Origin of the sequence: Streptomyces sp. NPDC086989 (genome assembly GCF_044745505.1) — a bacterium.
Lineage (GTDB): Bacteria > Actinomycetota > Actinomycetes > Streptomycetales > Streptomycetaceae > Streptomyces.
Map to the genome: position 1 here is coordinate 563235 of NZ_JBIVAL010000003.1, position 56473 is coordinate 619707.

The following is a 56473-nucleotide window of genomic DNA, read 5'->3' on the forward strand; positions in this document are numbered from 1 at the left end:
GCGGCTGACGGGGGGGCGGGTCGCGGTCAGGGGAGGTCGACGTAGACCTCGGTGGACTTCACCCGGGCCGTGACGCTCACGCCGACCGCGATCCCGAGCTCCTCGACCGACTCCCGCGTCACGACGGACACCACCCGGTGCGGGCCCGACTGGATCTCCACCTGGGCCGCCACCTCGTCGAGCCGCACCGCCGTGACGATCCCGACGAAGGAGTTCCGTACGGAGGTTGCCGTGCCGGTCCCCGCCGGAGGCTGCGGCGCTCCGGCCCGGGCCTTGGCGAAGGCGGCCAGCGTCGCCCCGTCGACGGACCGGGACCCGTCGGGCGTGCGGCCGACGGGCAGCCGCCCTGCGTCGGCCCAGCGGCGGACGGTTTCGGGGCTCACGCCGAGCAGGCCCGCAGCCTGCCCGATCGAGTACGACGGCACGCCCGCACCCTACCGCTGCCCGGCGGCCGGGGCCTTGGCCTGGACGGCGGCGACGTAGCGGACGGTGAAGAGCATCGGGACGACGAACCCGGCGGCCTGGACGAGCGTCGCGGGCGTCGAGTGGCCCTGGCCGGCGTGGGCGAGGGCGGCGAGGGCCCCGGCGGTGACCGCGAAGGCGGCGGTCCACACGGCGGTGATGACGACGTTGGCCCGGACGAACGGCCGCAGGCCCCACACCTCGCGCGGGGTGGTGCGCTTGGCGATGCCCAGGGTGAACGGCCTGCCCACGAGCAACGAGCCGCCGGCGATGAGGGCCAGGACGGCCGAGGAGAGGGCCGCGGAGTAGCCGTGGACGGCCGAGTGCGGGTCGGCGAAGGCGATGGCCGTCAGGGCCGCGAAGAAGACCGCCGAGCCGATCTCGATGATCAGCGCGTCGAACCCGGCCCCGGCCCTGCGCTGCTGGACGGCCACGGCGACCGCCGCGACGAGACCGGCGAGCGCGCCCCACTGCCACTGCGCGGACGGGAGCACGGCGAAGACGATCCAGGGAAGGAAGGTGCGTACGTAAGACATCGAGGGGCCCCCCGGGCAACTGACGTTCCTGCTCTGACATGTCGAAAGTAGATGTTCCACTACTGACATGTCAAGGGAGGAATGTAAGGTGAGGGGCATGAGCCTTCGACACGCCCTTCTCGGACTCCTGTCAGAGCGCCCGGCCAGCGGTTACGACCTGCTCAAGCGCTTCGAGACCTCACTGGCCAACGTCTGGCCCGCCACCCAGAGCCAGATGTACACGGAGCTGTCCAAGCTCGCCGACGCCGGAATGATCAGCGTCTCGGCGGAAGGTCCGCGCGGCCGCAAGGAGTACACGCTCACCGACGAGGGCCTGGCCGAACTGCGCCACTGGCTGACCGAGACCAAGCCCCAGCGCAACACCCGCAGCGACATCCTGCTGAGGGTCTTCTTCCTCGGCGTCCTCACCCCGGACCAGGCGCGGGATTACCTGACGGGACTGGCGGAACTCTCCGAGCAGGAGCACGAGGACCTGCGCCGGCTCGACGCCTCCATCGACTGGGGCGACGACACCCTGTCGGTCCACGGCAGGATCGCCCTGGAATACGGCCTGCGCTTCAACGCGATGCGCCGCGAATGGGCTCACTGGGCCGCCACCCAGATCCGCTGAGCCGGGTGCCGGTCGGTCGGTGCTCCGCAGGCTCAGCGCGCAGGCGGCGTTCAACGGAACAACGCCGCGACGGCTTTGTGACTCCCGCGCCGCCCCGGCCATCCCGGGGCGGCGCGGGGCGCAGACCGGGAACTGCAACCAGAGCCGCCACCCCGGAACGACGAAGGACCCGGCCGCATTGCGGTCGGGTCCTTCGGTTGCCCCGAGGGGCAGAGGCGGAGGATACGAGATTCGAACTCGTGAGGGGTTGCCCCCAACACGCTTTCCAAGCGTGCGCCCTAGGCCACTAGGCGAATCCTCCGCCGCAAACAATACAAGACGTTGAGGGGTGCTCGCGAACGTGATCGTCCGCGGGGACTGCCGGCGGGGATCCGGGTGGGGGCGGGGCCGGGGGCGGGTCGATTCCGGGGGCCGGTATCCGCTAGGGTGGGGCCCAGCCCCTCACGTGGCGCTATCTCACCCAACTCCCCCAGGGCCGGAAGGCAGCAAGGGTAAGTGGGCTCTGGCGGGTGCGTGGGGGGCGCTTTGCGTTCCGGGGCGGTCGGCGGGACGTCTTTGTCGGTGGGCCCGGATAACCTCGTAGACGTGTCGTCCCTTGCGCTGTACCGCCGCTACCGCCCCGAGTCGTTCGCCGAGGTCATCGGGCAGGAGCATGTCACTGTCCCCCTGATGCAGGCCCTGCGGAACAACCGGGTCAATCACGCGTACCTGTTCAGCGGTCCCCGCGGGTGTGGCAAGACCACCAGCGCGCGCATCCTGGCGCGCTGCCTGAACTGTGAGCAGGGTCCCACTCCCGACCCCTGCGGCGAGTGCCAGTCCTGCCGGGACCTGGCGCGCAACGGCCCGGGGTCGATCGACGTCATCGAGATCGACGCCGCCTCGCACGGTGGTGTGGACGACGCCCGTGACCTGCGGGAGAAGGCCTTCTTCGGGCCCGCCTCCAGCCGCTACAAGATCTACATCATCGACGAGGCCCACATGGTCACCTCGGCGGGCTTCAACGCCCTGCTGAAGGTGGTCGAGGAGCCCCCGGAGCACCTCAAGTTCATCTTCGCGACGACCGAGCCCGAGAAGGTCATCGGGACCATCCGGTCCAGGACGCACCACTACCCCTTCCGGCTCGTGCCGCCCGGGACGCTGCGCGACTACCTCGGCGAGGTCTGCGGGCGCGAGGGCGCCATGGTCGAGGACGGCGTGCTGCCGCTCGTCGTGCGGGCCGGCGCCGGATCCGTGCGTGACTCCATGTCCGTCATGGACCAGCTCCTCGCCGGTGCCGCCGAGGAGGGTGTGACGTATGCCATGGCCACCTCCCTGCTCGGGTACACCGACGGGTCGCTCCTCGACTCCGTCGTCGACGCCTTCGCCGCCGGGGACGGGGCGGCGGCCTTCGAGGTCGTCGACCGGGTGGTCGAGGGCGGCAACGACCCGCGCCGGTTCGTCGCCGACCTGCTGGAGCGGCTCCGGGACCTCGTGATCCTGGCCGCCGTGCCCGACGCCGGGGAGAAGGGGCTCATCGACGCTCCCGCCGACGTCGTCGAGCGGATGCAGGCCCAGGCCTCGGTGTTCGGGGCCGCCGAGCTCAGCCGCGCCGCCGACCTGGTCAACACCGGTCTCACCGAGATGCGCGGGGCGACCTCGCCACGGCTCCAGCTGGAACTGATCTGCGCCCGGGTCCTGCTGCCCGCCGCCTTCGACGACGAGCGCTCCTTCCAGGCCCGGCTCGACCGGCTGGAGCGGGGCGGGTTCGCCGCGGGCCTGGCCGCGGTCCCGGCAGGCGCGCCCGCCATGGGGTACGTGCCCGGGCCCGAGGCGCACGGCATGGCCCCGGCCGGGCCCGCAGGGGGCGCCGCCGCCGCGCGGGCCGCCGCTGCCGCCGTACGGGCTCCCGAGCCGGCCGCCGCCGCGCCGGCCCCCGCTCCGGTCCAGGCGCCGACTCCGGCCCAGGCCCCTGCGGCCCAGGCCCCGGCACCTGCTCCCGAATCCGCTGCCGCTCCCGCGCAGGCCCCCGCCGCCGCGCCCGGGGCCTGGCCCGGGGCCGCACAGCCGGGCAGCGGCGCCGCCCCCGGCGCCTGGCCCGGAGCCGGCGCCTCCGCCCCGGCCGCTCCCGCCCCGGCCGCCTCTGCGGCCGGTGCCTGGCCCAGCGCCGCCGCACCCGGGTCGGGCCGGCCCGCGGCTCCGGCCCCCGCTCCGGCCGCAGCTGCTCCGGCCCCCACTCCGGCACCGTCCGCTGCCGCTCCGGCCGCCGCCCCGTCGCCCGGCATGGCCGCCGGCGCCGGGCAGGTCCAGGCGATGTGGCCCGCAGTCCTGGAGGCCGTCAAGAACCGCCGTCGCTTCACCTGGATCCTGCTCAGCCAGAACGCCCAGGTCACCGGCTTCGACGGGACGACCCTCCAGCTCGGCTTCCCCAACGCCGGAGCCCGCGACAACTTCGCGAGCAGCGGCAGCGAGGACGTACTCAAGGCCGTCCTGGCCGAGCAGTTCCAGGTCAACTGGAAGATCGACGCCGTGGTGGGCGGCGGAGGCGGCCAGCCCGCGGCCGCGTCCTCGTACTCCGCCCCCGCCGCACCCGCCTACAGCCCGCCGCCCGCCGCCCCGGCGCAGCCGGCTCCCGGCCCGCAGCAGCAGCCCTACCAGCCGCCGCAGCAGTCCCAGCAGTCCCAGCGGCCGCAGCACGGCGGTTCCGCGCCGCAGCCCCCCGTACAGCAGGCGCCCCCGCCGGTGGCGCCCGAGGACGACGTACCGGAGGAGGACGATCCCGACCTCGTCGAGAGCGCCCTGACCGGACACGACCTCATCGTGCGCGAGCTCGGAGCCACCGTTGTGGAGGAATACACGAACGAGTAGGAGCCCGTACTTGGGTGGCCGCACGAAGGGCGGCCGCGCGAGCGGGCTAGGCTGCAAGGCGTGAAGGTCCTCGTCATCGGCGGCGGCGCCCGCGAACACGCCCTGTGCCGCTCTCTGTCCCTCGACCCCGACGTCAATGCGCTGTACTGCGCGCCCGGCAACGCCGGCATCGCCGAGGTGGCGGAGCTGCGCCCGGTCGACGCCCTCGACGGCGCGGCCGTGGCCCGCCTCGCCACCGAACTCGGCGCCGACCTGGTCGTCGTCGGCCCGGAGGCCCCGCTGGTCGCCGGCGTCTCCGACGCCGTCCGCGCCGCCGGCATCCCCGTCTTCGGCCCGTCCGCGCAAGCGGCGCAGCTGGAGGGCTCCAAGGCGTTCGCCAAGGACGTGATGGCCGCCGCCGGCGTCCCGACCGCCCGCAGCTACGTCTGCACCACCCCGGAAGAGGTGGACGAGGCCCTCGACGCCTTCGGCGCCCCCTACGTCGTCAAGGACGACGGCCTCGCCGCCGGCAAGGGCGTCGTGGTCACCGACGACCTGGCGGCCGCCCGCGCCCACGCGCTGGCCTGCGACCGGGTCGTCATCGAGGAGTACCTCGACGGTCCCGAGGTCTCCCTCTTCGCCATCACCGACGGCGTCACCGTCCTCCCCCTCCAGCCCGCGCAGGACTTCAAGCGCGCGCTCGACGGCGACGAGGGCCCCAACACCGGGGGCATGGGCGCGTACTCGCCCCTGCCCTGGGCCGACCCGAAGCTGGTCGAGGAGGTCATGGAGACCGTCCTCCAGCCGACCGTCGACGAACTGCGCCACCGCGGCACCCCGTTCTCCGGGCTGCTGTACGCCGGCCTCGCGATCACCTCGCGCGGCGTCCGCGTCATCGAGTTCAACGCCCGCTTCGGCGACCCCGAGACCCAGGTGGTCCTGGCCCGGCTGCGCACCCCGCTCGCGAGCGTGCTGCTGAACGCGGCCAACGGCACCCTGGACGCCGAGCCGCCGCTGCGCTGGCGCGAGGACGCGGCCGTGACCGTGGTGATCGCCTCCCACAACTACCCGGAGACCCCGCGCACCGGGGACCCGATCGAGGGCCTGGCCGAGGTGGCCGCCGAGGACGGCCCCGACGCGTACGTCCTGCACGCCGGGACCCGGCGCGAGGGGGACGCGGTCGTCAGCGCGGGCGGCCGCGTGCTGTCGGTGACGGCGACCGGTTCCGATCTGGCACAGGCCCGTGAGAAGGCGTATAAGGCCGTCGCGCGGATCCGGCTGGACGGCTCCCAGCACCGTACGGACATCGCCGCCAAGGCGGCCGAAGGCCGCTGAGCAGCGGGGCTTGCGTGACGCGGGCCCGGCGCGCACCCCGGTGCGCCCGGGCCCGCGCGCGTGTCCGCGTGCGAGTGCATCCGGCCGCATTCGAACGCAGCCACCTTTACCCAAAGCCATTCCATCGGGTGATCGTCGCCCGGTCCGGCTGACTGCCGGTCGGTCCCCAACTAGGGTGCGATGCCAAGCATTCCGGCACTTGGCCCACCGGCATTGCGATGTCAGTGGCGGGTGTCACAGTGGGGGAGTGAGCGAAACCGCCGCAGGGCAGAGGGGGTGAGGTCCGGCCGTGTCCGGAACCGGTTCGATCGTGGAAGTGGGCGCGCCGTCCGCGCGCTCCCGGGCCCTGGCCGTGCTGCGCGTGCGCAGCCGGGCCCTGGCCCTCGGGCTGCTGCCCGCCGCCCTCGCGGTGGTGCTGCTGAGCGCCCGGATGACGGGCCGGCTGGCCGCTGACCCCTGGCCCCTGGTGACCCTCGTCGTGTGCGTGGTCGCCGTGGCGGTGCTGCTCGTCGGCGGGGTGTTCGCCGCGGTGGTGCTGCGGGCGGGCCCGGCCCTCACCCCGACGGTGCCGCTGGCGGAGTCCGCCGCGCCGGACCTCTACCGGCTGGTGCGGGACCTGGCCGACCGGATGGACGTGCCCGCGCCCTCCGCGATAGCCCTGACGCCGGACTGCGACAGCTGGCTCGAGGACCGTACGCACGCGGCGCACCGCCGCGGCGGCATAACCGGCGGGCGCGAGTCCGAGCCGGGTGCGGCTCCCGTGCTGGTGATCGGCTCGCCGTTCCTGTGGTGGATGCGGGTCGCCGAACTGCGGGCGGTCCTGGCGCCGGTCGTCGCCGGTACGGGCCCTTCCGCGCATCCGGACATAGCCGACGCCCGGGGTTTCGTGCGCGGGCTCGACGCCGCCGCGGACGTGGGCAGCCGGCCCGGCCTCGGCTGGATCGGCCGGCCGGCCCGGCTGTTGCTGAGGCTGTGCCAGGAGGACGCCGCCGAGATGGAGCGCGGGGTGGCGGCCGCCGCCTCGGACCGCGCACAGGGTGTGGACTACGCGCTGCGCATCGTCGCCCAGGAGCAGGTCGGCCTCGCCTATGCGGGCTGGGACCGGCTGCTGACCCGGGTCGCGCTGCCCGCCTGGCGGATGGGCCGCTGGCCGGCGCACCTCGACGCCGGGGTCGTCTCGGCGCTGACCGAGCTGTCCCGGCGGGACCGGCTGGCCGACGGGTTCACCTCCCGGCTCGGCGAGCGACCCGCGTGCGATCTGCTGGAGCGGCCCGGGGTGATCGACGAGGCGGCTTCGCTGCTGGCCGCGCGGCTCTTCCACGGCGGTCCGGCCGAGGCCGGTCCGGACTGGTCGCCGGTGGACTGGGCGGCGTATCCGGAAGAGGTCGTGGACCGCAAATGGCGGGCGGAGGCGGCCCGGCTGCACGCCGCACTGGACGCCCTCGCCGTACCGGCCGGACCGGGTCCGACGCTGGACCGGGTGCTGGGCCACCTCACGGACGCGGCGGGCGAGGGCGCGGCCGCGGAGGCGCTGGCCGGCCGGCTGAGCGGTGACCTGGCCAGGCAGGAAAGGTCCGGGGGCGCCGCGGTGGCGCGCGGGGTCGATGCCGTACCGCTGTTCCCGCTCCAGCCGCCCCGCAGCGGGCGGGACCTGCTCGCCGACCACGTCACGGCGCTGGTGTGCGCCGCGGCGGTCGACTCGGCCGATGCCGCGCCGGGGCTGGACTGGCTGGACGGCCCGGTGCTCCTGGTCGGCGGCGAACGGCGCGCGGACCTGGCACCCCGGGTGCTGAGCCTGGTGGAGGACGGCGACCCGGAGCCCCTGCGGGACTGGCTCGCGGAGCTCGGCGTCCGCCCGGAGAAGCCCGTCCGCCTGGTGTGACCGCGGCCGCCGCCGCCCGCCCCGACCTGTCTGCCCCGCCCCGCCCGACCGCTGCCCGGCCCGCCCCGGCCCCTACCTCAGGCCGGTGAACTTCGGGGTCCGGAACTCCGGATGTGGCGAACGGTGACGGAATGAGTGCGTTATGTGATGTGCTGGGACCGTCGCGGTTCGCAGTCCCGGAACCGCGAGGCGTCGGCGGTGGACAGAGACCGTTCGGGGGAGCGAGGGAGGGGAGCGGTATGGGTGCGGACCAGATCCGGCGGTGGGAATCAGGGGCGCTCGCGCACGCGGTGAACGATCCCTTCGGTCAGGGGCCGCTGCCGTGGTTCCGGGGCAGCGAGCTGTACTTCGACGACACCGGGCACGTCGTGCCCTGGTACGTGGACCCGGCCCTGGCGCCCGGCCAGAAGCCCCAGGCGCGCAGCGTCAGCGGCCCGCGCACCGCCGACGACGTGCACCGGCAGATCAAGGGGTTCGCCTCCACCGGGGCCGTCACGCCCGGCGAGGCCATCGACTTCCACATCACCGTGGACCCGCCCCAGCAGTTCTCCGTCGACGTCTACCGCATCGGCCACTACGGCGGCGACGGCGCCTCCAAGATCACCACCAGCCCCCGGCTCTCGGGGATCGTGCAGCCCGCCCCGCTCACCGCCGACCGCACCGTCTCCTGCCACCACTGGTGGCTGTCCTGGCGGCTCCAGGTGCCGTCCTACTGGAGCGTGGGCGCGTACGTCGCCGTGCTCACCACCGCCGACGGGTACCGCTCCCACATCCCGTTCACCGTCCGCGACGACCATCCCGCCGACCTGCTCCTGCTGCTGCCCGACATCACCTGGCAGGCCTACAACCTCTACCCCGAGGACGGGCGGACCGGCGCGAGCCTCTACCACGCCTGGGACGACGAGGGGCGGCTGCTCGGCGAGCAGGACGCGGCCATCACCGTCTCCTTCGACCGGCCCTACGCCGGCGCCGGCCTGCCCCTGCACGTGGGCCACGCCTACGACTTCATCCGCTGGGCCGAGCGCTACGGCTACGACCTCGCCTACGCCGACACCCGCGATCTGCACGCCGGCCGCGTCGACCCCACCCGCTACCGCGGCCTGGTCTTCCCCGGCCACGACGAGTACTGGTCGGGCCCCATGCGCCGCACCGTCGAGCGCGCCCGCGACCACGGCACCTCGCTGGTCTTCCTCTCCGCCAACACCATGTACTGGCAGGTCGAGCTGGGGCCCTCCCCGTCAGGGGTGGAGGACCGGCTCCTCACCTGCCGAAAACGCCGTGGCCCCGGCCGCCCCAGCCTCTGGCGCGAGGTCGACCGCGCGGAGCAGCAGCTGCTCGGCATCCAGTACGCCGGGCGGGTCCCCGAGCCCGCGCCGCTGATCGTCCGCAACGCCTCGCACTGGCTCTGGGACTCCACCGGCGCCGACGAGAACGACGAGCTCCCCGGCCTGGTCGCCGGCGAGGCCGACCGGTACTTCCCGCGCACCCAGCTCCCCGAGCACCAGGACCGCATCCTGCTCGCGCACTCCCCGTACCTCGACGGCGAGGGCGCCAAGCGCCACCAGGAGACCTCCCTGTACCGGGCCCCGAGCGGCGCCCTGGTCTTCGCGTCGGGCACCTTCGCCTGGTCACCGGCCCTCGACCGCCCCGGCCACGTCGACGAACGGGTCCAGCGGGCCACCGCCAACCTCCTCGACCGGATCTGCAAGCGGGACTGACCGACGGGACTGACGGGACCGAACCGCCGGGGACCCCCGGAGGCCGTGCATCGACCCCGGTACGGGACAATGGGGGTGCGCTCGTACAGAACCACAGGGAGACTCCGTGTCCGGATTCGTAGAAAAGCCCGAGCCGGTTCAGGTGCCCGGCCTCGTCCACCTCCACACCGGCAAGGTGCGCGAGCTCTACCGCGACGGAGACGGCAACCTCGTCATGGTCGCCAGCGACCGCATCTCCGCGTACGACTGGGTGCTCCCCACCGAGATCCCGGAGAAGGGCCGCGTCCTGACCCAGCTCTCCCTCTGGTGGTTCGACCAGCTGAGGGACCTCGTGCCGAACCACGTCATCGGCACCGACCTGCCCGAAGGCGCCCCCGCCGACTGGGCCGGCCGCACCCTGATCTGCAAGAACCTCGACATGGTCCCGGTCGAGTGCGTGGCCCGCGGCTACCTCACCGGTTCCGGCCTCGTCGAGTACGACCAGACCCGCACGGTCTGCGGACTCGCCCTCCCCGAAGGCCTCGTGGACGGCTCCGAGCTGCCCGCCCCGATCTTCACCCCGGCCGCCAAGGCCGAGGTCGGCGAGCACGACGAGAACGTCTCGTACGAGGAGGTCGCGCGCACCACCGGCGCCGAGACGGCGGCCCTGCTGCGCCAGACCACCCTGGCCGTGTACAGCAGGGCCCGGGACATCGCCCGCGAGCGCGGCATCATCCTCGCCGACACCAAGTTCGAGTTCGGCTTCGACAAGGACGGCACCCTCGTCGCCGGCGACGAGGTGCTGACCCCGGACTCCTCACGCTTCTGGCCCGCCGACGAGTGGAAGCCGGGCCGCGCGCAGCCCTCCTTCGACAAGCAGTTCGTCCGCGACTGGCTGACCTCCCCGGCGTCCGGCTGGGACCGCAAGGGCGAACTCCCGCCGCCGGCCCTCCCGCAGGAGGTCGCCGAGCAGACCGGCGCCAAGTACATCGAGGCGTACGAGCGGCTCACCGGCCTCACCTGGGGCTGAGACACGAAGAAGCCCCCGGTCGTGAGACCGGGGGCTTCCCGATGGAGCGGACAACGCGACTCGAACGCGCGACATCCACCTTGGCAAGGTGGTGCTCTACCAACTGAGCTATGTCCGCCTGCGTGGTAACGCGAGAACTACTATACCCAACCTCGCTCGCGTGCGAGACGCACTGCCGTGTGCCGGTTCTCCGCCCCGAGCTTCGAAGCCGCCGACGACAGGTAGTTCCGTACGGTGCCCTGCGAGAGGGAGGCGCGCTCCGCGATCTCCGCGACCGGCGCCCCGTCCCCCGCGAGTTCGAGCACCTCGGCCTCGCGCGCGGTCAGCGGGGAGTCCCCGGCGCTGATCGCGTCGGCCGCCAACTCCGGGTCCACGTAACGGCCTCCGGCGTGCACGGTCCGGATCAGCTCGGCCAGCCGCTGCGCCGACACCGTCTTCGGCGCGAAGGCCCGCACCCCGGCCGCGAGGGCCCGCTTCAGGTGCCCGGGCCGGCCGTGACTCGTCACGATCATGGTTTTGCAGTCGGGGAGTTCGGCCCGCAGTGATGTGGCGACACTCACACCGTCCGCCCCCGGCATCTGCAGGTCCAGCACCGCCACGTCCGGCCGGTGAGCCAGCGCCATCGCGAGGGCCTCCGGTCCCGAGGCCGCCTCCGCGACGACCAGCAGGTCGTCCTCCAGGGCCAGCAGTGCGGCGAGCGCGCCCCGGATCAGGTGTTCGTCGTCGGCCAGCAGCACGCGTACGGGGCTCATGCCCGCACCTCCAGTCCTCGCAGTTGTCCGCCCGGCAGCCGCGCCCGCAGCCGGAACCGGCCGTCACCGACCGGGCCGGCCTCCAGCGTGCCGTCCAGCGCCGCGAGCCGCTCCCGCAGTCCCGCCAGCCCGGAACCCGGCGGCCCGGCCGGCGTGTCGGGGGCCCCGTCGTTCTCCACCACCAGCGTCAGCGCACCGTCGGCGGGCGCCGTGAGCCGGATCACACAGCTGCGGGCGTCCCCGTGCCGCAGGACGTTCGTGGTCGCCTCCCGGACCACCCAGCCCAGCGCCGACTGCACTTCGGGGCGCAGCGCCCGGTCCGTCTCCACCTCGACGCGGCAGTCCATCCCGGCCGCGCTGAGCACCCCGCGGGCGCCCTCCAGCTCCACGGTGAGGTCTGCCGCACGGTAGCCGCGTACGACGTCCCGCACCTCGCGCTGCGACTCCCGGGCGATCCGCTGCACCTCGATCATCTGGTCCACGGCCTCCGGGCGTTCGCGCCGGGCCAGCTGGACCGCCAGCTCGCTCTTGAGGGCGATCACCGCCAGGTTCCGGCCCATCACGTCGTGCAGGTCCCGCCCGAAGCGCAGGCGCTCCTCGGCGACGGCGAGCTGCGCCTGGAGCTCCCGGGCGCGGTCGAGTTCGTACACCGTCTTCAGCAGCCAGGCGGAGAAGCCGCAGGCCAGGGTCAGCAGGGTGCAGGTGAGGAGGAGACCGACCCCGTAGCCGAGCGCGGCCGGCAGGGGCAGACCGGCAGCCGCCGCCGCGACGGCTGCGGCCACCGCAGCGGCGGGGGCCACGCACAGCATGTGCCACACCCGCGCCAGCGCCAGGGTCAGCGAGCCCGAGGCGAACGCGACGGTGTTGACCACGAGCGAGGGGCCCACGCCCCCGTGGGAGATGGCGCCGACGGAGCGCAGGACGAGTACGGCGACCGCCAGCGCAGCGGTGAGGACGGTCAGGCCCACCGCCAGGCGTACGGGGCGCTCCCGGCGGCCGAGGACCCAGTCCAGTGCCCTGGAGGCCAGTACACCGCTCAGCGCGACCTGGGCGCACAGGGGCAGCAGCAGGGCGCCGGTGACGGCGCCGGGACCCTCGGGAGTGAGGCCGAGGAGCACCGACAGGGCTTCGAGGGCCACGAAGAAGTGCAGCGACCAGCGGGTGTAGAGCTCGATCTTCGCCGCGCTGCTGCGGTCACGCCACCACCCGGTCAGTTTCGACACGGTCCCGGTCCCCCGATCAACGATCACCCTCCGGCGGTCGCCGCCGTGCACGACTCCAGCCTCGCGGCGGCCCGCGGGAGGGGACAGTGCGCGCCGTCATCACCACCGATGACATTTGTCAGCACCTATCGCACGGCATACGACAAAGGCCCTGATCGATGATCAGGGCCTTTGTCCTCTGAGCGGACGACGCGACTCGAACGCGCGACATCCACCTTGGCAAGGTGGTGCTCTACCAACTGAGCTACGTCCGCATGCTTGCGGCGACACGAATGTCGCTGCGATGCGTGCATCACTCTACCCGATCCACCGGAGTGGCCGGTAAAGCGTGCAGAGCGGGTGACAGGGATTGCACACTGCGCCTCCCCCCTGGAAGGGGGGTGTTCTGCTACTGAACTACACCCGCACGACCTTCGGGGCTTTGACCTGCGGTCTGGCCCCTCGGCGTGATCCACACACTAGCGGATCGGAGGGGGTGGATGGCAAATCCGCCCTAGGGTGCGCCTCAGTGGGCCTCGTTGTACGCCGCGTAGACCCGCTTCGGGATCCGGCCGCGCGGGGGCACGTCGAGGTCGTTGGAGCGGGCCCAGGCGCGGACGACCGCCGGGTCCGGGGCCAGCGAGGTGTGCTTGTACGTCTTCCCGGAACGGGCCTGCCGGCGGCCGGCCTCCACGAACGGCGCCAGGCTCTTCCGCAGTTTCTTTGCGTTGGCCAGATTGAGGTCGATCTCGTACGACTTACCGTCCAGGCCGAACGTGACCGTTTCCGCCGCTTCTCCGCCGTCGATGTCGTCGGAGATCGTGACTACTACGCGCTGCGCCACGGATATCGGTCCCTTCGCGCGACGCCGCCCACCCGTCGGGACGTGCGGTGATGTCGCCTGTGTGGATGTTTCGGAGCAATGCATCATTCCGCCGGAATCCCGGTGGAATCCTTTGTACCGCGATTCCCATTGCATTGCGAAGCCCAGTTAATTGTCTCCGCGCGTCCCGCCGCAATCCCGGGCGCGTGGTTTTCCGGTGGATTTTGCGAAGCGTTGGTGAAGCCGAAACCGCCGGGCGATCACGGGCCGCTGATATCTACCCGCGTAGAAATTTCGGCCGGGTACGCTGAGGGAACCGCCTTCGCACCAACCACCTCATCGGGAGTGCCAGTGGCACGCGTCGTAGTCGACGTCATGCTCAAGCCGGAGATCCTCGACCCCCAGGGCCAGGCGGTGCAGCGTGCACTGCCGCGCCTGGGCTTCGAGGGCATCGCCGACGTCCGCCAGGGGAAGCGTTTCGAGCTGGAAGTGGAGGGACCGGTCGACCAGGCCGCCCTCGACCGCATCCACAAGATGGCCGAAACGTTCCTCGCCAACACCGTCATCGAAGACTTCACCGTGAAGGTCGAGGCCTGACGGTGACCACTCGCATCGGAGTCGTCACGTTCCCCGGAACGCTCGACGACCGTGACTCGCTGCGCGCCGTCCGCCTCGCGGGGGCCGAGCCGGTTTCGCTGTGGCACCGCGACAAGGACCTGCACCAGGTCGACGCGGTCGTCCTCGCGGGCGGCTTCTCCTACGGGGACTACCTGCGCGCCGGAGCCATCTCCCGGTTCTCGCCGGTGATGGAGACCATCATCGAGCAGGCCAGGGGCGGCATGCCCGTCCTCGGCATCTGCAACGGCTTCCAGATCCTCACCGAGGCCCACCTGCTGCCGGGGGCGATGCTCCGGAACAACCACCTGCACTTCATCTGCCGCGACCAGAAGCTGCGGGTGGAGAACGCGGAGACCGCGTGGACCGGCGACTACACCGCCGGCCAGGAGGTCTCCGTACCGCTCAAGAACATGGACGGCCGCTACGTCGCCGACGAGCGCGTCCTCGACGAGCTGGAGGCCGAAGGCCGCGTGGCCTTCCGGTACGTGGACGTGAACCCGAACGGGTCGCTCCGCGACATCGCCGGCATCACCAACGCCGCGGGCAACGTCGTCGGCCTCATGCCGCACCCCGAGCACGCGGTCGAGCCGCTGATCGGGACGGGCCGCACCGACGGTCTCCCGTTCTTCACCTCGGTCCTGAAGAAGCTGGTCAGCGCATGAGCCTCGACACCGTCAAGAACGCCACCGAAACCCCGGACGCCTCCCAGCCCTGGAAGGAGCTCGGCCTCAAGGAGGACGAGTACGCCCGGATCCGCGAGATCCTCGGCCGCCGGCCCACCGGCGCCGAGCTCGCCATGTACTCGGTCATGTGGTCCGAGCACTGCTCGTACAAGAGCAGCAAGGTCCACCTGAAGCAGTTCGGCGAGAAGGCCCCCGAGAACACGGCCATGCTCGTCGGCATCGGCGAGAACGCGGGCGTCGTCGACGTCGGCCAGGGCTACGCGGTCACCTTCAAGGTCGAATCGCACAACCACCCCTCGTACATCGAGCCCTACCAGGGCGCGGCCACGGGCGTCGGCGGCATCGTCCGCGACATCCTCGCCATGGGCGCCCGCCCGGTCGCCGTCGTCGACCCGCTGCGCTTCGGCGCGGCCGACCACCCCGACACCAAGCGCGTCCTGCCGGGCGTCGTCGCGGGCATCGGCGGCTACGGCAACTGCCTGGGCCTGCCGAACATCGGCGGCGAGGTCGTCTTCGACGCCTGCTACCAGGGCAACCCGCTGGTCAACGCCGGCTGCATCGGCGTGATGAAGCACGAGGACATCCACCTCGCCAAGGCCTCCGGCCCCGGCAACAAGGTCATCCTCTACGGCGCCCGCACGGGCGGCGACGGCATCGGCGGCGTCTCGGTGCTGGCCTCGGAGACCTTCGACGACTCCAAGCCCACCAAGCGCCCCGCCGTCCAGGTCGGCGACCCCTTCCAGGAGAAGCTCCTCATCGAGTGCACCCTGGAGATCTTCAAGGAGAAGCTGGTCGCGGGCATCCAGGACCTCGGCGGCGCCGGGCTCTCCTGCGCCACCTCCGAGCTGGCCTCCGCCGGTTCCGGCGGCATGCGCGTCGAGCTGGACACCGTCCCGCTGCGCGACGCGACGCTCTCGCCCGAGGAGATCCTCATGAGCGAGTCGCAGGAACGCATGTGCGCGATCGTCGAGCCGCAGCACGTCGCGCGCTTCATGGAGATCTGCGAGAAGTGGGACGTCATCGCCACCGTCATCGGTGAGGTGACCGACGGCGAGCGCCTGGAGATCTTCTGGCACGGCGAGCAGATCGTGGACGTGCCCCCGGGCACCGTCGCCCACGAGGGCCCGGTGTACAACCGCCCCTACGCGCGCCCCGAGTGGCAGGACGCCCTCCAGGCCGACGACGCGGGCCTGCTGCCCCGTCCGCAGACCTCCGAGGAGCTCCGCGCGCAGGTCCTGGCGCTGGTCTCGTCCCCGAACCAGGCCTCGAAGTCCTGGGTCACCGACCAGTACGACCGCTTCGTGCAGGGCAACACCGTCCTGTCGCAGCCCGAGGACGCGGGCATGGTCCGCATCGACGAGGAGTCGAACCTCGGCGTGGCCATGGCCACCGACGGCAACGGCCGCTTCGCGAAGCTCGACCCGTACACGGGCGCGCAGCTCGCGCTGGCGGAGGCGTACCGCAACGTCGCCGCGACCGGTGCCAAGCCGCTCGCCATCTCCGACTGCCTCAACTTCGGCTCGCCGGAGGACCCGGGCGTCATGTGGCAGTTCGCCGAGGCCACCCGCGGTCTCGCGGACGGATGCCTGGAGCTGGGCACCCCGGTGACCGGCGGCAACGTCTCGCTCTACAACCAGACCGGTGACATCGCGATCCACCCGACCCCGGTCGTGGCGGTCCTCGGTGTCATCGACGACGTCAACCGCCGTACGCCGATGGCCTTCGCGGAGGCCGGCCAGCTGCTGTACCTGCTGGGCGACACGGCCGAGGAGTTCGGCGGTTCGGCCTGGTCCCAGGTCGTCCACGACCACCTCGGCGGCATGCCGCCCAAGGTGGACCTGGGCCGCGAGAAGCTGCTCGGCGAGATCCTGATCTCGGCGTCCCGCGACGGCATGGTCGACGCGGCGCACGACCTGTCCGACGGCGGCGTGATCCAGGCGCTCACCGAGTCCTGCCTCAAGGGCGGCAACGGTGCGCGGATCGTGGTTCCGGAGGGCCTGGACGCGTTCACCTTCCTGTTCTCCGAGTCGGCGGGCCGGGCCATCGTGGCCGTCCCGCGCAGCGAGGAGCTCCGCTTCACCGACATGTGCGGTGCGCGCGGTCTGCCCGCCACCCGCATCGGTGTGGTGGACGGCGAGGAGATCGAGGTCCAGGGCGAGTTCACGATTCCGCTCGCGGAGCTGCGTACCGCTCACGAGGCGACGATCCCGGCGCTGCTCGCCTGATCCCGTCTTCGCTCACGAGCCCCCGTCCGCGGTCCGCGGGCGGGGGCTCGGGCGCACCCGGCCGCTGCGGCGGGGCTGCGTCCGCAGGGCTGCGTGGCGGGGCCGTGCCGGTGTCGGCCGTGCCGGATAGGGTCGGGCCATGCCACCCGCCAAGAAGAGGGCGCGTACCTACGACGCCGCGAAGATCCGTGCCGCGGTCACCGCGCAGTTCGGGCATGTGGCCGACGCCGTACGGGAGTTGAGCGACGAGCAGCTCGCCCGCCCCAGCGGTGTCGGGGCGTGGAGCGTCGCCGAACTCGCCGCGCACATCGCGTGGATCGCCGACTCGCTGGCCGCCGGACTGGCCCGGCCCCCGGCCGCCGTGCCGGAACTGACGGCCGTCGAATGGCCCTCCGCCACCGCCTCCCTCGCCGGGAAGATCGCCGAGGCGGCCAGGGAGACCCTCGACGGTGCCCCGCTGCCCGAGCTGTACGAGCGCGCCGCCGCCCGCATGGCCCAGGCGCTGGCCGCCAACCCCGGCAGCCGGGTCCTGGACCTGTGGATCGGGGACATGACCCTGGCCGACTTCCTCGTCACCCGGACCGTGGAGCTGGTCGTCCACACCGACGATCTGGCCCGGGCCACCGGCGTGGACATCCCCGTCGAGCGGCAGGCCCTGGCCGCCTGCACCCGGCTGCTCGCCGACGCCCTCGCGCTCAAGGCCCCGGGCGGCTCGGTGGAGGTACGGATCCCGCCCTTCGCGGTGGTCCAGTGCATCGAGGGCCCCCGGCACACCCGCGGAACCCCGCCCAACGTGGTGGAGACGGACCCGCTGACCTTTCTCCGGCTGGCCACGGGCCGTACGCACTGGGCCACGGCCGTCGAGGAAGCGCAGGTCAGGGCCAGTGGCGAACGGGCCGACCTGTCGGCGCTGCTGCCCGTGATGAGCTGACCGGAGGCCTGCACGGTGGAACCGCTGACGAACCCGGCCCGTCTCAGGAACATGCCTACCCTCCGCCGCGTCCCGCCCGGTCTGGCCCTCGCATCGGCCCTCGCGCTCGCCCTCACCGCGTGCAGCGGAGCCGGGAAGGGCGAATCCGGCACGCTTCCCGACCCCAAGGGCTCGTGGGCCGTCGAGTCCCTGACGACCGGCGGCCGCACCCTGCACGCGCCCGAGAACGCCCGCGTCGACCTCACGGACAAAGACGCCACGGGCAACTACGGATGCAACGGGTTCACCGCGGGGGTTGCCTTCTCCGGTACCTCCGCGGTGACCGTCACGCCCGGCACCACGAGCCTGAGGTCCTGCCCGGCGATGGAGTTCGAGAAGGAGTTCTCCCGGCTCTTCAAGGGCCGGCTCGCCATCGACCGGGGGCCCGACCGGCTCACGCTGAAGACCTCCGACGGGAGCACGATCGCGATGAGCACGAAGCCCCCGGTCCCGAACGCCCCCTTCCACGACACCTGGTGGACGGTCGAGTCCCTCGTCACCGGCGACACCGCGGCCCCGCTGCCCGCCGAGGCCGCGGGCAAGGCGCGGTTCCGGCTGAGCGCCGGCCTCGCCGCGAGCGGCAGCCTGGGCTGCAACCGGTTCAGCGCCCAGGCCACCGGTGACGGCGCCCAGCTCACGTTCGGGGCGCTGACCACGACCCGGATGGCCTGTGAGGGCGCGGTGGGCGAGGTCGAGCGGAAGCTGACCGAGCTGTTCGCCGCCGACCCGCTCACCTGGGACATCGAGGGCCGCACCCTCACCCTCACCGCGCCCGACGGCCGGGGCCTGGTGGCGCAGGGGGCCTCGGCCACGGAATGACCGGGCGTGCGCCGCCCGGGGGATCAGGCCGGGTAGGGGAGCAGTCCCGCGTCCGTCCGCTCCCAGGCCGCGCGCAGCTCCGCGAGCCGGGCCGGCTCCAGGGCCGCCTTGTCGGCCTGCTCGCGCTGGTCCCCGGCCAGGTTGAACAGCTGGTCCCGGCCCGTCTTGCCGCGGTAGTACTTCCAGTCGCCGCGACGCAGGGCCCGCTCCCCGCGCACCCGCCAGAACAGGTTCCGCTCGGCGACCTCCTCGCCGCGCAGCAGGTATCCGGCCAGGCTCACACCGTCGAGGGGGTAGGCGGGGTGCGGGCGCGTCCCGGCCACCTCCAGCAGGGTCGCCGTCCAGTCCGGGCTGAACACCGGCAGCCGGCTGACCTGGCCGCCGTCGAGGCGGGCGGGCCAGCGCAGGATGTTCGGCACGCGGATCCCGCCCTCCTGGAGGGACGCCTTGTTGCCCGAGAGCGGCCAGTTGTACGAGAACCGCTCGCCCCCGTTGTCGCTGGAGAAGACGACCAGGGTGTCCTCCTCCTGCCCGGAGCGCTTCAGGGCCTTCAGCACCTCGCCGACGGACCGGTCGAGGTCCTCGACCATCTGCCGGTACTTCTCCACCGAGCCGCCGTCCTGGTGCCACAGCGCGCGCTGGTCGCCCGCCTTGATCCGCCGGACGATCTCGGCGCTCTCCGCGGTGTCCCCGTCGGCGATCCACGGCCAGTGCGGGGTGGTGAAGTTGAGGTTGAGCAGCCAGGGCTTGCCGTGGTGGTCGCGGGAGACGTACTCGCTCGCCCGCTCGGTGATGATCCGCGTGTAGTAGCGCAGGTCCTTGTACTCGGCATCGCCCTCGTAGAGGTCGTACTCGCCGGCCAGGCCCAGCTTGGAGTAGTACTCCAGGGCGCCGCCGAAGTTCCCGAAGAACTCGTCCCAGCCGGACCGGGTCGGGCTGTAGTCGGGCAGGTAGCCGGCGTGCCACTTGCCGATCAGCGCCGTCGCGTACCCGGCCGACCTGAGCAGCGAGGCCAGTGTCGGGTGGGTGGGTTCCAGGCCGACGCTCCTGTCGGCGATCGGTTCGGCGAGCCCGCCCCTGGTCCGGGCCGGGTAGCGCCCGGTGTAGAGGCTGAACCGGGTCGGCGAGCAGGTCGCGGAGCCGGAGTAGGCGTCGGTGAAGCGGACGCCCTGGCGGGCGAGCCGGTCCAGGTTCGGCGTCTTGATGTGCGGGGAGCCGTACGAGGACAGGTCGGCCCAGCCGAGGTCGTCGCCGAGGATGAAAAGGATGTTGGGCCGTCGGGACCGCCGGCCGCGGGCGGCGCGGAACTCCCGCTCCGGGGAGCCCGCGGAAGGGGCTCCGGCGGCCTGTGCGGGGGCGGTTTCCAGCCCGGTCGCGGCGGCGGCGACGGTCGCTCCGACGGCGCCCCCGAAGGCACGGCGGGACAGCTTGCTGTTGTGCGAAGACACAGGTACTCCAAGGCGCGGCTCGCCCGCCCGCCGCCGGCGGGGCGCGGGACGGCGCGCGGCACGGCGGGGCAGGCCAGGGCGGAGCGGAAACGTGAAAGGGGGAAGAAGAGTTGCGGCTACGCGGAACAGCGACAGATGGCGCTCGCGACACGGACCAGGTCCACGTGTCGGCGCTCGACGAGGGTGACGGCACGGTCACCGAAGGGCTGCATGGGGCGAGAGCCTGTACGAATGCCCTCGTAGATGTCAACAAATGATCCGAATAGCAAGACGGAGGCGTCCGGTCACCCTCTGTGCTGTGACATTTCCCGGCCGTCCCCAATTCGGACCAGTGGTCGATCTCGCCTACACTCGGAAGCGTGCCTCGTGGTGATGGACGACTCAACCACGACCTGCTCCCCGGCGAAAAGGGCCCCCAGGACGCTTGCGGCGTCTTCGGTGTCTGGGCTCCGGGTGAAGAGGTCGCCAAGCTCACCTACTTCGGACTGTATGCGCTGCAGCACCGTGGACAAGAGTCCGCGGGAATCGCTGTGAGCAACGGTTCCCAGATCCTCGTCTTCAAGGACATGGGCCTCGTTTCCCAAGTCTTCGACGAAACCTCTCTCGGCTCGCTCCAGGGTCATATCGCGGTCGGTCACGCCCGCTACTCGACCACCGGAGCCTCCGTCTGGGAGAATGCGCAGCCCACTTTCCGCGCGACCGCCCACGGCTCCATTGCCCTGGGTCACAACGGCAACCTGGTGAACACCGCCGAGCTCGCCGAGATGGTCGCCGACCTCCCCCGTCAGGACGGCCGCGCCACCCAGGTGGCGGCCACCAACGACACCGACCTGGTCACCGCCCTGCTGGCCGGCCAGACGGACGACGAGGGCAAGCCCCTGACCATCGAGGAGTCGGCCGCCAAGGTCCTCCCTCAGGTCAAGGGTGCGTTCTCGCTCGTGTTCATGGACGAGGGAACCCTCTACACCGCCCGTGACCCGCAGGGCATCCGCCCGCTGGTCCTCGGCCGCCTGGAGCGCGGCTGGGTGGTCGCGAGTGAGACCGCCGCCCTCGACATCTGCGGCGCCAGTTTCGTCCGCGAGGTCGAGCCGGGCGAGCTCATCGCGATCGACGAGAACGGCCTGCGCACCTCCCGCTTCGCGGAAGCAAAGCCCAAGGGGTGTGTGTTCGAGTACGTCTACCTGGCGCGCCCGGACACCGACATCGCCGGCCGGAACGTCTACCTCTCGCGTGTCGAGATGGGCCGGCGCCTGGCCAAGGAAGCCCCGGTCGACGCCGACCTGGTGATAGCGACGCCGGAATCCGGCACGCCCGCCGCCGTCGGCTACGCCGAGGCGAGCGGGATCCCGTACGGCTCCGGCCTGGTCAAGAACGCCTACGTGGGCCGGACCTTCATCCAGCCCTCGCAGACGATCCGCCAGCTGGGCATCCGCCTGAAGCTCAACCCCCTCAAGGAAGTCATCCGGGGCAAGCGCCTGGTGGTCGTCGACGACTCGATCGTCCGCGGCAACACCCAGCGCGCCCTGGTCAAGATGCTCCGCGAGGCCGGCGCGGCCGAGGTCCACATCCGGATCTCCTCGCCGCCGGTGAAGTGGCCGTGCTTCTTCGGCATCGACTTCGCCACCCGGGCCGAGCTGATCGCCAACGGCATGACGGTCGACGAGATCGCCACGTCGCTCGGCGCGGACTCGCTCTCGTACATCTCGCTCGACTCGATGATCGAGGCGACGACCATCCAGAAGCCCAACCTCTGCCGTGCCTGCTTCGACGGCGAGTACCCCATGGACCTGCCCGACCCGCAGCTCCTGGGCAAGCAGCTCCTGGAGAACGAGCTCGCGGGCGGCTCCGACGCCGCCGACGCGCTCCGGCGGCCGTAGCCCGTAGCCCGTGGGCCGGCCTCCGGGCCGGCCCGGCTCCACCTGCGCCGGGCGCTGTCTTTGAGGCTTCTCCCAGGGCCCGGCACCACACGCAGCAACGACACGAAAGCTCTCGCCTGTCATGACAGAGAAGACCACCGGTGCCAGCTACGCAGCCGCCGGCGTCGACATCGAAGCGGGCGACCGCGCCGTCGAGCTGATGAAGGAGTGGGTGAAGAAGACGCAGCGCCCCGAGGTCCTCGGCGGCCTCGGCGGATTCGCCGGCCTCTTCGACGCCTCCGCCCTCAAGCGCTACGAGCGCCCCCTGCTGGCCTCCGCCACCGACGGGGTCGGCACGAAGGTGGACATCGCCCGCCAGCTCGGCGTGTACGACACCATCGGCCACGACCTGGTCGCGATGGTCATGGACGACATCGTCGTCTGCGGCGCCGAGCCGCTCTTCATGACCGACTACATCTGCGTGGGCAAGGTCCACCCCGAGCGTGTCGCGGCGATCGTCAAGGGCATCGCCGAGGGCTGCGTCCTCGCCGGCTGCGCCCTGGTGGGCGGCGAGACCGCCGAGCACCCGGGTCTGCTGGGTCCGGACGACTTCGACGTGGCCGGCGCCGGCACCGGTGTCGTCGAGTACGACCGCCTGCTCGGCGCGGATCGCATCCGTACGGGTGACGCCGTCATCGCGATGGCGTCGTCCGGCCTTCACTCGAACGGGTACTCGCTGGTCCGGCACGTCCTCTTCGACCGTGCCGGCATGTCGCTCGACCAGCACGTGGACGAGCTCGGCCGGACCCTCGGCGAGGAGCTGCTGGAGCCCACCAAGATCTACTCGCTGGACTGCATGGCCCTCACCCGTACGGCCGAGGTGCACGCGTACTCGCACATCACCGGCGGCGGACTCGCGGCGAACCTGGCCCGGGTCATCCCGGACCACCTGCACGCGACGGTCGACCGTTCGACCTGGACCCCGGGTGCGGTCTTCGACCTGGTCGGCAAGGCCGGTCGGGTCGAGCAGCTGGAGCTGGAGAAGACCCTGAACATGGGCGTCGGCATGATGGCCGTGGTCCCGCAGGAGTCGGTGGAGGTGGCGCTGACCGCGCTGGCCGACCGGGGTGTCGAGGCCTGGGTCGCGGGAGAGATCCTGGACCGCGGCGAGCACACCGAGGGTGCGACCCTGACCGGCGCCTACGCGAGCTGAGGCCTCCGGGAACAGCACCGGACAACACTGAAACCCGGTCCTGGGGCGAGGCCCTGGACCGGGTTCATGTGTTGTTCAGCCGGGGTCAGCCGGGGCTGCCACCTGCTTGTGCAGACGCGAAAAGAGACGCGAGAGCGTCAAGCGCCGCGGCGCTGCTGCGACGGGCCGGACTCCTCGTCCTCGTCGTCGTCATCATCGCTGTTGTACAGATCCGCGTACCTGGCGTACGGGTCGTCGTCGTCCAGATCGTCATCGACTTCGACCGGCTCGCTGACAGGCAGCAGCGGTTCCGTCGGCGATGCGCCCAGCTCATTGGCCAGACGCGAGAGGTCAGTCCCGCCGCTGTTGTACTTCAGCTGGCGGGCGACCTTTGTCTGCTTGGCCTTGGCCCGGCCGCGCCCCATGGCTCGACCCCCTCGGTGACGGGGCTCGACGGCCCCAGAGTCTGACACGCGTTCATGGTTCGGAGCGGGCTCTCCGTGGAGAGACCGTCCGTAGGGGTTTAACGGTACCTGCTTCCGCGGCCATACGGTACGCCGCCCGCATGACGTGCCACGCTGCAGGACCAATGAGGCGCCCCGTCCTCGCTGGTCAGCTGCGATTTTAACCCTTTCCTGGCGCACGACCCGCCGAAGCGCAGTGAGTTCCGTCTCGCCGCAACCCCGGCGGGCGCACGTCAGGGGCCGTTACGACGGGTCGACGGCCGGGGCCGAGCCCTTCGCGGCCTTGGCGGCGCGGGCGTCCGCCATCCGCTGCTCGGCGATCCGGTCGGCCGCAGCGGCCGGCGGAATGCCATCCGCCTTCGCACGAGCGAAGATCTCCAGCGTGGTGTCGAAGATCTTCGTGGCCTTGGCCTTGCAGCGGTCGAAGTCGAAGCCGTGCAGCTCGTCGGCGACCTGGATGACACCGCCCGCGTTCACCACGTAGTCGGGTGCGTAAAGGATTCCGCGGTCCGCGAGGTCCTTCTCCACGCCCGGGTGGGCGAGCTGGTTGTTCGCGGCGCCGCACACGACCTTGGCGGTCAGGGCGGGCACCGAGGCGTCGTTCAGCGCGCCGCCGAGGGCACAGGGGGCGTAGATGTCCAGGCCCTCGGTGCGGATCAGCGCGTCCGTGTCGGCGGCGACGGTGACCTGCGGGTGCTTGTCGAGGACGCGGCGCAGCGACTCCTCGCGGACATCCGTGATCACGACCTCGGCGCCGTCCTCCAGGAGGTGCTCGACCAGGTAGTGGCCGACCTTGCCGACGCCGGCCACGGCCACCTTGCGGCCGCGCAGGGTCGGGTCGCCCCACAGGTGCTGGGCGCTGGCCCGCATGCCCTGGAAGACACCGAAGGCGGTGAGGACCGAGGAGTCGCCGGCGCCGCCGTTCTCGGGGGAGCGGCCGGTCGCCCAGCGGGTCTCGCGGGCCACGACGTCCATGTCCGCCACGTACGTGCCGACGTCGCAGGCCGTCACGTAGCGGCCGCCGAGGGACTCCACGAACCGGCCGTAGGCCAGCAACAGTTCCTCGGACTTGAGGACGTCGGGGTCGCCGATGATGACGGCCTTGCCGCCGCCGAGGTCGAGACCGGCGAGGGCGTTCTTGTACGACATGCCGCGCGAGAGGTTCAGCGCGTCGAGGACGGCTTCCTCGTCCGAGGCGTAGGCGTGGAAGCGGGTACCGCCGAGGGCCGGGCCCAGGGCGGTGGAGTGGATCGCGATGACGGCCTTCAGGCCAGTGGCTCGGTCCTGGCACAGCACGACTTGCTCGTGGCCGCCCTGTTCCGAACGGAACAGGGTGTGCAGGACGCCGTCGGTCATTTCGGTCACGGTGGTGACTCCCATGGGAGAGATGCGGCGGAATGACGCCCGCCCTGCGGGTGGGGGAGGGCGTGCTGGGAGCAGAGTAAGACCTGTGGGGCGTGCGCAGGCGACCTGTCCGGAGATCGGGACACTCCCGGGGTACGGGCGGCCCCGGCGGCGGGGTCGGCGGGGCCCGGCGAGTAGCTCGCGGCGGTGCGGGGGAGTACGAGGACGTGAGCGAATCCTCCGAGCCCAAGCTGCCCTCGGCGCGCTCCGCGCCGACCGTCCCGTACGCCTCCTACCTGCGCGTCTACGAGCCCCTGGCGGCGTTCGCGGAGCCGGAGCGCAGCCACTGGGCCTCGTACGCCCGGCGCGGGGTGGTGCCCACCGCCCAGGACGAACTGCGCCGGTCCCTCTCCGATTTGGTCCGGGTCCCGGTGGTCGGGGTGCCCGCGCACGAGAGCGCGGACGCCTTCACGGCGGAGGTGGACGGGGTGCTGCTGGTCTGCCCGTGGCGGACCAGACTGCGCGGCTGGCTGGCGCTCCAGGAGCTGGCGGGCCAGTTCCCGCTCCCGGTGCTGGACGCCGCCCTCCCGCCGGCCGCGCGGCGGCGGGCGGCCGAGGAGTACGAGCGCTGGCGCGAGCGGAACCCGGATGCGCGCCCGTGGATCCGCACCGCGGTGTGGCAGGTGCCGCTGCGCTGGTTCGTGCTGGTGGCCGACGACGAGCGGGAGTACGTGCCGGGCGAGCGGCTGCGCTACCGGACGCCGATGGTGCAGGCCCGGCGCAGGCTCGCGCGGGGGCTGCGGATCCTGCGCGGGGCCGAGGGGTACGCGGGGCTCGCGGAGGGGCTGGTGGACGTCGGCAGCTGGCTGGAGGAGTTCCACCCGCGGTCGATGGTCGAACTGGACTACGGGGGGCTGGTCCACGCGCTGCCGGCGGACCGGCTGCGCGCCGACCGCTCCGCCCGGGACGTGGCGGTGGGCATCGCTGCGCTGCGCGCCGGGGACGGGGCCGGGGCGGCGGAGGCGTACGAGGAGCTGGCGGAGCGCTGGCGGGAGGTCCGGGAGAGGCTCTTCGCGAACTGATCCGGTGGCGGTGGAGCGCGGCGGCACGGACCTCGCGTACCGTGCGTATCGGCTGATCTGCCATAAACAGCAGATCAGAGGCCTGATCATCCCATTCGGGTCTTAGTGCCAGGACCTACGTCCCGATACGGGCCATTGGCCCAAGCGTGACGGACCGCACTAACCACACCCTTGCGCCCTTCCCCTACCCTCGTGCCAAAATAGGACAAGGAGTCCGGGGAGGGTTCCTTCCGCCCAACTAAGGGCGGAATGCTCGGCATTGCACTCTACGGGGGGTCCTGACGACTCCTGATCGCTCTGTGACTGATCGTCACAGTGGGGTGACTGTCCGTTATGGGACGGTCCATCGGCTTCCGCCGCTGATGAACACCTCGGAGGGCAATTCCATCGGTTTGGCCGTCGAGGCTGGACGGATGGTGTAGTTGTAGTGCCGAGGACAAGCCGTTCGTCCTATAACCGACTCGGCCCGCGTATGTCCATTTCGGGCAACGCGGGCCAAGGTGCAGAATTTAGAGGAAAGAACCGAGATGGTTCGGTTCTCCCGAGGAGGCCGCTCATGACCGCTCGCACCCCTGATGCCGAGCCGCTGCTGACCCCGGCTGAGGTTGCCACGATGTTCCGCGTGGACCCGAAGACGGTCACCCGCTGGGCCAAGGCTGGCAAGCTCACGTCCATCCGCACCCTGGGTGGACACCGCCGTTACCGCGAGGCCGAGGTTCGCGCTCTGCTCGCGGGAATTCCGCAGCAGCGCAGCGAGGCCTGAGGTCGCGCAAGCACGTAAGCACCCCGCTTTACCGGGCTTGAATCGGGTCCCCCAATCCGAGGAAACCCACATGGCTTCAAACGTCTGGACCTGCCCCAACAGGTTCCCGGCGTTCGATCGCGCTGGACTCCGCCGGGTCCAGCGCGATCTTTTTTATGCCCGGGGGCGGGCTGGAATCGGGCTGGTGCGGAGCGCCGACGGGGTAGGTGCCATTGCACATATTAAATCGAGCACGCGTATGGGTGCGATAAAAGTGCGAGTCCCAAAAACTCATGTGGTGACTCCCGTCACAGGCTGTCACTCTTGTCGAACGCTCAATGCACCCGTAAGGGGACGTGCGTCGCAGAGTGCCTCATGCGGACGGGGGATTCTCGCGGCCGGGCTCGTCCCGGAGGTTGCTGCGGAGTGACGCCCGCCCCGCCCCGAGGTGATCACTCCTCGCCGGATGGCCCCGGTGCGGGCGCCCGCGGCCGCTGGCGGGCCCTCAGAAGCCCCTGGAAGGCGCGGGGGAGGTGGCGGGGGGCTCCCGCCGCAGGGGGAGCGTGCCCGGGACCGTGCGGGGTCCCTCCGGCGCGGCGGGCCGCGGACAACGCAACAGGGCCCGCATCCCTGGGGATACGGGCCCTGCTCTTGTTGCGATCCTGACGGGACTTGAACCCGCGACCTCCACCTTGACAGGGTGGCGAGCTAACCAACTGCTCCACAGGACCTCGTTCGCAGCCGAATCGGCGTGGCTGCGAAACAGACTGTACAGCAGCTCAGGGGGTGCGGTCGAACCGGCCGCCGGGCCCGTCACGGAGCGGCCGCGTCCACCGCCTTCACGATCCGCTTGTCGGAGATCGGGTACGCGGTCCCCAGGGCGTGGGCGAAGTAGCTGACCCGGAGTTCCTCGATCATCCAGCGGATGTCGGTGACCGCGGCCGGCACCGGCCGGCCCTTCGGCAGCTGCTCCAGCAGCCACGCGTACTCGTCCTGCATCTCGTGGACCTTCTCCATGCGCGTGGTGTCGCGCTGGGCGCCCGTCGGCATCTGCTGGAGCCGCCGGTCCACCGCCACCAGGTAGCGCATCAGGTCCGGCAGCCGCCGCAGGCCCGTCAGGGTCACGAAGCCCGCCGGCACGAGGGCCGCCAGCTGCGTCCTCACGTCCTGCACGTTCGCCACCAGGGCCAGGCTGTTGGTGGCCTTCAGACGGCGCTCACAGGCCTGCCAGGCGGCCAGCACCTGCTGCACCTGGGCCACCGTCCGCACCGTCGTGTCCACGAGGTCTGCGCGCACGGCCTCGTAGAGCTTGCGGAAGCCCGCCTCGTCCCAGGCCGGACCGCCGTGGTCGGCGATCAGCTTGTCGGCGGCGGCGGTCGCGCAGTCGTCGAACAGCGCCTGGATGGAGCCGTGCGGATTGCGGGACAACGCCAGCTTCTGCTGGTTCGTCAGGTGGTCCGAGGCGAACTTCGCCGGGTTCACCGGGATGTTCAGCAGGATCAGCCGCCGGGTGCCCAGCCACATCGCCTGCTGCTGCTCCGCCTCGGTGTCGAAGAGCCGTACGGACACGCTGGCGCCCTCGTCCACCAGCGCCGGATACGCCTTCACCGGCTGGCCCGCCCGCCGGGTCTCGAAGACCTTCGTCAGCGTGCCGATCGTCCAGTCGGTGAGCCCGGTGCGCTCCACCGACTCCCCGCCCGCCCGCTCGGCCGTGGCCGCGGCGGCCTTGGAGAGCGCCTGGCGGGCCTTCGGCTTCAGCTTCAGCCGCAGGGCCTCCAGGTCCTTGTCCTCGGCGAGGTTCTTGCGACGCTCGTCGACGATCCGGAAGGTGATCTTCAGGTGGTCCGGGATCCGGGACAGGTCGAAGTCCTCGGCGGAGACGGGGACCCCGACCATCCGCTGGAGCTCGCGCGCCAGGGTCACCGGCAGCGGCTCCTGCAGCGGCACCGCCGTGTCCAGGAAACGGCCCGCGAAGTTCGGCGCGGGCACGTAGTGCCGGCGGATCGGCTTGGGCAGCGAGCGGATCAGCTCGGTGACGACCTCCTCGCGCAGGCCGGGGATCTGCCAGTCGAAGCCCTCGTCGGTGACCTGGTTCAGCACCTGGAGCGGGATGTGGACGGTCACGCCGTCCGCGTCCGCACCGGGCTCGAACTGATAGGTCACCCGGAACTTCAGCTGCCCCTGCCGCCAGGAGTCCGGGTAGTCGGCCTTGGTGACCCCGGCCGCCTTCTCGGTCAGCAGCATCTCGCGTTCGAAGTCGAGGAGCTCGGGCTCCTCGCGCCGCTTGTGCTTCCACCACGAGTCGAAGTGCGCCCCGGAGACCACGTGCTCGGGGATCCGCTGGTCGTAGAAGTCGAAGAGGGTCTCGTCGTCGACCACGATGTCGCGGCGCCGCGCCCGGTTCTCCAGCTCCTCGACCTCGGTGAGCAGCTTGCGGTTGTCGGCGTAGAACTTGTGGTGGGTCCGCCAGTCGCCCTCGACCAGCGCGTTGCGGATGAACAGCTCGCGCGAGACCTCGGGATCGATACGGCCGTAGTTGATCTTTCGCTGGGCGACGATCGGCACGCCGTACAGCGTGACCTTCTCGTACGCCATCACCGCCGCCTGGTCCTTCTCCCAGTGCGGCTCGCTGTACGTGCGCTTGATCAGGTGCTGGGCGAGCGGCTCGACCCACTCGGGCTCCACCTTGGCGTTCACCCGGGCCCACAGCCGCGAGGTCTCCACCAGCTCCGCCGACATCAGGAACTTCGGCTGCTTCTTGAACAGCGCCGAGCCCGGGAAGACCGCGAACTTGGCGGACCGCGCCCCCAGGTACTCGTTCTTGTCGGTGTCCTTGAGCCCGATGTGCGAGAGCAGACCGGCCAGCAGCGAGATGTGCACGCTCGTCTCGGGGGCGTCGGCCTCGTTGACGTGGATGCCCATGGTCTTGGCGACCGTGCGCAGCTGCGAGTAGATGTCCTGCCACTCGCGGATCCGCAGGAAGTTCAGGTACTCCTGCTTGCACATCCGGCGGAACGAGGACGAGCCGCGCTCCTTCTGCTGCTCGCGGATGTAGCGCCACATGTTCAGGAACGAGAGGAAGTCGCTCGTCTCGTCCTTGAACCGGGCGTGGTGCTGGTCGGCCTGCGTCTGCTTGTCCGAGGGCCGCTCGCGCGGGTCCTGGATGGACAGGGCCGCTGCGATGACCATGACCTCGCGGACGCAGTTGTTCTTGTCGGCCTCGACGACCATGCGGGCCAGCCGCGGGTCCACGGGGAGCTGGGAGAGCTGGCGGCCCATGGGCGTGAGCCGCTGCCCCTTCCTCCCCTCCGGGGAGGTCTTCTCGCCCGCCTCCAGCGCGCCGAGTTCCTGGAGCAGCTGGACGCCGTCGCGGATGTTGCGGTGGTCCGGCGGGTCGATGAAGGGGAACTTCTCGATCTCGCCGAGCCCGGCCGCGGTCATCTGGAGGATGACGGAGGCCAGGTTCGTGCGCAGGATCTCGGCGTCCGTGAACTCGGGACGGGAGTTGAAGTCGTCCTCGGAGTAGAGGCGGATGCAGATGCCGTCCGAGGTGCGGCCGCAGCGGCCCTTGCGCTGGTTGGCGCTGGCCTGCGAGATCCGCTCGATGGGCAGGCGCTGGACCTTGGTGCGGTGGCTGTAGCGGGAGATCCGGGCGGTGCCCGGGTCGATCACGTACTTGATGCCGGGGACGGTCAGGGAGGTCTCGGCGACGTTCGTGGCCAGGACGATCCGGCGCCCCGTGTGCTGCTGGAAGACGCGGTGCTGCTCGGCGTGCGAGAGGCGCGCGTACAGGGGCAGGACCTCCGTGAAGCGGAGGTTGCGCTTGTTCAGGGCGTCCGCGGTGTCGCGGATCTCGCGCTCGCCGGAGAGGAAGACCAGGATGTCGCCGGGCCCCTCGGACTGGAGTTCGTCCACGGCCTCGCAGATCGCCGTGATCTGGTCCCGGTCGCTCTCCTCGGAGTCCTCCTCCAGCAGGGGCCGGTAGCGGACCTCCACGGGATACGTGCGGCCGCTGACCTCGACGATCGGGGCGTCTCCGAAGTGCCGGGAGAACCGCTCCGGGTCGATCGTCGCCGAGGTGATCACGACTTTGAGGTCGGGGCGCTTCGGCAGCAGCTGGGACAGGTAGCCCAGCAGGAAGTCGATGTTGAGGGACCGCTCGTGGGCCTCGTCGATGATGATCGTGTCGTACGCGCGCAGCTCGCGGTCCGTCTGGATCTCGGCGAGCAGGATGCCGTCGGTCATCAGCTTGACGAAGGTCGCGTCCTGGTTCACCTGGTCGGTGAAGCGGACCTTCCAGCCGACGGTCTGCCCGATCTCGGACTTCAGTTCCTCGGCGATGCGCTCCGCGACGGTGCGGGCGGCGATGCGGCGGGGCTGGGTGTGCCCGATCATGCCCCGGACCCCGCGGCCCAGCTCCATGCAGATCTTGGGGATCTGGGTGGTCTTGCCGGAACCGGTCTCACCGGCGACGATCACGACCTGGTGGTCGCGTATCGCCTCGGCGATCTCGTCCTTCTTCTGGCTGACGGGCAGGTTCTCGGGATACGTGACCTCCGGCATCCGCGAGGCACGGCCGGCCAGTCGCGCGGCGGCCTTCTCGGCCTCCGCGGCGATCTCGTCGAGCACGGCCTGCTTGGCCTCGGGCTTGCGGATGCGGCGGGCGCCTTCGAGGCGGCGGCCGAGGCGGTGCGCATCGCGGAGGGAGATCTCACCGAGAAGCGTCTGCAGGGCGGCGAAGGAAGTAGACATACCTGATCGAGGATCTCACCCGCAGGTGCCGGGTGGCGAACGCATTTGTGCCCCCTCCCCGTACCATTTCGGGACGAGATCACCTGAACCGTCCCGCCGACCGAGTGAGAGGCCCGTCATGTCCCGCCTGCGTGCCGTGGTCGCCGCGCTGGCGATATGGGCGACGGCCCTGGCCGGAACCGGTACCGCCGCCGCGGCCCCCCGCCCCGTGGCACGGGCCGCCGCAGCCGCTCCCACGCCCGCGGCGGCCGCGACCTCCGGCCCCGCGACTCCGGCGGCCGTGCGGCCGGGCGTCCCGGCCCCGGATCTCCAAGCCGGGGATGGCGGCCCGGCGCCGTCCGTTCCGGTGGGGGTGGCCGGGCGCGCCGGTGCGCAGTCCCCGCCCGGGCCGGGTGCAGCGGTTGGGCGTGCCGGCCCGGGGCGGGTGGATGCCGGCGTTCCGGGCGGGCGGGGGCCCGGGTGTGAGCCCGGGTCGCAGCGGCCGCAGGTGCCGGTGGGGCCGGTGCGCGGCGAGCACGGGCACGTTCCCGCCGGGCGGCCCGCGGTGGAGCAGCTCTGGGGCGACCGGACGCCGCCCGCGCGGGTGCGCGCACGGGGGCCCGACCGGGTGGCGCCGGGGCCGGTGGAGCTGTCCGTGATGCGGGTGTAGAGGACCGGCCCTTCCGCCGGTCCCCCCTTTCCACACCCGTATCTCTGGAGCACCCGTATGTCTTCCTCCTCCTCTTCCTCCTCTGCCGCTTCCGTCCGCAAGCGGCTGCTGGTCTCCGCCGGGGTCGCGGTCGCCGCCGTCACCCTCGGGATCGTGTCCTGGCAGGCCACCGCCCCCGCCGACAAGGCGTCCGGCCGGTCCGGCGGCACCTCGGGAGCCACCCCCGGGGCCCGCGCCGACGCCGCCGCCGGGCTGAAGGCGCTCGCCCGCCGCGAGTCCGGCGACAAGCTCGCCGCCGGCCGGCCCGACGCCCCCGTCGTGCTGATCGAGTACTCCGACTTCAAGTGCGGCTACTGCGGCAAGTTCGCCCGCGACACCGAGCCCGAGCTGGTCAAGAAGTACGTCGAGGACGGCACCCTGCGCATCGAGTGGCGCAACTTCCCGATCTTCGGCGCCGACTCCGAGGCCGCGGCCAGGGCCGCCTGGGCCGCCGGGCAGCAGGACCGGTTCGCGGCGTTCCACGCGGCCGCGTACGCCGACGGCTCCAAGGAGAAGGGCTTCGGCCGGGCCCGGCTGCTGGAGCTGGCCCGCGAGGCCGGGGTACCGGACCCGGAGCGCTTCGAGAAGGACATGGACGGCGAGGCCGCCGCTGCCGCCCTGCGCAAGGACCAGGAGGAGGGCTACCGCATCGGCGTCACCTCCACCCCGTCCTTCCTGGTCAACGGGCAGCCGATCGCGGGCGCCCAGCCGCTGGACGCCTTCGCCGCGGCCATCGCCAAGGCCAAGGCGCAGGCCAAGGCCCAGGCCGAGCCGCAGGCCGCCCGGTGACCGACGTCGGTGACATCGGCTACCTGGCCGCCCTGCTCGGCGGCCTCCTCGCCCTGCTCAGCCCGTGCAGCGCGCTGCTGCTGCCCGCCTTCTTCGCGTACTCGATCGACTCCGCCTCGCGGCTGCTGGCCCGGACCGGGATCTTCTACGCGGGCCTGGCCAGCACCCTCGTCCCGCTGGGCGCGGCGGGCTCGTACGCCGGGCGCTTCTTCCACAGCAACCGCGACGGGCTCGTCCTGGCCGGCGGCTGGCTGATCATCGCGCTCGGGATCGCGCAGATCCTCGGCCTCGGCTTCGCCTCGAAGCGGATCTCGGAGCTGTCCGGGCGGATCAGGCCCACGACCGCCCTGTCGGTGTACGCGCTGGGCGCGGTCTACGGGCTGGCCGGGTTCTGCGCCGGCCCGATCCTGGGCAGCGTCCTGACGGTGGCGGCGGTCAGCGGCAGCCCGGTCTACGGCGGCCTGCTGCTGGCGGTGTACGCGCTGGGCATGGCCGTGCCGCTGTTCCTGCTGGCGCTGCTGTGGGAGCGGTTCGACCTGGGCCGGCGGCGCTGGCTGCGGGGGCGGGTCGTGCGGGTGGGCCGTTTCGAGCTGCACACGACCTCGCTGCTCTCGGGGCTGTTCTTCATCGCCCTCGGCGCGCTGTTCCTCGCGTACGACGGGGCGAGCGCGCTGCCGGGGCTGCTCGACGTGGACGACTCGTACGCGGTGGAGCAGCGGGTCCGCGTCCTCGCGGACGCCGTCCCGGACTGGGCGCTGCTCGGGCTGGTGGCGGCGGGCGCGGCGGCGGTCGGTGTGACGCAGTGGCGCCGCGCCGGGCGTGCGGAGCATGCGGAGCGTGCGGAGCGGGAGACCGGGTGACCGGGTGACGCAGAAGGCCCCGTCCGATGGACGGGGCCTTCTTGTGGTGGCTGGGGCCGGGGTCGAACCGGCGACCTATCGCTTTTCAGGCGATCGCTCGTACCAACTGAGCTACCCAGCCACGAGACCGTTTCCGGCCTCAGCGATCCTGACGGGACTTGAACCCGCGACCTCCACCTTGACAGGGTGGCGAGCTAACCAACTGCTCCACAGGACCTTGCAGTGTGCGAGACAAGTCTTGCACACGGTAATGCGTACCCCCAACGGGATTCGAACCCGTGCTACCGCCTTGAAAGGGCGGCGTCCTGGGCCACTAGACGATGAGGGCTAAAGGCCCGCCGGGCACTTATTCAGCGCGTCGGGGACGTGAGAAGCATATGGGATCCGGGGAGGTATCGCCAAAACGGTTTCTCCCCCATGTGGGGAGTGGCCCCGCCGGAGGGACAATGGCCCGGTGCTGGAGATGACGCGCGAGGAGTTCGAGGAGCTCGTCGCAGAGGCCCTGGACCGCATCCCGCCCGAGCTGACGCGGCTGATGGACAACGTGGCGGTGTTCGTCGAGGACGAACCGCCGACCGACGACCCCGGGCTGCTCGGGCTGTACGAGGGGACCCCGCTGACGGACCGCGGCGAGTGGTACGCCGGAGTGCTGCCGGACCGGATCACGATCTTCCGCAACCCCACGCTGCGGATGTGCGAGGACCGCGAGAGCGTGATCGCCGAGACGGAGGTCACGGTGGTGCACGAGATCGCCCATCACTTCGGCATCGACGACGACCGGCTCCACGCGCTGGGCTACGGGTGACCGGCCCGCAGCCCGGTCTCGGCGCCGGCGCGGACCCCGGCGCGGACCCCGGTGCCGAGGCGATCGACCCGGACGTCGACCTCCATGTGCCCGGGCAGCGCGCCGAGCGGCCCGGGCACGTGCTGGCCGCGATCGCCGCCGGCGGCGCCCTCGGGGCCTCGGCGCGGTACGGGGCGGCGCTGCTGTGGCCGGCCGGCGCGGCGGACTTCCCGTGGACGACGTTCTGGACCAACGTGATCGGCTGTGCGCTGATCGGAGTGCTCATGGTGCTGATCAGCGAGGGCGGCCGGACGGCGCCGCACCCGCTGGTCCGGCCGTTCTGCGGGGTCGGGGTGCTCGGCGGGTTCACCACCTTCTCGACGTACGCCGTGGACTTCTCCCGGCTGCTGGACGCGGGGGAGGCCGGGGCGGCGCTGGCGTACGCCGGGCTCACGGTGGTGGGGGCGCTGGGTGCGGTGTGGGCGGGGGCCTCGCTGACCCGCCTGGCGACGGGCCTCCCGGTGCGCGGCGGACCGAGGAGGCCGGTGTGAACTGGCTCCCGGTGCTGCTGGGCGCGGTGGTGGGGGCACCGCTGCGCTATCTGACGGACCGTGTGGTGCAGGCGCGGCACGATTCGGTGTTCCCGTGGGGGACGTTCGTGGTGAACGCGGGCGCCTGCCTGGTGCTCGGGCTGCTGACGGGGGCGGTGCTGGCCGGAGCGGCACCCGCGTGGCTGCACCTGCTGGTGGGCCCCGGGCTGTGCGGGGCGCTGAGCACGTACTCGACGTTCTCGTACGAGACGCTGCGGCTGTACGAGCGCGGTTGGCGGTTCCTGGCGGCGGCGAACGTGGCGGCCTCGGTACTGGCCGGGCTGGGCGCGGTGACGCTGGGGGTGCAGGTGGGGCGGCAGTTGTTCGCCTGAGGTGGTTGTTCGCCTGAAGTGGTGCCCACCGCGCCGGTGGGTGCCGGGGTGCCGCCGGGCGCGGCGGCGGATTGCGGACAGGCGGTGTCCCCAAGGGCGTGTCTCTTGCGGGGCAAAGGGAGTTGGGCACATTGACCCGCTCATGCGGACCCTGAACCGCCCTCCCCCGGCTGCTGCCGGGGAGACCCCCAGGAGGTGCCCCGTGCGCCAGTTGTCCGCCTCCCTCCGGCTGGCCGTCTCCGCGCTCGCGGTCGCGGCGACCGCGGGCTGCATGAGCGTCGGCGAGGGCGCCGCGAAGCCCGGACCGTCCTCCTCCGCAGAAGGCAAGGCGGCCGCCGAGGCGGGAGGTTCCGTACCCGGCAGGGGTGCGGGCGCCCGCGGCGGCGGCCACGGCTCGAAGCCCGGCGCGGCGGGCGAGGAAGGCAGGCCGGCCGAGGACGGCAAGGCCTCCGGGGCCGTCGGGGCCTCCCCCAGCCCGGGCGCGCCCGCCGGACGGCCCGGGGCGCCCTCGCCGTCGGCCGGTCCGGGCGGCGGGGCCGGCGGCCAGGGACCGCAGCAGCCCACCTCGGGCGGATCCGGACACAGTGGTTCCGGTGGGACGCAGGTCACACCGCCGCCCGTCACGCCGCCGAGCCCGCAGCCGCCCGTGACTTCGCCCACTCCTGCGGACCCGACGCCCCCAGCTCCGGAGCCCAGTCCCTCGTCCAGCTCCTAGCCCCGGGCGGCCCGCCCGGGGGTCCCCGGAGCCGGATCCGGCTCCCCGGGATCGGGGGATCGTCGCAGGTCAGGACGGATCGGGCCGGAACGACTTGCCAGACCCCCGGGAGGGTGCGTATGGTTATAGATCGTTTGATCCCATTGCCCGGCGCCGAATCCGAAGAGCGCCGTGTGGCGCGTACTCTCCCTAGCCGTGGCTGACCGCATTGAGGCGGTCGATTTGCGATTCACGGAGTTTGGGCGCGTGCCGAGACTCCGGAAGGTTTCGCATTTCGCATGTCCATTTCCAGTTCTGACCGTGCCGTCATGCCCGAGAACGACTCGAACGAGATCGTCGACGCCGTCGAGGCCCTTGTGGTCACCGAGGCGATCGAGGCCGCTGAGGCGGACGAGATCATCGAGGCTCTCGAAGCCGACGTGACGAACGACCGGTCCACCGACGCCGACGCCGAGCCCACCGTCACCTTCGGCGACCTCGGTCTGCCCGAGGGCGTCGTGCGCAAGCTCGCGCAGAACGGCGTCACCACCCCCTTCCCGATCCAGGCCGCGACCATCCCGGACGCCCTGGCCGGCAAGGACATCCTCGGCCGCGGCCGCACCGGCTCCGGCAAGACCCTCTCCTTCGGTCTGCCCACCCTGGCCCGCCTGGCCGGTGGCCACACCGAGAAGAAGAAGCCCCGCGCGATCATCCTCACGCCGACCCGTGAGCTCGCGATGCAGGTCGCGGACGCCCTCCAGCCCTACGGCGACGTGCTCGGCCTGAAGATGAAGGTCGTCTGCGGCGGTACCTCCATGGGCAACCAGATCTACGCCCTGGAGCGCGGCGTCGACGTCCTCGTCGCCACCCCGGGCCGTCTGCGCGACATCATCAACCGCGGCGCCTGCTCCCTGGAGAACGTCGAGGTGGCCGTCCTCGACGAGGCCGACCAGATGGCCGACCTGGGCTTCCTGCCCGAGGTCACCGAGCTGCTCGACCAGATCCCCGGCGGCGGCCAGCGCATGCTCTTCTCCGCCACCATGGAGAACGAGATCGGCACCCTGGTCAAGCGCTACCTGACCAACCCCGTCACGCACGAGGTCGACAGCGCCCAGGGCAACGTCACGACCATGACGCACCACGTCCTCGTCGTGAAGCCGAAGGACAAGGCGCCGGTCACGGCCGCCATCGCCGCCCGCAAGGGCCGCACCATCATCTTCGTCCGCACCCAGCTGGGCGCCGACCGCATCGCCGAGCAGCTCGTCGAGGCCGGCGTGAAGGCCGACGCGCTGCACGGCGGCATGACGCAGGGTGCCCGTACCCGCGTCCTCGCCGACTTCAAGGACGGCTACGTCAACGCGCTCGTCGCCACCGACGTCGCCGCCCGCGGCATCCACGTCGACGGCATCGACCTGGTCCTGAACGTGGACCCGGCCGGCGACCACAAGGACTACCTGCACCGCTCGGGCCGCACCGCCCGTGCCGGCAAGTCGGGTGTCGTGGTCTCCCTGGCCCTGCCGCACCAGCGCCGCCAGATCTTCCGCCTGATGGAGGACGCGGGCGTGGACGCCTCGCGCCACATCGTCCAGGGCGCCGGCGCCTTCGACCCCGAGGTCGCCGAGATCACCGGTGCGCGCTCGCTCACCGAGGTCCAGGCCGACTCCGCGAACAACGCCGCCAAGCAGGCCGAGCGCGAGGTCGCCGACCTCACCAAGCAGCTGGAGCGCATGACGCGTCGTGCCGCCGAGCTGCGCGAGGAGGCCGACCGTCTGGTCGCCCGCTCCGCCCGTGAGCGCGGCGAGGACCCCGAGGCCGCTGTCGCCGAGGTGGTCGAGGCCGCCGAGGCCGAGGTCGCGGCCGCCGTCGCGGCCACGCCGGTCGCCGACGAGCGTCCGTCCTTCCAGGCCCGTGACGAGCGGGGCAACTACGAGCGCCGCGACAACCGTCGTGACGACCGCGGTGACCGTGGCGGCTTCCGCCGTGACGACCGTGGCGGCGACCGTGGCGGCTTCCGCCGTGACGACCGCGGTGACCGTCCCTCCGGCGGCTTCCGTCGTGACGACCGTCCGTCGGGCGGCTTCAACCGTGACGACCGCGGTGGCGACCGTGGCGGCTTCCGCCGCGACGACCGTCCCTCGGGTGGCTTCCGCTCCGGCGGTGACCGCCGTGACGACCGTGGCGGTGACCGCGGTGGCTTCCGTCGTGACGACCGTCCGTCGGGCGGCTTCAACCGTGACGACCGCGGTGGCGACCGTGGCGGCTTCCGCCGCGACGACCGTCCCTCCGGTGGCTTCCGCTCCGGCGGTGACCGTCCCTCCGGCGGCTTCCGTCGTGACGACCGTCCCTCCGGTGGCTTCAACCGTGACGACCGCGGTGGCGACCGTGGCGGCTTCCGCCGCGACGACCGTCCCTCCGGTGGCTTCCGCTCCGGCGGCGGCGACCGCCCGTACGGCCGCCGCGACGACAACCGCCCCTCCGGCTCCGGCTCGACCGGTTCCTTCGGCGGCCGCCGTGACGACAAGCCCCGCTGGAAGCGCAACGGCTGACGGCTGACGGCCCCGAGCTGACTGCCCGACAGGGCCCCCACGACACCGTCGTGGGGGCCCTGTCCGCGTTTTGTGGGCCGTGACGGGGCCGGTCGGTCGATACTCGATCGGCCTGCCGTTGGTCTCCGGCTATGCTCTGGGGTGAGCACGTGAGGGCCATTAGCTCAATTGGCAGAGCAGCGGACTTTTAATCCGTTGGTTGTCGGTTCGAGTCCGACATGGCCTACCGCTCACAGGCGAGGGACACATCCTCTGACCTGGTGCTCAGGGGCCACCTATCGATGTTGGTAGGTGGCCCCTGAGTCGTTGTGCCTTGAGTCCCCACTGCTGGAGCAACTCGGCGGAGACCCCAGCCGCAGCCGCCTCCGCGGCCAGCGCCCGATGCAGATCCCTCGGTGGACCCCGAAGCACCCACTGAACGGGATGCTCCTCCTGCTCCGTCGAGCCAAGCGGAACGTGCCGCCCAACGACTTCGACCTGGCTGTCGAGAAGCAACTTGGCCGCTATGGGATAGCTGTCTTGGGACGTATCCTCCGAAACCAGGGCATCATCGACGGTGCCGGTCCCAGTCCGCATCCGCCCACCGTTCTGGATCCCGAGCCCGACGAGCCCACGCACGCTGTGATGACCACGGCGGCGCACGTGCTCGCTGAACGCCTCTGGCCGCACAGCTCGAGTTCGCATCTGCTGGCGCGGGGACGAGTACAGCTGGCCGTTCTACGCGACGGCGCCCAACGGCGAGACCAGCGGCCGCAGCGTGAGCAAGCAGCCTGTGGACCCGAACGACCCGCTGTCCGGGTACAAGCAGGGCGGGCTCGGTGCCAAGGCGTACGACGTGAACGGCATCGACACGCGCATCAAGTACGACAGCAGCCGCAACCCGCCCTTCACCGTCATGACGTCGATGCCCTCGAAGTCCTAGCGGTCCGCCGAGAAAGGCCAGCACCACATGTCCGTCGACCAGACGTCCTGGGAAGCCGCGGTACGCCACCTCTACGAGGATGCGTACCCGTACGACGCCACCGGCCCGCGCCTCCACGAGGACTGGATCCTCGACATCCTCGCGCTGATGGCCCGGGTCCCGGACCCGCGGGGCTGGGCCGGTCTCGACGACGCGGCGCAGGCGCCGGAGCGCGAGGGGTTCCCCACGTACCCCTTCGCCGCCCACCCCCCGGAGTACGTCGCGGAGCGTCTCCAGGAGATCGACCGGGACAGCGCCGAGAGCCTGCTCCTGGCCCTCACGGACGACAAGTGCACCCTCTCCAACCTGGGGCGCTTCACGGACAGCGAGGAGGAACTGCGGGCCATGGCTCGCACGGTCCTCGCGCGCTACGGGGACGCGGCCCGCTATCACACCAACGTCAGCAGGCCCGGCCACGTGCGCGGCACGCTCGACTTCACTTCGTCCGGCTGGGCGTACAGCCCGCTGAGCATCTACCCGGAGGACTACGGCCTGATCGTCGTCTCGGACACCGAAGTGGGCATGTTCTGGAACTTCTCCGACTACTGAGCGGATGCCCCCGTGCTAACCCGTTCCGCTTCTTATCCCGACCGGGAGACCGCCCAACCAGCCTCGCTGCTGCGTACAAGGGGTAACGAGAGCCCGGGTCGGCGCCGCCGCAGGCGTGAGCGATGCGTGAGGGGACGTGCTGGCACGGCCCGGCATGATCTGCCTGGACTTCTATCCGTTGGTTGTCGGTTCGAGTCCGACATGGCCTACGTCGTGTGGAGCGCCCCGTCCGGCACTGCCGGGTGGGGCGCTTCGGCGTCTACGACCAGCCCGGGTCCTGGGGGGTGGGGGTGACCACCGACCAGCCCGGGTCCTTCGGACCGGCGGCGAGCTCCTGGGCCTGGCCGGCGGTGCTCGTGCCGATCACGGCGATCAGAGCGGCGGCGGTGACGGTGATGAGGGTGATGAGCTTGCGACGCATGGTGGGGATGCCTCTTATCGAGCCGGTGGGGAGCGGGGCGGATGGCCGGATCTCTCGTTCCGGCGTGCCGCCATCGTGCCGAGCACGGCAGGGCCGTGTCGCCGGTTTCCGCTGGCACAAACAGCTCTGACATAACCGTGCCAGCGGGCCGGTTTCCAGGGCGAGTTGGCCGTCCCGGCTGTCCGCGTGATGGACGGTGTTTGTGCAGACGACGGCTGGTATGGACAATCCAGGGTGCAAGATCGGCCCTCGGAGGGCCGCATGCCGCCAGCGTTGTCGGTCCAGCTGTGCTGCCGCTCCGAACCGCGAGCTGGGGGGCTCCTTTGTTGGTTTCGCTTGGGCTGACGGAGCGCTCCGACGCGCTCTACCGCCTCATCCTGAGACGGCCGGATCTCGCCGTCACCGATGTCGCCGCCGAACTCGCGCGGTCCGAGGACGACGTACGCGCGGACCTGGAGGAGCTGACCCGGCTCTCCCTCCTCGCGCCGTCCTGGCGGACCGACGGACGGCTGCGGGCGGTGAACCCGAAGGCCGCGCTCGATTCGCTGCTCGCCCACCAGCAGGCGGAGATCGCCCAGCGCCACCGCGCCCTCGCCGAGAGCCAGGCCGCCGCGAGCGCGCTGCTGTCGCAGTACGCCGAACTGCATCCGGCCCAGCCCGCGCACGAGGCCGAGCGGTTCCTCGGCGTCGACGCGGTCCGGGCCAAGCTGAGCGAGCTGTCCGCCCGGACCCGCCGCGAGTCGATCAGCTTCCACCCCGGCGGCCCGGTGCCCGCCGCGCAGTTCAAGGCCAGCGAGCCGCTGACCGAGGACCTCATCGCGCGTGGCGTGAAGATCCGCACCATCTACCAGGACGCCATCCGCAACGACCCGGGCAGCCTGGAGCACGCCCGCTGGCTGACCGAGCGCGGCGGCGAGGTGCGGACGGTGCCCTCACTGCCGATGCGCATGGTCATCACCGACCGGGAGTTCGCGCTGATGCCGATCGACCCGGCGGACAGCGCACAGGGCGCGGTGCTGCTGCGCGAACCGGGCGCCGTCACCGCCTTCTGCGCGCTGTTCGACTCCGTGTGGGAGACGGCCACCCCGTTCGGCGAGCCGCCCCGGCGCAGCCTGGAGGACCCCGGCTCGCAGCCGCGCGAGCTGCTGCGCCTGCTGGCCCAGGGCTACACGGACGAGGCCGCCGCCCGCCGGCTGGGGATCTCCCTGCGCAGCGAGCGGCGGCTCATCTCGGAGCTGATGGAGAAGCTGGACGCGCAGAGCCGATTCCAGCTCGGGCAGCGGGCCGTGGAGGAAGGCCTGCTCTGACGCGGTTCAGCAGCCGCAGGCGGCGCCCGCCGCGACGGGGGCCGTCAGCGGGTCCGGCGCCGACCGGCGGGTCCCGGCCGAGTCCTCCACCGGGAAGCCCTCCCGGGACCAGTACTCGAAGCCGCCGAGCATTTCCTTGACCCGGTACCCGGCGCTCGCGAAGGCGTACGCGGCCCGGGTGGCGCCGTTGCAGCCGGGGCCCCAGCAGTACGTGACGACCACGCTGCCCGGCGGTACGAGTGCGGCGGCGCGGGCCGCGATCTCGTCCGTGGGCAGGTGCACGGCGCCGGGGACGTGGCCCTGCTCCCAGGCCTCGGCGCTGCGGCTGTCGACGAGCACGAAGCCCGCGGCGCCGGATTCCACGTCCGCGTGCACGTCGGCGACATCGGCCTCGAAGGTGAAGCGGCGGTGGAAGTGGGCCGCGGCGGTCGCCGGGTCAGCGGGCGGCACGCGCAGCACCTTCGAGGACGGGGGCACGGTCCGGGCGGTCGCGGTCGCGGTTGTGGTTGTGCCCGTCGTGGTCGTGGTTGCGGTCGGGGCCGTCGTGGTGGTCATGGTCGGTGTTCTCCTGAGGACGGGGGCGGCGCAGGGCCGCCACGGCGATGAGGGTGTACAGGGCCGCGGTGGCTGCACCGGGGCCGAGGAGCAGGACGGACACGCCCCCGTGGGCGGCCCGGCCGAGGATGAGTGCCCCGAGGGCGATGAGGGCCGCGGCGAGGAGCCCGCCCCGCCGGGTCCGGCCGGTGAGTTCGGTCCAGCGGGCGGCCGTGGCCCGGAGGTTGGTGCGTACGTACGTCCAGCAGACCGCGGCGGAGCCGAGCCCGAGGGCGGCCGCCGCGACCGGGTGCGCAGCCGGCGCGGAGGGCTGCGGCGCCGGCAGTACGGCGTACAGCGCGGCCGCCAGCGCGATGCCCAGCAGCGTCCCGCCGAACGCCCGTCGCCGCGCCAGGGCGGGCACCGCCCCTTCGAGGCCGACCCAGCCGAACAACAGGGGCACGGCCACGAGCAGCGCGGCCCGGCCGTCGGTCCCCGCTCCGGGCAGGGGCCCGCCCAGGGCCCGCCACGCGAGCGCCAGGGCCAGGACGGCGGCCAGCCGCAGCCTCTGCCCCGCGGGGGACGGCGGACGCGGGACGCACCAGGCGTACACGGCGGCGGTGCCCAGGACGGCGGCGGCGACCGCGTACGAGCGCCAGCCCGAGTCGCCTCCGGCGGCCGCGCCGGCCCCGTGGACGCCCGCCGAGGCGAGCGCACCGGCGGCGAACTGCGCGGTGCCCAGTGCCACCGCCGCCTGCCCGGTGGCGAAGCCGCCGAAGTAGAGCGCGGTGACCGCCCGGGCCGGTCCCGGGCCGAGCCGCCGCCGTACGAAGGCCACGGGCCCGGAGTGCGCCGTACCGCCCGCGGCGGCGACCAGCAGGCACCAGCCGGCCAGCACGGCCGCCACGGCGATGCCGGTCCGGGAGGCGGACGCCGGGGCGAGGGCCGCCGGGAGGAGCAGGGTTCCCGCTCCCAGGACCGCGCCCAGTGCGTTCGCGGCCCCGGCGGCCCACCCGTCACCGGCTCCGGGAGCCGGACCCGCAGCGCGAGCCGCGGTCCGGTCCGGCATCACGACAGCTCGTGGAAGAACAGCGGGGTGGCGGCCGGCAGCGTCGTGCCCTCCGCCAGGAGCCGCCCCTCCACGCCGGCCCACTCGGGCATCCGCGTGCCGAGGTCCACCGGCAGGCCCAGGTGCCCGGCGAGGAACGCGGACCAGCCCGGCATCAGCGGCGCCGCCGTGACCGCGACCGCGGCCAGCAGCTCCACGTGCGCGGCGAGCCGGCCCGCGTACTCCTCGCGCGGCCCGGACACCCGCAGCAGGGCGAGCTCCCGCAGATCGGCGTCGGCCCGCTCGATCACGGTGGCCAGGACGTCGGCGGCGCGCTGCGGGGAGAAGGCCTCCGCGCCGAGCGCTGCGGCGATCTGACCGGGCAGTGCGGCGCGTTCGGCGGCGAGCGGGCCGTCCGCGGGCCCGGCGGCCGGCACGACGGAGTCGAAGTCCTGGGCGAGCAGGTCCAGTACGGTGTCGGTCCAGCGTTCCAGGCCGCCGGCGAGGACGGTGCTGAGGGTGTCGGCGAACTCCTTCATGGAGAAGTTGTTCTGCGCCCGCTCCGGGCCCGTCAGGCACAGGTGGAAGCGCAGTGCGTCCGCGTTGACCCGGCGCAGGAACTCGCCGCCCCAGATGGCGTGTCCGCGGCTGGTGGAGAACTTGTCGCCCTCCAGCCGGTAGAACTCGTTGATGACGACCTGCGCGGGCAGCGTCAGCTCACCCTGGGCGAGCAGCAGCGCGGGCCACAGCACGGCGTGCGAGAACGAGCAGTCGAAGCCGATGAAGTTGACGATCCGGGTCTCGGGGTCGGTCCACAGCCGCTCCCACTGGGAGCGGTCGCCGTTCGCCTCGGCGACGCGGGCGGTGCCCGCCGCGTAGCCCCAGATGCCGCTGAACCAGGTGTCGAGGACGTGCCCCTCCCAGCCGGGCAGCGGGACCGGGATGCCGTAGTCCGCCTCGCGGCTGATCGCGGTGTCGGGCAGGGCCCGCTCGAACAGGCCGTCCAGGTACGAGATCAGCCTGGGCCGCCATTCGGCCTTGGCCTGCGCGTCGGCGTAGTAGGCCCGGAGCCGGTCGCGCCAGCGCTCCAGCGGGAACACGATGCGGCGCAGGGTCGTGGTCCGAGGGGTGTTCCAGCAGGCGGTGCAGCGGGGGGCGGCGAGCCCGGCCGGGTCCTGGGGCAGGCCGCAGGCCTCGCAGTACACGCCGTCGGACGGCTCGGCGCAGAACTGGCACTCGCCGCGCACCTCGGCCTCGTACAGGTACCGGTCGCAGGGCGCGCAGTGGAAGACGGGCAGCTCCTGCACCTCCAGGGCGCCGGACTCCCACAGTTCCAGGAAGAAGCGCTGGACGAACTCGGTGTGGGTGGAGTCGGTGAGCGGGCGGGTGAACCAGTCGTGGTGCATGGCGCCCAGCGACAGGGTCTCCTCCATGCGGTCGCCGAAGAGCTTGGCGGTCGGGTACGCGGTGGAGCCGATCTCGGCGGCCCGGCGCGGTACGTAGCAGGAGTGCTCGTCGGAGTAGCCCACGTAGCGCACGTCGTGGCCGCGCTGGCGCAGGTGCCGGGTGAGGACGTCGGCGCCGAGGAAGGGGCCGGAGAGGTGGCCGAGGTGGAGGTCGCCGTTCGGGTTCGGCGGGGCGCTGGTGACGACGTAGGAGGTCATGACGCGTGGGTTCCTTCGGGGAGGATCAGGGCGGAGGAGTCGAGGGCCGCGGCGTCCGCCGGGGCGGCGGTGTCGAGCGGCGGCAGGGCGGCGGAGGCGGCGGCGACGACGCGGCTGCGCGGCGGCAGGTCGTCGAGGACGACCGAGTGGGCGCCGATCCGGGAGTCGGCGCCGATGGTGACCGGGCCGAGGACGCTGGCGCCGGTGCCGATGACGACGCGGTCGCCGACGACGGGGTGCCGGCGGGATCCGGAGGGCCGGCGCAGGTCCTTCCACCAGCCGACCGAGCCGAGCGTGACCTGGTGGTAGAGCATCACGTCGTCGCCGATCCGGACGGTCTCGCCGATGACGACGGCCGTGCCGTGGTCGACGAAGAAGCGGCGGCCGATCCGCGCCCCGGGGTGGATCTCGATGCCGGAGACGGCACGGGCCAGCAGGGACAGGGCGCGGGCGAGGACGCGGTGGCCGCGGCCCCACAGCCAGTGCGCGAGCCGGTAGGTCCACAGCGCGTGGATGTGCGGGTAGAGCAGGACCTCGGCGCGGGAGCCGGCCGCCGGGTCCTTGTCGAGGACGGTCTGCACGTCCTCGCGCAGCACCTCGCGCAGCGGCCGCCGGTCCTCGAACGGTTCGTCGTGCGGCTCGTCCTCCCGGAGGCCTCCCTCCCGGAGCGCGTCCTGCGGGCTCGTCTCACATGTGGTCATACGGCGCCTCCGGGCGGATCGGGCGGCCCGCGAGGAAGCGCTGCGGCCGGTACGGCTCCAGCAGTTCCTGGACGGCCTTGCCGGGGACGGCACCGCCCTCGACGATCTCCTTCGCGGCGAGTTCGGCGACGGCGGGCGCCAGCTTGAACCCGCCGCCGCTGAAGCCGAGGGCCAGGTACAGCCCGTCGGGGCCGGCCGCGCCCACGACCGGGCGCTTGTCGGGGGTGTAGCCGTCGAGGCCGGAGCGGGTGCCGGCGAGCGGGGCGGTGGCGGCGGCCGGGACCCGGTCGGCGATCGCGGCGATCGCGGCCTCCAGCTCGCTCTCGGTCAGCGGCTCCACGTCGCGTCCCAGTTCGGTGTCGGGCTTGCTGGGGACGCCGAAGTAGAAGCGGTCGAGGCCGTCGGGCCGGAAGTAGCTGCCGGTGGTGTCGTCGATGCAGGTCGGTACGGAGGCTGCCGATCCGCGCCGGCCGGCGCCGGGCAGTTCGGCCTGGGCCAGGCCGATCCGGCGCGCGGTGACGGGGATGTGGATGCCGAGGTACTCGGCGGGCGCCGAGCCCCAGGCTCCGCCGGCCAGGACCACCAGCGGGGCGTCGATGCGGCCGATGGAGGTGAGGACGCCGGTGACGGTCCCCGCCTTCTCCAGCACCTTCACCGCGCGGATGCCTTCGGAGGGGGAGACCCCGAGCCGGTAGGCGGCGGTGAGCAGCGCGTGGGAGGCGGCCATCGGGTCGGCGTAGCCGCCTTCGGGCTCGTATGCGGCGAGCCCGATGCCTTCGGTGCGCAGGCCGGGGTAGATCTCCTTCAGCTCGGCGGCGTCGATGACCTCGACGCGGCGGTATCCGGCGGCGTCCGCGGACGCGGCGGCGTTGTAGCGCAGGTCGTCGGCGTGGTTCTCGCCGACGATCATGACGAAGCCGGTACGGCGGTAGCCGCAGCAGCCGCCGATGATGTCCGACCACTGCTCGAAGACGGGCAGGCTGCGGGCGGCGAGGCGGGTGTCGGCGACGGAGGTGTGGTGCAGCCGCAGCAGTCCGCCGGAGCGGGAGGTGGCGCCCTGGGCGTTGACCCGGCCCTGGTCGCACAGGACGATCCGGCCGACGCCGGCGAGGGCGAGCTGGTGCGCGATGGCCGCGCCGATCACTCCGCCACCGACGACGATGGCGTCGGCGTGCGCGTGGACGATGGGGCTCATGCCACGACCTGCCGGGGGTCTGCGGGGGCGCTCGGTACCGCGGGGCTCCCGGCCGGTGCCGCGGGCCTCCCGGCCGGTGCCGCCGCTGTTGCCGGGTCTGCCGCGGGGCCCGGGTCCGTGATGCCGAACTCGGCGGCCCACTTGGCGCGGTCCCGGGCGACGGCGTCGGAGCCGCCCCACCAGATGGTGACGAAGCGCAGCCGTACGTCGCCGTCGTTGGTCAGGTCGTGGTCCTGGAAGGGGGTGATGAACACGGTCTCGCCGGCGCGGACCCGGCGGGTCTCGTCGCCGATCCGCATGACCCCGCTGCCCTCGACGATGAAGAACATCTCGTTCTCGTCGTGGTCGTGCGGGGTGGAGGTGGCGCCGGGCGCCACGTCGACCCAGGCGCCGCCCCAGTTGGGTTCCTCGACGGCCTCGGGCCAGGGGAAGATCCGCCGGCCGCTGACGTTGTACGGCTCCTCGAAGACCATGTCGTCCTCGTGGGCGGTGAAGATGTGCATCGCGTACGGGTCCAATCAGGCGGCGACGGGCTGGCGCAGGCGGGCGCGCAGGTCGCGGTGGATGGTGTCGGCCTTGGCGGCCATCTGGCTGAAGGAGGTGGCGCTGCCGATGCCGTGCCGCCACTCGGTGAGCCCGTCGAGGTAGATCCCGACCTCGCAGTCGTCGGTGGTGAGGGCCCGGTAGGCGCGGGTGACCTCGGGCCGGCCCTGCGCGTCGAGGCGCAGGTGGGGGACGAACGCGGCGAGCTGACGGGGGAGGGCGGCCTCCCGGTAGCCGGTGCAGACGATCACGGCGTCGGCCTCGATCAGGCCGGCCCCGCCGGTGAACACCTCGGCGGTGCGCAGCAGCACCCGGCCGTCCGGGGCCCGGTCCACGTCGGTGACCTCGGTCCGCTTGTGCATGTGCAGGCGCTGGCGGCCCGTGAACCGGTCCTGGTAGACGGCCTGGTAGAGGGCGGTGGAGACGTCGGGGTCGACGGCCGCGTAGTTGGTGGCGCGGGCCTGGTCGAGGGCGCGCTCGCGCTGGTCGCCCTCGAGTCCGTAGAAGTAGTCGGTCTCGTCGGGGAAGTACACCTCGTTGCTGAAGTGGCCGAGTTCGTACATCCGGAAGCCGGCGTGGCGCACCACCGAGTGGATCTCGGCGTCGGGGTGCTGCGCGGCCAGGTGCAGCACGATCTCGCCCGCGGTCTGCCCGGCTCCGATGACGGCGATGGAGCGCAGCGGCCGCTCGCCGAGGGCGGCCAGGCCGGGCAGCAGCTTCGAGGCGTGGAAGACCCGCTCGCCCAGGTGCGGTCGGAAGAGCTCCGGTACGTAGGCCTCGTGGCCGGTGGCGAGGGCGACGTTGCGGCCCTCGACGGTGTGCAGGGAGCCGTCGCGGGTGTCCCGGGACAGGACGCGGGCGGTGCGGACGCGGCCGTCGGAGCCGGTGACGGGTTCGACGCTCAGCACTTCGCGGTGGTAGTCGACGGCGCCGCGGACCTGTCCGGCGGCCCACTGGACGTAGTCCGACCACTCCAGGCGGCTGACGTAGCCGCCCATCAGCGTGAACGGGTAGAAGCGGCCGCTCTGCTGGAGGTAGTGGGGGAAGGTGAAGCGGGAGCGGGCGTCGCGCGGAGTGGCGAAGTCGCGCAGGAAGTGGTGCTGGATGTCGGTGCCGGGCAGGACCAGGTTGGGCTGCCAGGCGGAGTCGGCGGCCTTCTCCAGGTAGCGGGCGGCCAGCGGGGCCGTGCCGGCGGCGTCGTCGTGGTCCTCGACGGCGGCGGCGAGCGCGATCCCCGAGGGGCCGAAGCCGGCCACGACCAGGTCCTGGACGGCTGTGTCGTGCCTGGTCACCGGGCACCGCCCGCGGGCAGGCCGAGCGCGGCCAGGGCGGCCGTCAGGGACTCGCGGATGATCCGGCCGGCCTGGTCGATCTCGCGGGCCGAGCAGTTCAGCGGCGGCAGCATGCGCACGACGCAGTCGTCGCGGCCGCCGAGCTCGATGATCAGGCCGCGGCTGACGGCCTCCCACTGGACCCGCTTGGCGAGGGTGTCGGCGGGCAGCCCGGTCTCCGGGTCGGTCAGCTCGACGCCGGTCATCAGGCCGAGGCCGCGCACGTCGGCCACGTACGGGGTGATCTCGCGCAGGCCCTGGAGGTGGACCATCAGCTGGTCGGCGCGGGCCCGGACGTTCTCCAGGACGCGCTCGCGCTTGACGACCTTCATGGTGGCGACGCCGGCGGCGAACGCGGGCTGGTTGCCGCGGAACGTGCCGGAGTGGGCGCCGGGCTTCCACACGTCGAGCTTCTCGTCGTAGAGGATCACGGAGGCGGGCAGGCCCATGCCGGACAGGGCCTTGGAGGCGCACACGACGTCGGGCTCGATGCCGTACTGCTCGAAGGCGAACCAGGTGCCGGTGCGGCCGCAGCCGCTCTGCACCTCGTCGACGATCAGCGGTATGCCGAGCCGTCGGGTGACCTCCCGGATCCGCTGGACGAACTCGACCTCGGCCGGAATGACCCCGCCCTCGCCCTGCACCAGCTCCATGATCACGGCGGCGGGCAGGGTGATCCCGCCGTTGACGTCGGTCAGCGCCTTCTCCAGGAACGCCGCGCAGTTGACCTGGCAGTTGTCCCGCTTGAGGCCGAGGGGGCAGTTGTGGCAGTTGGAGTACGGGAAGAAGTGCACGCCCGGCATCCGGCCGCGGACCGGCTCCTTCTGCTCGACGAGCCCGGTGACGCTCAGCGCGGCCAGGGTCGCGCCGTGGAAGCCGCCCTGGAAGGTGATGATCTCCTCGCGGCCGGTGGCGGTCTTGCACAGCTTGAGGGCGGCGTCGACGGCGTTGGCACCGGTCGGCCCGCAGAAGTGGATCCGGGTGCGCTCGCGCATCGGCTCCGGCAGCATCCCGATGGTCAGGTCGGTGAACTCGTCCTTGACCGGGGTGGGGAAGTCCAGCCCGTGCACGAACTCGTCGAGCTGACGGTGGGCGGCGGCGAGCGGCTCGGGGTGGTTGTGGCCCAGGGAGAGCACGCCGGCGCCGCTGAGGAAGTCGAGGAAGACGTTCCCGTCGAGGTCCTCGACGTACGAGCCGCGGCCGCGGCGGATCGCCATCGGCAGTTTGCGCGGGTAGGAGCGGGAGTTGGACTCGCGGCCGGCCTGCCGGTCCAGCAGCTCGGCGCTGAGCGGCCCGGGCAGCGGGCCGTTGATCACGGGGGCCGTGTAGGCCAGCGGGGCCGGGACCGGGGTGTCGATCGTGGCGGTCATGGGAAGCGGGGACCTTTCCGGTCAGGCGGCGGCGAGTACGGCGCTGCGGTCGGCGGCGATGGTGGCGGCGCCCGTCAGGCGGGCGGTCAGGGCGTCGGTGAGGGTCGCGGCGCGCAGCGACAGGAGGCTGAAGGAGCCCGCGTCACCGATGCCGTGGCTGGACTCGCACAGGCCGTTCAGGAAGAGCGGCGGGGTCCCGTCGGCGACCGGTTCGAGCGCGTAGTCGGCCGACACCTGGAGGCGGCCGTCCGGCTCGGTGGCGAAGAGCTCCGCGAGCGGTGCCATCAGCGGCGGGCACAGCTCCTCGTGCGGGCCGGGACCCATGTTGCGGAAGCCGGTGGCGAGGACCGCGAAGTCGACGACCTCGCTGATCCGCTCGCCGGTGGTGCGCTCGACGAAGTCCAGGGCGATCCGCTCCCCGGTCTCGGGGGCCACGCCCACGGCCTCGTGGTTGCCGCGGACGAACACCTTCTGGTCGCCGTCGAGCTCCTGCTCGTAGATCGTCATGTAGAGGTCGCGCAGCACGTCGCCGTCGGCGGAGGAGTAGTTCGTGCCGTGCATGTACGCGTCCAGGGCCTTCTTCCCCTCGCGGGACGCCCGGAAGTAGTAGTCGGTGAACTCGGGGAAGTAGCCCTCCTCGCTGAACGGGCTGGTGTCCTTCAGCCGCAGTGAGTGCGAGCGCGTGTACGTGGTGACCTTGGTCCGCGGGAAGCGGCGGTGCAGGTCGAGGGCGAGCTCGACGGCGCTCTGGCTGCCGCCGATGACCGCCACCGACTCCGGGGCACGGCCCTCCCCGGCCAGTTCCGCGAGCTTGGGCAGGTACTGGGTCAGGTGGAAGATCCGCGGGGTGCGCAGCGTGTCGTACGGGGCCGGGACGTACGGGGTGCGGCCCGGACCCATCACGAGCGTGCGGCCCAGGTAGCGGCTGCCCGACATGGTGGTGACCTCGTAGACGCGCTCGCCGTGCTCCTCGACGATCTCGACGCGGGCCGCCCGCTGGTTGCAGTCGACCAGGTGCGAGAAGAACCCGGCGGCCCAGCGGATGTAGCCCGCGTACTCCTTGCGGAGCGGGAACTCCGAGGGGAGGTTGAGGTGGCGCAGCAGCCGGCCCTGCTCGTGCAGGTAGTTCAGGAACGTGTAGCGGCTGCGCGGGTTGCGCAGGGTCACCAGGTCGCGGCTGGGGTGGTTCTGGATGTCGGAGCCGTCCAGCAGCATCCCGGGCTGCCACTCGGGGCTCGGACGGGCCTCCAGGAAGCGGGCCGTCAGCGGCGACTCGCGCTCCTCCAGGGCGATGGCGAGGGCCAGGTTCGCCGGCCCGAAGCCGATGCCGAGGATGTCGTGGACGGGAGTCGTGCTCGCACTCATCGGGTGGTCTTCCTTGCCTTGACAGTGGTGAGGGTGGGGTTTCCGTCGAAGTCGATGCGCAGGCCGGTGATCCGGCCGGCGGCGTGGACCCGCTGGTCGGTCCGGTACCAGAGCGGGATCAGCGCCAGGTCCGCCATCGCGGCGCGGTCCGCGCGGCGCCAGGCGTCGGCGCGCTCCGCCGGGTCCGTCGAGGCCCGGGCGCGCGCCAGCAGGGCGTCGAACTCCGGGTTCACGTACCGGCCTTCGTTGTCGCCGTGGGCGGTGCCCTCGGCGTCGGGCGCCGTGCACGAGGAGTGCAGCAGCGGGAAGAGCATGTTGTCCGGGGTGGGGTAGTCGCAGGCCCAGCCGGCCCGGCAGAAACCGGCCGCCGCGATCGAGGTCCGGTGGTCGACCAGCCCGCGGGCGTCGGTCCGCAGCAGCTCGATCCGCCAGCCCAGGACCTCCTCCAGGCCGCGGGCCAGTGCCTTGACCCAGTCGTCGTGCCCGGCGCCGGTGTTGTACGCGAACTCGACGCGGCTGCCGGGGCCCAGGCCCGCCCGCAGGGCCGCCGCACGTGCCCGCTGCGGGTCGTATCCCGACCAGCCGCCGTCCGGATCCGCGGCCGCCTCCGCGAGCGGGGTGTGGGCCTTGCCGAACCAGGGGGACAGCAGGGAGTGGGCCGCGCTGCGCCTCCCCTGGAAGTAGGTGTCGATCAGCGCCTGCCGGTCGATGGCCGCGGACAGGGCCCGGCGGGCGTCCAGCGAGTCCATCGGCGCCTGGTGGCAGAACGGGATCAGGTAGAAGAGGCCGGCGCCCTCCTGCTCCAGGAAGCCGTCGAGCGCGGCCGCCTCGGCGGTGCGCGCCGGGGGGATCCGGGCGTAGTCGTACACGCCGGTCAGGAAACGTTCGTACTCGTCGTCCAGGCCCGTCACCGCGTCGAGGATGTCGATGTGCACCTCGCGCACCTCGGGCGCGGGCCCCGCCCACAGGTCGTTGCGCTCCAGCCGGATCGCCGTTCCGTGCTCCCAGGGTCCGGCCATCTTGAACGGGCCGTTGCCGACCGGGAGGTCGTTGTACACCGGGTTCAGCGCCGGGCCGGCGCACTCCGGCACCGGGCTGAAGATCGGCTGGAGGGTCTTGAGGTCGAACTGCACGTCGGGCTCGGACAGCTCGACCACCAGTGTCGTGTCGTCGACCGCGGTGAAGGAGCGCACGCCCGCCAGGTGGTACGCGGTCTCCGTGTTGGCCTGGGGGTCCAGAGCCCGCGCCCAGCCGCGCACGAAGCTGTGCGCGGTGACCGGCTCCCCGTTGCTGAAGACCGTTCCGGCACGCAGCGTGAAGGTCCAGGTGGTGGCTGTAGGATCGCTCTCCCACGACCGGGCGGTGGCCGGGATCAGGGAGCCGTCCCCGTCGAGGGCCAGGAGCCCGGTGAACAGGGCCTTGCAGACGAGGATCCCCTCGCCCTCCTGGGCCTTGTACGGGTCGATGGCGGTGGGCTCCGTGATTCCCATCCGGAACACGGGGTCGTTGGCGTGCACGTGGGGCTCTTTCCGCGTCGGTGGAGTGTGGTGGGGAGGGGCGCCGGGCGAAGTCCGCGAAGACGGGCCGATGTTTCACGTGAAACAGTCGAAGTCCGGTACATCGGGCGATGTTTCACGTGAAACATCGCTTCGGGCGGGCTGCGGCACGGCTCAGGCGGCCGGTACGACGACCACGTCGAGCCGCTCGTCGAGGTCGGCGGCGATCCGCTCCACCCGGTCGATGTCGGCGGCGCTGCGGTAGGGCGCGGCGACCGCGAGCGAGCCGGCGATCTCGTACCAGCCCTCGGGGGCGCGTCGCAGCCGGTCGCCCGGCTTCGAGGCGGGGATGTACGAGCGGAAGTGGGGGGAGTGCGTCGCGTCGCCCGGGTTGTTGCGGACGAGCGTCCCGGTCCGGTACGCGAACTTGATGCAGGTGGCGGCGCGCGGGGCCGCCGCCCGCTGCACCTCGCCGTCCAGCAGCGCGGCGAGGGAGTCCGCGTCGTCCCCGGCCAGGACCGCCTTGGCGTAGAGGCGGACCGCGTCGATGCCGTGGACCTCGCGCAGGTTGCGGTAGTTCTGGCCGCCGCTCATCCGGGTGGCGAACTCCACGACCCGGTAACGGCCCTCGGAGTCCTGCCGGAACTCGGCGTTGAACAGGCAGTGCCGCACGCCCAGGCCCGCCACGATGCCCTCGGCGACCGCGACCAGCTCCGGCTCCTCCTCCGGCGTGCGGAACGGGAGGGTGTAGAAGTCCTCCTCGAAGTACGGACCCGGCATCTGCATCTTGTTGGTGACGCCCACCAGGTGGAACGTCCCGTCCAGGACCACTCCGTCGAGGGTGACCTCCTTGCCCGGCAGGAACTCCTCCAGCAGGGCGATCTCGGGACCCTCGCTCGGGAAGTAGCCGCCCCACTCCTCGGCGAGACGGGCGACGTCGGTCAGCGCCCGCTCCAGCTCGGCCCGGTCGCGGACCAGACTGACGCCGATGCTGGCGGCCAGCGCGCTCGGCTTGACGATGAACGGGTACGTGAAGGACTCCGCCGCGGCGAGACCGGCCTCGACACCGTCGACGCCCGCGAACTGCGGTCCGGGCAGCCCGTGCCGCTCCAGGAAGGACCGCTGGAGCTGCTTGTCGCGGGATATCAGGTCGGCCTCGGGTCGCGGCCAGGCGTGCCCGAGCAGCCGGTTGACGGTGGAGGTGACGGCGATGTCGCTGTCGTAGAAGGTGATCGCCGAGGTGATGCCGAGCCGGCGGGCCGCGGCGGCGCAGAAGTCGGCGAGTTCCGTGCCCTCCAGTTCCTGCGGGATCGGCACGACGTTCGCGAACCGGCCGTCGTCCGCGGCCTGGGCGACCCGCGTCGCCAGGTGGATCTCCAGGCCCATCCGCTCCAGGGTCTCGATGTGCTCGCGGTGCCACGCGTACGTGTTCCGCATGATCAGCAGGATCTTCATGACGCGGTCTTTCCATGGGAGGCGTGCAGGGGGGTGGTACCGGGGGTGCCGGTGGTGACGACGGTGACCTTCTCGGTGAGCCGTTCCGCCGTCGCGACGGCCGCCTCGGTGTCCGCGCCGGTGACCAGGACCTGACCGACCCGGTCCCAGTTGCCGCGCAGCTCCCCGACGGTGTCGCCGGGCCGCACGGTGGTCTCCACGTCGATGACGTCGGCCAGCGCCAGGGCCTCGTCCGCGCCCTGGATCTCCACGACCGTTCCCGGCTCGGCGGACAGGAAGCGGGTGGCCGCCGCATGGCGGGGGGCGGGGCGCTCGGTGAGCGCCGGGATCAACCCGAACTGCCAGGCGACGATCCACTCTTCGAGGTCGATGCCGTAGGCGGAGTTCAGCAGGTCGAAGATCCGGTCGCCGCCCATCCGGTTGTGGCTCTCGATGATCTGCGGGCCCGTCGGGGACAGTCGCAGCTCGGTGTGCGCGGCCCCGTCGGTCAGGCCCATCGCGTCCAGGAAGCGGGCGACGGCCTCCTCGATGCTCCGCTCGTCCACCGGGTCGAGACGGGCCGGCAGGGCGTGGCCGAGCTCGATGAACCCGCCGCCGGTGAGCTTCTCGGTCACCGCCAGGACGATGTGGCGTCCCGCGAAGGAGAAGCTCTCGACGCTGTATTCGGGGCCGGGGATGTACTGCTCGGCGATGAACCGGCCGATGGTGAAGAACGCACCCCACTGGAGGTCGGTGCGGGCCCGCAGGGCCTCCACCCCGGCCCAGGCCGCGGCGGCCTGCTCCGGTCCGTCGATCCGTACGACACCCAGGCTGGCCGTGGCGTCGGTGGGCTTGAGCACGAACGGGTAGCCGTGCTCGGCGCCGAACGCGGTCAGCGCCTCGACGCCGTCGACCTCGGCGGCGGCCACCGACAGGGCCCGCACCTCCGCGGAGGGGGACGCGGCCAGGTGGCGGCGCATCGCGTGCTTGTCGCGCAGCAGCTCGGCGACCTCCTCGGAGGTGTTGCCGAGCCCCAGGTGGTCGCTGATCCGGCCGGCCGGGACCAGGCCCGGCTCGGTGATCGAAGCCACCCGGGTGAAGCCGTACGCCTGCTGCGCGGCCTCCACCAGCGGACGGGTGACGTCCCAGTCGGTGTAGTCGGCGATGAGGACGGCCTCGGCGAGCCGGGCGGCCTCGGGCACGAACTGGTCCCTGTGCTGGATCAGCACGAAGCGGATTCCGAGGGCAGCCGCCTTGCGCAGCGTCTGTATCCGTCCGCCGACGACGAGAAGCTTGTGTTCGGTCATGGCCAGAACTCTGCAGCAGAATTCCGGCCCGGAAAATGGATTCGGGCTGGCACAACCGTGCCCGGCACGAATGACGCAGCCAGCGCCCGTCGGTGATCTTGGAATGGGCGGCGGGCAGGAATGTGCCAGCCTCTTTTGTGCCAGCACTCAGCTCTGGGCAGGGCCTTGACCGGTGGGTTTCATGGTGGATGCCACCGCATCCACGCATCACCCCCCGATCCAGAAGGAGCCCCCCATGGCCGGCGAGGACCCCTTGCGCCGACGATTGCAAGACCTGCCCAGAAGCGCCTGGGTGATCTTCTCCGGAATGTTCCTCATCAAATTCGGCAATTTCCTCAACGTATTCCTCGTGCTCTTCCTGGTCGCCCAGGGATTCTCCGCATTCCAGGCCGGCGTGGCCCTCGGCGTCGTCGGAGTCGGCGCGTTCATCGGGAACGCCGTCGGCGGCACGGTCGCCGACCGCTTCGGCCGGCGCACCGCCATCGCCGTCTCCATGTTCGGCAGCAGTGCCGCCACCGCCCTCGTCCCGCTGACCCACGGACTGATCGCGACCACCGCGCTCGTCGGACTCGTCGGCGTCTTCGCCCAGCTGTACCGGCCCGCGGCCGGCGCACTGC

49 protein-coding genes, 9 tRNA genes and 1 other RNA gene (1 of these 59 running past the window's edge) are annotated in these 56473 nt (G+C 72.1%); 28 read left to right on the forward strand and 31 right to left on the reverse strand.

The window, feature by feature from the left end:
- Window positions 1-26 precede the first annotated feature (26 nt).
- Together ACIPK4_RS09320 and ACIPK4_RS09325 are read right to left on the reverse strand one after the other, a co-directional pair.
- Window positions 27-425 carry a TOBE domain-containing protein gene (locus tag ACIPK4_RS09320; protein WP_402310487.1) on the reverse strand — a complete coding sequence of 133 codons (399 nt, stop codon included), beginning with the start codon at window positions 423-425 and terminating at the stop codon, window positions 27-29.
- 9 nt (window positions 426-434) lie between these two features.
- Window positions 435-998, reverse strand: coding sequence for a hypothetical protein (locus tag ACIPK4_RS09325; protein WP_402310489.1), 564 nt, complete (start codon window positions 996-998; stop codon window positions 435-437).
- A 97-nt stretch (window positions 999-1095) separates the two neighbouring features.
- Between ACIPK4_RS09325 and ACIPK4_RS09330 the strand changes: the two genes are divergently transcribed.
- Entirely contained in the window at window positions 1096-1608 is a 513-nt protein-coding gene (locus ACIPK4_RS09330; RefSeq protein WP_402310490.1) for a PadR family transcriptional regulator, read from the forward strand.
- A 216-nt stretch (window positions 1609-1824) separates the two neighbouring features.
- Here the strand turns inward: ACIPK4_RS09330 and ACIPK4_RS09335 are convergent.
- A tRNA-Ser gene (locus tag ACIPK4_RS09335) sits at window positions 1825-1909 on the reverse strand.
- A 131-nt stretch (window positions 1910-2040) separates the two neighbouring features.
- On the opposite strand from ACIPK4_RS09335, the gene ffs reads away from it, so the two are divergent.
- The 6 genes from ffs to ACIPK4_RS09365 all read left to right on the forward strand — a co-directional run bounded on the left by ffs (window position 2041) and on the right by ACIPK4_RS09365 (window position 10375).
- An RNA gene (gene ffs, locus ACIPK4_RS09340) (signal recognition particle sRNA small type) lies at window positions 2041-2139 on the forward strand.
- Window positions 2140-2193: 54 nt separating this feature from the next.
- On the forward strand, window positions 2194-4452 hold the full coding sequence (locus ACIPK4_RS09345) for a DNA polymerase III subunit gamma and tau (protein WP_402310492.1): 2259 nt from the start codon (window positions 2194-2196) through the stop codon (window positions 4450-4452).
- Window positions 4453-4512: 60 nt separating this feature from the next.
- Window positions 4513-5766: a phosphoribosylamine--glycine ligase gene (purD, locus tag ACIPK4_RS09350; RefSeq protein WP_402310494.1), complete on the forward strand. Its 1254-nt coding sequence runs from the start codon at window positions 4513-4515 to the stop codon at window positions 5764-5766.
- A gap of 289 nt (window positions 5767-6055) precedes the next feature.
- Window positions 6056-7648 carry a hypothetical protein gene (locus tag ACIPK4_RS09355; protein WP_402310496.1) on the forward strand — a complete coding sequence of 531 codons (1593 nt, stop codon included), beginning with the start codon at window positions 6056-6058 and terminating at the stop codon, window positions 7646-7648.
- A 239-nt stretch (window positions 7649-7887) separates the two neighbouring features.
- On the forward strand, window positions 7888-9366 hold the full coding sequence (locus ACIPK4_RS09360; RefSeq protein ID WP_402310498.1) for a N,N-dimethylformamidase beta subunit family domain-containing protein: 1479 nt from the start codon (window positions 7888-7890) through the stop codon (window positions 9364-9366).
- A gap of 106 nt (window positions 9367-9472) precedes the next feature.
- Complete coding sequence (locus ACIPK4_RS09365) at window positions 9473-10375, forward strand: phosphoribosylaminoimidazolesuccinocarboxamide synthase (RefSeq protein ID WP_054225290.1); 903 nt, start codon at window positions 9473-9475, stop codon at window positions 10373-10375.
- Window positions 10376-10417: 42 nt separating this feature from the next.
- Here the strand turns inward: ACIPK4_RS09365 and ACIPK4_RS09370 are convergent.
- The 6 genes from ACIPK4_RS09370 to ACIPK4_RS09395 all read right to left on the reverse strand — a co-directional run bounded on the left by ACIPK4_RS09370 (window position 10418) and on the right by ACIPK4_RS09395 (window position 13173).
- A tRNA-Gly gene (locus tag ACIPK4_RS09370) sits at window positions 10418-10493 on the reverse strand.
- A 22-nt stretch (window positions 10494-10515) separates the two neighbouring features.
- Window positions 10516-11127, reverse strand: a complete 612-nt coding sequence (locus tag ACIPK4_RS09375; protein WP_402310500.1) for a response regulator — start codon at window positions 11125-11127, stop codon at window positions 10516-10518.
- Window positions 11124-12350: a sensor histidine kinase gene (locus tag ACIPK4_RS09380; RefSeq protein WP_402310502.1), complete on the reverse strand. Its 1227-nt coding sequence runs from the start codon at window positions 12348-12350 to the stop codon at window positions 11124-11126. The genes ACIPK4_RS09375 and ACIPK4_RS09380 overlap by 4 nt, the downstream gene beginning before the upstream one ends.
- A 181-nt stretch (window positions 12351-12531) precedes the next feature.
- Window positions 12532-12604, reverse strand: a tRNA-Gly gene (locus tag ACIPK4_RS09385).
- An 80-nt stretch (window positions 12605-12684) separates the two neighbouring features.
- A tRNA-Gly gene (locus ACIPK4_RS09390) sits at window positions 12685-12756 on the reverse strand.
- A 99-nt stretch (window positions 12757-12855) separates the two neighbouring features.
- The gene (locus tag ACIPK4_RS09395) at window positions 12856-13173 is read right to left on the reverse strand and encodes an Lsr2 family protein (RefSeq protein WP_054225293.1); all 318 of its coding nucleotides are present in this window, start codon (window positions 13171-13173) and stop codon (window positions 12856-12858) included.
- Between the two features lie 324 nt (window positions 13174-13497).
- On the opposite strand from ACIPK4_RS09395, the gene purS reads away from it, so the two are divergent.
- From purS to ACIPK4_RS09420, 5 genes are all read left to right on the forward strand, one after another.
- Window positions 13498-13749 carry a phosphoribosylformylglycinamidine synthase subunit PurS gene (gene purS, locus ACIPK4_RS09400; protein WP_008740952.1) on the forward strand — a complete coding sequence of 84 codons (252 nt, stop codon included), beginning with the start codon at window positions 13498-13500 and terminating at the stop codon, window positions 13747-13749.
- Between the two features lie 2 nt (window positions 13750-13751).
- Window positions 13752-14432, forward strand: a complete 681-nt coding sequence (gene purQ, locus ACIPK4_RS09405; RefSeq protein ID WP_054225294.1) for a phosphoribosylformylglycinamidine synthase subunit PurQ — start codon at window positions 13752-13754, stop codon at window positions 14430-14432.
- Window positions 14429-16678, forward strand: a complete 2250-nt coding sequence (gene purL / locus ACIPK4_RS09410; RefSeq protein WP_402310505.1) for a phosphoribosylformylglycinamidine synthase subunit PurL — start codon at window positions 14429-14431, stop codon at window positions 16676-16678. Before purQ ends, purL begins: the two co-directional genes overlap by 4 nt.
- A gap of 139 nt (window positions 16679-16817) precedes the next feature.
- The gene (locus ACIPK4_RS09415; protein ID WP_402310507.1) at window positions 16818-17609 is read left to right on the forward strand and encodes a sterol carrier family protein; all 792 of its coding nucleotides are present in this window, start codon (window positions 16818-16820) and stop codon (window positions 17607-17609) included.
- Between the two features lie 51 nt (window positions 17610-17660).
- Entirely contained in the window at window positions 17661-18467 is an 807-nt protein-coding gene (locus ACIPK4_RS09420; protein WP_402310510.1) for an META domain-containing protein, read from the forward strand.
- Between the two features lie 23 nt (window positions 18468-18490).
- Here ACIPK4_RS09420 and ACIPK4_RS09425 read toward each other — a convergent pair whose 3' ends face one another.
- Window positions 18491-19915, reverse strand: coding sequence for a sulfatase-like hydrolase/transferase (locus tag ACIPK4_RS09425; RefSeq protein WP_402310513.1), 1425 nt, complete (start codon window positions 19913-19915; stop codon window positions 18491-18493).
- A 116-nt stretch (window positions 19916-20031) separates the two neighbouring features.
- Window positions 20032-20127, reverse strand: a complete 96-nt coding sequence (locus ACIPK4_RS09430; protein ID WP_376193687.1) for a putative leader peptide — start codon at window positions 20125-20127, stop codon at window positions 20032-20034.
- Between the two features lie 147 nt (window positions 20128-20274).
- Between ACIPK4_RS09430 and purF the strand changes: the two genes are divergently transcribed.
- Both purF and purM read left to right on the forward strand, forming a co-directional pair.
- Window positions 20275-21792 carry an amidophosphoribosyltransferase gene (gene purF / locus ACIPK4_RS09435; RefSeq protein WP_402310516.1) on the forward strand — a complete coding sequence of 506 codons (1518 nt, stop codon included), beginning with the start codon at window positions 20275-20277 and terminating at the stop codon, window positions 21790-21792.
- A gap of 121 nt (window positions 21793-21913) precedes the next feature.
- Window positions 21914-22984 (forward strand): phosphoribosylformylglycinamidine cyclo-ligase, encoded by a 1071-nt coding sequence (gene purM / locus ACIPK4_RS09440; RefSeq protein WP_054225300.1) that lies wholly within the window; start codon window positions 21914-21916, stop codon window positions 22982-22984.
- 137 nt (window positions 22985-23121) lie between these two features.
- Here the strand turns inward: purM and ACIPK4_RS09445 are convergent, their stop codons facing one another.
- The gene (locus ACIPK4_RS09445) at window positions 23122-23388 is read right to left on the reverse strand and encodes a DUF3073 domain-containing protein (protein ID WP_054225301.1); all 267 of its coding nucleotides are present in this window, start codon (window positions 23386-23388) and stop codon (window positions 23122-23124) included.
- 282 nt (window positions 23389-23670) lie between these two features.
- The gene (locus ACIPK4_RS09450) at window positions 23671-24792 is read right to left on the reverse strand and encodes a Leu/Phe/Val dehydrogenase (RefSeq protein ID WP_402310520.1); all 1122 of its coding nucleotides are present in this window, start codon (window positions 24790-24792) and stop codon (window positions 23671-23673) included.
- 206 nt (window positions 24793-24998) lie between these two features.
- Between ACIPK4_RS09450 and ACIPK4_RS09455 the strand changes: the two genes are divergently transcribed.
- Window positions 24999-25853 carry a hypothetical protein gene (locus ACIPK4_RS09455; protein WP_402310522.1) on the forward strand — a complete coding sequence of 285 codons (855 nt, stop codon included), beginning with the start codon at window positions 24999-25001 and terminating at the stop codon, window positions 25851-25853.
- 556 nt (window positions 25854-26409) lie between these two features.
- Entirely contained in the window at window positions 26410-26616 is a 207-nt protein-coding gene (gene bldC / locus ACIPK4_RS09460) for a developmental transcriptional regulator BldC (protein WP_003949541.1), read from the forward strand.
- A 636-nt stretch (window positions 26617-27252) separates the two neighbouring features.
- Here bldC and ACIPK4_RS09465 read toward each other — a convergent pair.
- Both ACIPK4_RS09465 and hrpA read right to left on the reverse strand, forming a co-directional pair.
- Window positions 27253-27326, reverse strand: a tRNA-Asp gene (locus ACIPK4_RS09465).
- A gap of 82 nt (window positions 27327-27408) precedes the next feature.
- Complete coding sequence (gene hrpA / locus ACIPK4_RS09470; RefSeq protein ID WP_402310525.1) at window positions 27409-31347, reverse strand: ATP-dependent RNA helicase HrpA; 3939 nt, start codon at window positions 31345-31347, stop codon at window positions 27409-27411.
- A 706-nt stretch (window positions 31348-32053) separates the two neighbouring features.
- Here hrpA and ACIPK4_RS09475 point away from each other — a divergent pair.
- A complete protein-coding gene (locus ACIPK4_RS09475) occupies window positions 32054-32824 on the forward strand; it encodes a DsbA family protein (RefSeq protein ID WP_402310528.1) in 771 nt (256 codons plus the stop codon).
- The gene (locus ACIPK4_RS09480; protein ID WP_402310529.1) at window positions 32821-33684 is read left to right on the forward strand and encodes a cytochrome c biogenesis CcdA family protein; all 864 of its coding nucleotides are present in this window, start codon (window positions 32821-32823) and stop codon (window positions 33682-33684) included. Before ACIPK4_RS09475 ends, ACIPK4_RS09480 begins: the two co-directional genes overlap by 4 nt.
- Before the next feature lie 44 nt (window positions 33685-33728).
- Here ACIPK4_RS09480 and ACIPK4_RS09485 read toward each other — a convergent pair.
- The 3 genes from ACIPK4_RS09485 to ACIPK4_RS09495 form a co-directional block, all read right to left on the reverse strand.
- Window positions 33729-33805, reverse strand: a tRNA-Phe gene (locus ACIPK4_RS09485).
- 22 nt (window positions 33806-33827) lie between these two features.
- A tRNA-Asp gene (locus ACIPK4_RS09490) sits at window positions 33828-33901 on the reverse strand.
- A 38-nt stretch (window positions 33902-33939) separates the two neighbouring features.
- A tRNA-Glu gene (locus ACIPK4_RS09495) sits at window positions 33940-34012 on the reverse strand.
- Between the two features lie 126 nt (window positions 34013-34138).
- Here ACIPK4_RS09495 and ACIPK4_RS09500 point away from each other — a divergent pair.
- The 8 genes from ACIPK4_RS09500 (at window position 34139) to ACIPK4_RS09535 (ending at window position 40140) form a co-directional block, all read left to right on the forward strand.
- Window positions 34139-34489 (forward strand): metallopeptidase family protein, encoded by a 351-nt coding sequence (locus ACIPK4_RS09500; RefSeq protein WP_402310531.1) that lies wholly within the window; start codon window positions 34139-34141, stop codon window positions 34487-34489.
- Entirely contained in the window at window positions 34486-35019 is a 534-nt protein-coding gene (locus tag ACIPK4_RS09505) for a CrcB family protein (protein ID WP_402310533.1), read from the forward strand. Before ACIPK4_RS09500 ends, ACIPK4_RS09505 begins: the two co-directional genes overlap by 4 nt.
- Window positions 35016-35390 carry a fluoride efflux transporter FluC gene (locus ACIPK4_RS09510; protein ID WP_402310535.1) on the forward strand — a complete coding sequence of 125 codons (375 nt, stop codon included), beginning with the start codon at window positions 35016-35018 and terminating at the stop codon, window positions 35388-35390. Before ACIPK4_RS09505 ends, ACIPK4_RS09510 begins: the two co-directional genes overlap by 4 nt.
- A 202-nt stretch (window positions 35391-35592) precedes the next feature.
- Complete coding sequence (locus ACIPK4_RS09515; RefSeq protein WP_402310537.1) at window positions 35593-36105, forward strand: hypothetical protein; 513 nt, start codon at window positions 35593-35595, stop codon at window positions 36103-36105.
- Window positions 36106-36383: 278 nt separating this feature from the next.
- Window positions 36384-38630: a DEAD/DEAH box helicase gene (locus ACIPK4_RS09520; protein WP_402310539.1), complete on the forward strand. Its 2247-nt coding sequence runs from the start codon at window positions 36384-36386 to the stop codon at window positions 38628-38630.
- Window positions 38631-38783: 153 nt separating this feature from the next.
- A tRNA-Lys gene (locus tag ACIPK4_RS09525) sits at window positions 38784-38856 on the forward strand.
- Window positions 38857-39387: 531 nt separating this feature from the next.
- Window positions 39388-39552: a hypothetical protein gene (locus ACIPK4_RS09530; RefSeq protein ID WP_402310540.1), complete on the forward strand. Its 165-nt coding sequence runs from the start codon at window positions 39388-39390 to the stop codon at window positions 39550-39552.
- A 27-nt stretch (window positions 39553-39579) separates the two neighbouring features.
- The gene (locus ACIPK4_RS09535) at window positions 39580-40140 is read left to right on the forward strand and encodes a hypothetical protein (protein WP_402310542.1); all 561 of its coding nucleotides are present in this window, start codon (window positions 39580-39582) and stop codon (window positions 40138-40140) included.
- A 259-nt stretch (window positions 40141-40399) separates the two neighbouring features.
- On the opposite strand, the gene ACIPK4_RS09540 is transcribed toward ACIPK4_RS09535, so the two are convergent.
- Complete coding sequence (locus tag ACIPK4_RS09540) at window positions 40400-40561, reverse strand: hypothetical protein (RefSeq protein ID WP_159044494.1); 162 nt, start codon at window positions 40559-40561, stop codon at window positions 40400-40402.
- 323 nt (window positions 40562-40884) lie between these two features.
- Here ACIPK4_RS09540 and ACIPK4_RS09545 point away from each other — a divergent pair, with 323 nt between their 5' ends.
- Complete coding sequence (locus ACIPK4_RS09545; RefSeq protein WP_063789442.1) at window positions 40885-41868, forward strand: helix-turn-helix transcriptional regulator; 984 nt, start codon at window positions 40885-40887, stop codon at window positions 41866-41868.
- A 6-nt stretch (window positions 41869-41874) separates the two neighbouring features.
- Here ACIPK4_RS09545 and ACIPK4_RS09550 read toward each other — a convergent pair whose 3' ends face one another.
- The 12 genes from ACIPK4_RS09550 to ACIPK4_RS09605 all read right to left on the reverse strand — a co-directional run bounded on the left by ACIPK4_RS09550 (window position 41875) and on the right by ACIPK4_RS09605 (window position 55856).
- Complete coding sequence (locus ACIPK4_RS09550; RefSeq protein WP_402310543.1) at window positions 41875-42423, reverse strand: rhodanese-like domain-containing protein; 549 nt, start codon at window positions 42421-42423, stop codon at window positions 41875-41877.
- Entirely contained in the window at window positions 42305-43471 is a 1167-nt protein-coding gene (locus ACIPK4_RS09555) for a hypothetical protein (protein WP_402310545.1), read from the reverse strand. The genes ACIPK4_RS09550 and ACIPK4_RS09555 overlap by 119 nt, the downstream gene beginning before the upstream one ends.
- On the reverse strand, window positions 43471-45114 hold the full coding sequence (locus ACIPK4_RS09560) for a methionine--tRNA ligase (RefSeq protein WP_402310547.1): 1644 nt from the start codon (window positions 45112-45114) through the stop codon (window positions 43471-43473). The genes ACIPK4_RS09555 and ACIPK4_RS09560 overlap by 1 nt, the downstream gene beginning before the upstream one ends.
- Window positions 45111-45815, reverse strand: coding sequence for a serine O-acetyltransferase EpsC (gene epsC, locus ACIPK4_RS09565; protein ID WP_402310548.1), 705 nt, complete (start codon window positions 45813-45815; stop codon window positions 45111-45113). The genes ACIPK4_RS09560 and epsC overlap by 4 nt, the downstream gene beginning before the upstream one ends.
- A complete protein-coding gene (locus ACIPK4_RS09570) occupies window positions 45802-47010 on the reverse strand; it encodes an NAD(P)/FAD-dependent oxidoreductase (protein WP_402310550.1) in 1209 nt (402 codons plus the stop codon). The genes epsC and ACIPK4_RS09570 overlap by 14 nt, the downstream gene beginning before the upstream one ends.
- Window positions 47007-47513, reverse strand: coding sequence for a cupin domain-containing protein (locus ACIPK4_RS09575; RefSeq protein ID WP_402310553.1), 507 nt, complete (start codon window positions 47511-47513; stop codon window positions 47007-47009). The genes ACIPK4_RS09570 and ACIPK4_RS09575 overlap by 4 nt, the downstream gene beginning before the upstream one ends.
- Window positions 47514-47528: 15 nt before the next feature.
- Entirely contained in the window at window positions 47529-48845 is a 1317-nt protein-coding gene (locus ACIPK4_RS09580) for a SidA/IucD/PvdA family monooxygenase (RefSeq protein WP_402310555.1), read from the reverse strand.
- The gene (locus tag ACIPK4_RS09585; RefSeq protein ID WP_402310558.1) at window positions 48842-50254 is read right to left on the reverse strand and encodes a diaminobutyrate--2-oxoglutarate transaminase family protein; all 1413 of its coding nucleotides are present in this window, start codon (window positions 50252-50254) and stop codon (window positions 48842-48844) included. Before ACIPK4_RS09585 ends, ACIPK4_RS09580 begins: the two co-directional genes overlap by 4 nt.
- A gap of 21 nt (window positions 50255-50275) precedes the next feature.
- A complete protein-coding gene (locus tag ACIPK4_RS09590; protein ID WP_402310561.1) occupies window positions 50276-51619 on the reverse strand; it encodes a lysine N(6)-hydroxylase/L-ornithine N(5)-oxygenase family protein in 1344 nt (447 codons plus the stop codon).
- The gene (locus tag ACIPK4_RS09595; protein WP_402310563.1) at window positions 51616-53136 is read right to left on the reverse strand and encodes an ABC transporter substrate-binding protein; all 1521 of its coding nucleotides are present in this window, start codon (window positions 53134-53136) and stop codon (window positions 51616-51618) included. Before ACIPK4_RS09595 ends, ACIPK4_RS09590 begins: the two co-directional genes overlap by 4 nt.
- A gap of 153 nt (window positions 53137-53289) precedes the next feature.
- On the reverse strand, window positions 53290-54570 hold the full coding sequence (locus ACIPK4_RS09600) for an acetyl-CoA carboxylase biotin carboxylase subunit family protein (protein ID WP_402310566.1): 1281 nt from the start codon (window positions 54568-54570) through the stop codon (window positions 53290-53292).
- Window positions 54567-55856: an ATP-grasp domain-containing protein gene (locus ACIPK4_RS09605; RefSeq protein WP_402310568.1), complete on the reverse strand. Its 1290-nt coding sequence runs from the start codon at window positions 55854-55856 to the stop codon at window positions 54567-54569. Before ACIPK4_RS09605 ends, ACIPK4_RS09600 begins: the two co-directional genes overlap by 4 nt.
- Window positions 55857-56091: 235 nt before the next feature.
- Here ACIPK4_RS09605 and ACIPK4_RS09610 point away from each other — a divergent pair, with 235 nt between their 5' ends.
- Window positions 56092-56473: the 5' portion of an MFS transporter gene (locus ACIPK4_RS09610; RefSeq protein ID WP_159044496.1), read on the forward strand. Its footprint extends 866 nt past the window's final position; only the first 382 of its 1248 coding nucleotides appear in the window; the start codon lies at window positions 56092-56094; the stop codon falls past the right edge of the window.

Excerpts from the sequence above, each read along its gene's own strand:
- ACIPK4_RS09430 (WP_376193687.1), bottom strand. The coding sequence starts at position 20,127 with ATGCAGCCCTTCGGTGACCGTGCCGTCACCCTCGTCGAGCGCCGACAC.
- ACIPK4_RS09325 (WP_402310489.1), bottom strand. The coding sequence starts at position 998 with ATGTCTTACGTACGCACCTTCCTTCCCTGGATCGTCTTCGCCGTGCTC.
- ACIPK4_RS09420 (WP_402310510.1), top strand. The coding sequence starts at position 17,661 with ATGCCTACCCTCCGCCGCGTCCCGCCCGGTCTGGCCCTCGCATCGGCC.
- ACIPK4_RS09360 (WP_402310498.1), top strand. The coding sequence starts at position 7,888 with ATGGGTGCGGACCAGATCCGGCGGTGGGAATCAGGGGCGCTCGCGCAC.
- ACIPK4_RS09600 (WP_402310566.1), bottom strand. The coding sequence starts at position 54,570 with ATGAAGATCCTGCTGATCATGCGGAACACGTACGCGTGGCACCGCGAG.
- purL (WP_402310505.1), top strand. The coding sequence starts at position 14,429 with ATGAGCCTCGACACCGTCAAGAACGCCACCGAAACCCCGGACGCCTCC.
- ACIPK4_RS09575 (WP_402310553.1), bottom strand. The coding sequence starts at position 47,513 with ATGCACATCTTCACCGCCCACGAGGACGACATGGTCTTCGAGGAGCCG.
- ACIPK4_RS09445 (WP_054225301.1), bottom strand. The coding sequence starts at position 23,388 with ATGGGGCGCGGCCGGGCCAAGGCCAAGCAGACAAAGGTCGCCCGCCAG.
- ACIPK4_RS09605 (WP_402310568.1), bottom strand. The coding sequence starts at position 55,856 with ATGACCGAACACAAGCTTCTCGTCGTCGGCGGACGGATACAGACGCTG.
- ACIPK4_RS09475 (WP_402310528.1), top strand. The coding sequence starts at position 32,054 with ATGTCTTCCTCCTCCTCTTCCTCCTCTGCCGCTTCCGTCCGCAAGCGG.
- purM (WP_054225300.1), top strand. The coding sequence starts at position 21,914 with ATGACAGAGAAGACCACCGGTGCCAGCTACGCAGCCGCCGGCGTCGAC.
- hrpA (WP_402310525.1), bottom strand. The coding sequence starts at position 31,347 with ATGTCTACTTCCTTCGCCGCCCTGCAGACGCTTCTCGGTGAGATCTCC.
- ACIPK4_RS09540 (WP_159044494.1), bottom strand. The coding sequence starts at position 40,561 with ATGCGTCGCAAGCTCATCACCCTCATCACCGTCACCGCCGCCGCTCTG.
- ACIPK4_RS09560 (WP_402310547.1), bottom strand. The coding sequence starts at position 45,114 with ATGACCTCCTACGTCGTCACCAGCGCCCCGCCGAACCCGAACGGCGAC.
- ACIPK4_RS09330 (WP_402310490.1), top strand. The coding sequence starts at position 1,096 with ATGAGCCTTCGACACGCCCTTCTCGGACTCCTGTCAGAGCGCCCGGCC.
- bldC (WP_003949541.1), top strand. The coding sequence starts at position 26,410 with ATGACCGCTCGCACCCCTGATGCCGAGCCGCTGCTGACCCCGGCTGAG.
- ACIPK4_RS09415 (WP_402310507.1), top strand. The coding sequence starts at position 16,818 with ATGCCACCCGCCAAGAAGAGGGCGCGTACCTACGACGCCGCGAAGATC.
- ACIPK4_RS09570 (WP_402310550.1), bottom strand. The coding sequence starts at position 47,010 with ATGAGCCCCATCGTCCACGCGCACGCCGACGCCATCGTCGTCGGTGGC.
- ACIPK4_RS09585 (WP_402310558.1), bottom strand. The coding sequence starts at position 50,254 with ATGACCGCCACGATCGACACCCCGGTCCCGGCCCCGCTGGCCTACACG.
- ACIPK4_RS09535 (WP_402310542.1), top strand. The coding sequence starts at position 39,580 with ATGTCCGTCGACCAGACGTCCTGGGAAGCCGCGGTACGCCACCTCTAC.
- ACIPK4_RS09555 (WP_402310545.1), bottom strand. The coding sequence starts at position 43,471 with ATGCCGGACCGGACCGCGGCTCGCGCTGCGGGTCCGGCTCCCGGAGCC.
- ACIPK4_RS09590 (WP_402310561.1), bottom strand. The coding sequence starts at position 51,619 with ATGAGTGCGAGCACGACTCCCGTCCACGACATCCTCGGCATCGGCTTC.
- ACIPK4_RS09375 (WP_402310500.1), bottom strand. The coding sequence starts at position 11,127 with ATGAGCCCCGTACGCGTGCTGCTGGCCGACGACGAACACCTGATCCGG.
- epsC (WP_402310548.1), bottom strand. The coding sequence starts at position 45,815 with ATGACCACATGTGAGACGAGCCCGCAGGACGCGCTCCGGGAGGGAGGC.
- ACIPK4_RS09550 (WP_402310543.1), bottom strand. The coding sequence starts at position 42,423 with ATGACCACCACGACGGCCCCGACCGCAACCACGACCACGACGGGCACA.
- ACIPK4_RS09520 (WP_402310539.1), top strand. The coding sequence starts at position 36,384 with ATGTCCATTTCCAGTTCTGACCGTGCCGTCATGCCCGAGAACGACTCG.